Source organism: Sporosarcina sp. Y352 (assembly GCF_056786535.1).
This window is the reverse complement of record NZ_JBXCJE010000004.1, coordinates 1-57,671: the sequence shown is the minus strand read 5'-3', so window position 1 is coordinate 57,671 and position 57,671 is coordinate 1. Positions and strand designations below refer to the sequence as shown.

Here is a 57,671-nt window from a genome sequence, read left to right as displayed (position 1 = left end):
GTATTTTGGTATCCAATAAATGAAAAAAACAAGTTTAGAACGGATACCTTCTCTCCGATCTAAACTTGTACTCACTATTTCTCAAATAATCTACTTCGTCCGAACTGGTCGCCAAACAGCAGGTCATATTGGATAAGCTGGTAGTCCTCTTTAGCCCTCTCCGCCTTATCCGGCGTAACCAATAGCAAGTTATCATCTGCGTCAATCTTGAGCTCCCGTGTATACCCAGGCATGACTTCTTTGAAGTTTTCCAACAGTGAATAATACAAGGGCTTATCAATTCCAGCCATATCGAAAACAGCGGGACCCAGGAATGTTGGACTGATTGTGCCCAGTTCGGGCGTTACAGCCCCATAATTATTCCAAAGAACGAGAGGTGTAGTCCTGGTTTTTCGGTAATCCTCCAATTCCCATTTGTCTTCTCCGGCTGTCCAAGGGACAAAATCAGCTAGTTTGTATAATCGGTAATCTTGGCCAATGGCTGGTAAATGGTCGCCGAAAAAAACGATGATTGTGGGTTCGTCGGAATCTTTGTAGTAATCCATTAGTTCTTTTAACGCTGCATCGGCATCTGCAATCCCTTGCGTATATGATCGGAGCATGTCGTTATAGATTTGATCTACTTCCGTCTGCATCTGTGCATTAACAGTGAACTTGTCATATTTATCCACGCTATAGCCGGTATGGTTTTGCATCGTTATTGCATAAATGAATGCCGGATCCTCAGCCATTTCGGTTTGCTCGATAATTGTCTTCGTTACTTGTTCATCTGAAACGAACGGTCCTTTGTAAATCGGGTTTTTGAAGCCATCAATGTCAATGAATTGATCAAAACCAAAATGCTTGTAAACTTCTTCCCTGTTCCAGAACCATTTAGGGTAAGGGTGGATTGCGGTCGTTTGATAGCCTAAGCCCGATAAGTAGGAAGGCATGGCAGGGAGTGAATCTTTAATGTATTGTTGGTACGGAACCGAACCGATTGGAAGAAATACGTTTGAAAAACCAGTCAGCGCTTCGAATTCAACGTTGCTCGTTCCACCTCCAAATGTCGGTGTCAGAATCGAACCGGATTGAGTTTTCCTTACCGTTGGCATAGGATCCGCATCGAATGTAACATTATCCATCAATGTCGGATCCCAGAAAGACTCGCTCATGATGAAGATGATATTAGGTTTCGTGTTTGGAGGATTCGTTTGTCCCGATTCTGATTTCTGCAGGTTATCCACAATTTTGTTTATATTCTCTTCGTTATAGCCTTTTGGTGGCAATACGATTGCACTTTGCATATTTAATAAAAAGGTTACAAAAAAACCGTTCGTTTTATAGTTTCGATTTTGGTCGAAGGTAAGATTGGTAACCCCGGCAAGCTTGAGTGACGATTCAACTTGCGGGACTGAACGGTAAAAGATGAAGGTACTTATGTACACAACACTCATTCCGACAAACAGTAAACGTATCCACCAATTTAAACGAATGACCCGTACCGGTTTTTTTACTAGGATATAGGTGAATATCGCGGAGATAAGAACGACTACGCCTATAATAACAACAACGACTTTTGTTATATTAGCTTGTTGATAGATGTTGGGCAACAAATTTAAAACGTTATTATAAAGAAGCAAATCCCATGGATATAAAAATTCACTTAAAAAACTAAACTTAAAATAACTCATCATTGCAAGAAAGAGTACAATTCCATTTGTAAGGATAAAGCTGATTACATAGCGATTGAACAACCCTAAAAACAGAATGAACAAAAAATAGATGATCATTAAGTTAAAAAAGAAAGCTTCGGTTTTTTCATTGCGCCAAACGAGTGTTTCCTCATAACTTCCACTCAATAAGGTTTCGATACCGATTAGTAGAAAGTAGAAATAGACGATTGTCAGGAGTAATGTTACAAGAGCTCTATAGTTTACACGTAATTTCAACTAATCACCTCAATCGTAAAAGTAGTATCATCAATAATTCAGTTTAACACGAATGAGTTTACAATACCCCTGAAATGAGCAACCAACACTTGGCCTTCTTGTATAAGCGGAGACATCGTTCTTTTAGGTAAAAAAAAGGACCATGACTGGACTCAATTGTCAGCCATGATCGTTTTTTTATTTTGCTTTAAATTCTGTTACATTATCTTTTACCATCGGGGTCCCTTTAGAACTTTGGGTAAAATGCGTAACAACCAGTCGGTAGTTACTGCCTGATGTATAACCACCCTGTGGAGCAGATATATCGACTTTGCGTGAATCCGCATTTGCTGAAACTGTAACAGGTTGACGAACACCGTAACGATTTTCTACATAGATATACTTATTTGTGAAAAAATCTTTTTTCATAGCTTGTGAAAATGTGACTGTGAACTTTTTATTTGTTGCTACTTCCCGTGCAGACGGGGAGGGAACAAAAGCTTGCTCTACGTAAGATTTATCTGAATAGAGTACTTGAAGTTTATCGAACAACAAGAACCCTTTGTCTTTTTTTGCTGATGATTGTTCGGCAATATAAATTTTGTTCAACGTGAGTGGTGCAGCGGCGGTACGAGGAATAACCGCTTCGACGTATTTCCAACCTGTCCAGTTCAAACCATTTTCTTTCGTGAAGTCTACCACTATTTCTTTTCCGTTAGTATCCTTCAGGGAACCGCGGAGCCAATGGTTGTTGCCGTCACCGTATACCCAAACACCGAGTTTTTTCGGCTGTGAGGCTAGTTTTAAGCCGTTTGTCCATGTCATGTAAGCCGCTGAAGTTCCTTCTTTATATCCTGTAAAATCATAATTTAGCCGTACGGAAGCGTTTTGGTCATGAGCTTGGATCTTATTCTCAAGCGCAAGTGATGCTGTAGCGCGCGCTGTCGTTGCCTCTAGTCCGCTGACTGATTCGAACGAGCCCAAAGTGAGGGGTTTGTCCGAAACGGTTACAGGTACGGTTTTGCTGACAGTGCCGAATGTTGCGGTCATCAAGCCTGTCGCTTCGTTAGAATTTGCTATGAATAAGTTACCTTCGATTGTACCCACATTTGAGGGGACAGAAAATGTAACTGCATCCGGATTAAGGGACACTTTGTTGCCTTTTAGAACGCCCTGGACGTTTACAGTCATTTTTTCACCCGCACCTATGCGAATGTCGGAAGGGGTGATAAGTAAATCATCGATTGAATCTGTTACAGTAACGGGTATTGTTACGGATGCATCCCCGTAAGAAGCAACGACTGCTCCCGAACCGGCTTTCATACCTAGAAATTGATTGTTTTCAATTTTTCCGATGCCGTTTGTTACGGACACCAGTTTCAATTTTTTCTGATCGATGGGGAGAACGTTGTAATATTGGTCTAAAACGGAATTTACTGCAAAGTCAGCGGAAGCACCGACCATGACCGGACTTTGTTGTGCTTGACTCGCTTTTACAAAGTGCGGGTCACTATAAGGTGCTGTACTCACTGCCTCAAGTATGGCGTTCACTGAACGCTCGCTGCCGCTAGATGGACGGTTTGCAAGAGTAGGATAGACATCGCCGTTTTTCCGTGTCACCATTGTTGTCGATCCGCCACCGTCTAAATTGATGGCGTTATAAGCACCTACCTTAACGAGGTGGTTCGCAAATTCTTGTAGTGTCATGCCAGTACTGACTCCTTTAAGACCTGAGTCTGCTGTGACAAAAAATGCTCGTTTGCCGGTAGCATCTGTAGCTACAGCTGTGCGTGCAGTACGCTCTTTTGCGCGTCCGCTGTTTGGATCAATTGTCATAGCGACTTTACCATTTTGTACGAGAAGCGGGCCGGAAGCCAACATGAATTTCGAATCTTTCCAACTGGAATCGACGTCGTATGCAACGGAAACGCTATCGCCAAGTTTCATATTACGAATTTTATCGACTTCTTTTCCATGTGCGGAGAGCACGAAACCACGGCCGTTTTTCGGGATAGTAGCACTTGTCGCTTGTCCATTCGGACGAATCCCAATGACTTTACCGGTAACTTTTTCACCTAGTGCAATATTTTGTTCGACAGAAGTTGCGGTTTCAACAACAACTTCTAATCCTGTACCGTTCGTTCTTGTCCGTTCATATGGCCAACTTGATGTAAACAGGATGCTTTCATCTAGACTTCGTTCCCTGTTTAGAGAAGTTAACCGAGCTGTTTTTCCTGCATGTTCAACTTGGACTGACAGATCATACGTACCAATTCTCGCCGTGTTGTCGGAAGTCATTCCGAATGCAGCCGGCGTATGCATGAAGTCGTTATAATTTGTGGATACAGCCCCAAGATGTTGTATAATGCCATCTTTCATCAACAAATAGCTTGGAAACTTACTTGTAAAATGGAAGAACGAAGCATTGATGGCTCCAACGACATGGTTCTGGTTTTGAGTATGTAGTTTTGCTAGATTTGTAACAGTGGCAAGCTTGTTAATAGGATTTGAGACACCAACGTCAATCGTAGTGTAGGGCTGATTAAGATTGATAGATAGCTGGTTGACAGTCTGTTTGTTGCCACCGATGGTTACAGATTCCTTTGTATGGTAGACGCCGTGTGAAACATTAGCCGCAGAAACGTCTAGTACACTGACTTGAAAAAGAAACATAAAAATAACAATAAGCGGAAAAAACTTTTTCTTGAACATTTAAAAACTCCTTTGGATTTCAATGACTCTAGTATACAAAAATATACTAGAATCTACCATAGGCAAATTGGGCATACCGGTGGGTGGCAATTCTATTGGTAGGGAATAACAAAAAAAGAACCAATGAGACAGAAGTGTCTCATTGGTTCTTTCTCGGCTTCAACCGGGTAAACTATATTAAATAAAACAGGATTGTTCCTACTTATCCATTTTAACATATTTTTTCAAGAATACAATAACAATATCCTACATCTAAAGCATTTTAAGAGACATCTACAACCTCGGGTGGCTCAATTTTTGATAGACCGTCAGCTTTGTATATGAATATCGCAAATTCACCGCGCTTAATATGATCGGAGCCGCCAAATTTTGTGCTCGACTTACCTTGAGTGATCTCATTTTCCACCAGTGCCGCAACAGACGATATGAATCTTGGGCTTACATCTGTAAATGGAATACGATCTTGAATTGCCTTCAGTTCATATGCAGAAGCAATCACCTTGGCCATTTCAGACCGTGTCATCGTATCGTCGGAGCCGTATTTACCAGGGGACTTCCCGCTAATGATATCTTTTGAAGCGAGTGCATTGACAGCCCATAATCGGTTAGTAGGAACATCCGTAAAACCAGCGGATGGGGATTTTGAATTTTCATTGAACCCCATAGCGCGCGCAACCATGACTGCTGCGTCAATTCTTTTTATGGATTCTTGTGTACCAAACTGGGTAGGTGATATTCCTTGGGCATAGTTATTTGCTACGATGTAGTCGACTTCAGTTTTGTAACGGTCACCAACGTCACTAAAGGCAGCGGACGTTGTCGGCCCTTGAATGACGAAAGATAATAAGAGAATTGAGAGTAGTAGAGATATAGTTTTTTTCAAAATGAAAGCCTCCTTCTAATTTCTCAGTCTACACGTTTACTAATGTAGTAGCAAAAGGATTTTTGCCTATGTACAAAGGCGTAATAAAGCTGAAAAGCGTAAATATGTTATAATGGAGGAATACACAGCTTTAATTGGAGGTCACTATGAAAAAAGTTAAAAAAGTTATCATACCTGCGGCAGGATTAGGGACACGGTTTTTGCCGGCTACGAAAGCGATGCCAAAAGAAATGTTGCCAATCGTTGATAAGCCAACAATTCAATACATTGTAGATGAAGCAATTGCGGCAGGTATCGAGGATATTATTATTGTTACAGGAAAAGGAAAGCGTTCAATCGAAGACCATTTCGACCATGCATTTGAGTTGGAAGAGAATTTGATTCAAAAAGAGAAATATGAACTTCTTGAAAAAGTGAATGCATCTTCTAATGTAGATATCCATTATATTCGTCAAAAAGAACCACTTGGGTTAGGCCATGCCATTTGGTGTGCGCGAAACTTTATCGGTGACGAACCGTTCGGTGTCCTGCTTGGCGATGATATCATTAGTAGTGAAGTACCCGCGCTTAAGCAATTGATGGACCAGTATGAGGAAACCGGCACGAGTATTATTGGTGTTCAAGAAGTGCCACTGGATCAGATTCATCGTTATGGCGTAATCGATCCTGTGTCAACGGATTCGAATTTGATGAAAGTGAAAAACTTCGTCGAGAAACCGACTCAAGAGGAAGCGCCATCCAATTTTGCGATTGTCGGTCGCTATGTCCTCACGCCTGAAATTTTTTCGTTTCTTGGCGAGAAAAACATTGGAAAGGGTGGAGAAATTCAACTGACAGATGCCATTGAAAAGTTGAATACCATTCAAGATGTATACGGTTATCAGTTTGAGGGTAGACGTTACGATGTTGGGGAAAAGCTAGGTTTTATAGAAACGACGTTGGAGTTTGCGCTCGAACGTGAAGATTTACGTGATGATCTTCTCGCTATTATGGAGAAACTTGTTGCCGCTAACAAAAAAACGCCTTCGGAATTTTAAATTCCGAAGGCGTTTTTTAAATAACCAAAAACACGGTTCCAGTCAAAATGAAGGCCACACCAGTGATTTTTCGTGCGGATATAGGTTCTTTTAAAAGCCATGCCGACAAACACATCGTCCATATATACGTAATGGACGTAAGTGGAAAGACGACCGTGTAGGGCAAGAAACGGAGTGCAATGATATTAAGAATCGCGCCAGTTCCGTAACTTACCAAACCGATAAATAGCCATTTTATCAAAGCGGGTCGATTTTCTTTGAAATCTTGTGCAGAAGCCTTTTTCAAGAAATAGCCGCCCAGTGCACCGCACCAGGTCATTGTAATGAGCAATGTCACAAATAACATACTAATTGCGATCACCCCCGATTAGCAGAACACCGATCAAAATAGACGTTGTCCCAATCAAGATATTTCGCGTAATCTCTTCTCCTAGAAAAAAAGAACCCAAAATAATCGCGAATACATAGCCCACGGTTAACAGGGGATGCAAGACAGATAATCGGCCAAACCGAAAAGCGATTGTCATGAACACCGCGCCACAACCATAAAGGAAGAAACCAAGCCATAAATGCCAGTCGAACAGTCCATCGGCCATTTTCCAGAAGAGTTGACCGAGTGCGGTGCTGAGTGCAGCGGTCAACATAAGACCAATACCGATGGATGAAGTTTTCTTTAGAGGCTCTGTCATTTCGCTTTTCCTATCTCATCGAATTTGATAAAGCTAAAGAACAGCAGTGCATACATGACAAAGGAGTTCGATAGTAAGTACCTGAAATCCTGTGCGGGGATTCCGACAAAGACGGCACCCGTATTGAGTGCAACAGGCAATAGGATCAGCCATGAACGCCAATTATTTCGCAAATAACTGATATACGTGAAAAGAAGAGCAAGTAACGTATAAAATGCGGGGCGCCAAATAATATCTTTGGCCTTGTCAGTCGTCTTCATATAGTTCAAAGCTGTTTTGGTTACTTGCGGATTCAGTACACTGTTTACTAATCCATATTCATTATTCAAATAGATATTTGTGACATACCGACTCGTATAGCCGTCAGCGGGTTCATTGATTTGCCACACAAGGGAAGTCTGTTTGAACAATCCTTTTGCTGCGAGATAGGGGTTCTGAGTGACTAATCCACCCCACATTTTTGCATACAATTTGGGATCATCATAAATGACGAATCGATCGTAATCGCCCCATGAGAATTTGATGGGATCTACGCTATAGGGATTGAATTTTTCAGTCCAAAGCGGGATTGGGAACAATCGATTGATATATTCCGTCTGTTCTTCCGTCATATCCCCTTCTTCCGTAACAATTGTTGCAATTTGCTGTGTAGGAATACTAAGCATTTCTTGCGGATCTGAAGGGTGAACTTTCAGTGCTGTATAGATTGGGCCTGTCACGATTTGATGTGTCAAAATGAGCATGACGGTGATTGGGAGAACTCTTTTCCAATGCGTTCTATACATAATTAGGACGAATACCATCGTAACGACGAAAACAGGGAAGCCGTTATGCCGGAAAAAAACAACACCTAGACTTGCTAGGACAAATAAAATGACGAAAGGCCAACTGCTTAGTACTTTACCCGCCGTTTTCACAATTAGGAAGATGAGAATAGTGAAAAGGAACAACACCACACTAAACGAAACGTCTTTCCAAATGGTAATTGAAGTGATGGCATGGATTGGGCTAAGTGCAAAAATGATTAGACCTAACCAGATAAAGGCCTTCGGAATACGCGCGCGTTCTAAGACATAGCCTAAAAGTCCAGTTGTGAAACTGAACATGAAAATCTGGAACAATGCAATAACGGCGGGCGTATCTCGGATCTTCAATAATAGACCGATGAGCCACGTGTGCACAACCGGATGCCAATCCGTATATTGCTTCGATTTCGCCTGTCCCCATTGGGCAAGCGAATCTGGTGTCATCGTACCCGGATAGAAGGCTATAAGGAAGAAGAGGGACACAGCTAAAAATGGCAATGCATAGAGTGCGATTTTCCATATGGGTACCGATTTCTCTTCTTTGTCGAGATTGATGGACAGGAAGAAGCGTATGATCGCCATTGTCCCGATTAGAATGGAAGAAAAGACACCAAACCAAACTCCGAGAATGAGGATTATGTGATTATCCATTAAAAAGGCTTGTTCGCCTCGAATGCTCACTGTAAGCAGCAACGGATACAAAATACCGAAGATCCATAAACTCACTTTTTTTGCTCGGGTCATCTCTTTTGCAATTCCAATGAATCCAATTGCATAGCGTACTAAAAATCCCAAGGGAATCGCTAACAGTAAAATGATATATACGGGTACATTTCGTATTGGTGTGAAAAAGAACAAAACCGAAAAACTGAGAAATAGACTAATTCCCAGTAATCCGGCGATGCGTAAACTTATTGATTTCATTGGTTCAACGACCTCCTGAAGTGCGTTCTGTTATCCTGTTCAACTCCAGTTCATATCGTTTCCGGTGTGTGCCCGCGACAGTATCTAGAATGAGTGCGCAAGAGAAAGACAGCATCGCAAGAAGGACAAAACCGACTGCTAAAATTGCGGATGGAACCTTTGTGATGAAGTTCGTTTGGAAGAACTCAATGATGACCGGTGTACCGGCACCAAGACCAAGTAGTAGGAAAAGGATAGACCATGACGTAAAGAACAGCATTGGTTTGTAGTCTTTGAATAGCGTGAAAATCATGCGAAGCACCTTGATACCGTCCGTAATTGTATTCAATTTCGACTCGCTGCCTTCCGGACGGTCCCGGTAATCGATGGCGACTTCTTTGATAAGAAATTTATTATCAAGTGCGTGGATAGACATTTCCGTCTCAATTTCAAACCCTGGGCTTGTGATAGGCATCGATTTGACGAACAATCGGTCGAATGCACGATAACCAGTCATAATGTCTGTTAAATTACTTTTGTAAAGTTTGTTGATAAGTCCTTTGACGAGGTTATTTCCAATGCCATGAAATTTCCGTTTGTTTTCGTTGAAGTAAGTTCCGTTCGATAGACGATCGCCGATGACAAGATTTGCTTGCCCCGTGCGAACAGGCTCCATGATTGTATGGACAAACTCTGCTGGATACGTGTCATCTCCGTCCACCATTACATATATATCCGCTTCAATTTCACGGAACATCGAGCGTACAACGTTCCCTTTTCCTTGGCGGGGCTCGAAACGAACGATTGCACCATGTGCGCGTGCAACTTCTGATGTCCGGTCGGAAGAGTTGTTATCATACACATAAATTGTTGCGTCAGGTAATTCCCTTTTGAAGTCATCAATGACTGTACCAATCGTTTGTTCTTCGTTATAACACGGTACTAAAATAGCGATTTTCATTTGAATACTCCTCTTTGCAACTGTAAAGATTGGGTGTTTGATAAGTAACGAAGGTGTGGCTTGTCCTCGAACGAGTCGAGGTGGATAACCAACCAACTATTAAACACAACTTACTATACAAGTATTTTTTCATACAACATTGATATTACCATGTTACTAGGTATTGGTACAATTAGAACAGACTAAACCGTCATGAATACGGGAGGATAAATATTGCCCTCTATTAACGAACAGCGTATAATACACTGCATGTTTGCTATACTGAATGGTCATTTAAAATAACTGAATTTCTGGGAGGAAACAGCTCTGCTACGTACGTCGAAGAAGAACACTACCCTGTCTCTAGATACCACATTGCTCGACAACTTTGCAAAGAAGGACGAACTTGATGTGTACCGCGAAGAAGTAAGGCAAATCCATAGTCGGATGCACAATGAAATAGGGCGAGGTTCGGAATTCCTCGGTTGGCTCGACTTTCCACTTCGAAATCATGAGACACTTCTTACTACTATCGAAGAAACGGCAATGGAAATCCGGGAAAATGCCACGGTTCTTGTGGTCATCGGTGTTGGAGGCTCCTTCCTAGGCGCCAAAGCTGTCAAAGATGCACTAGACCCATATTTCAATATGGATAATGGAACGGAAGTCGTTTTTGCTGGGCAAAACATGAGCGGGGCATATTTGAACGGACTCATGCGCTATCTAGATAAAAATGATGTATATATAAATGTCATTTCCAAATCGGGGACGACAACTGAACCGGCGATTGCTTTTCGTATCTTGCGTAATTACATGGAAGAGCGTTACGCAGACGAGGCATCGCGCCGAATTATTGTTACGACAGACAAGAAGCAAGGGACATTAAAAGAACTCGCCGTTGAGAAAGGGTACCGTACATTCATTATCGAAGATGATATAGGGGGCAGATATTCTGTTTTGACCCCCGTCGGCTTGCTACCACTTGCTGCATCGGGCCACGATGTTCGGGCATTATTGGAAGGTGCGCGTTACGCGGCACTTGAATTGCAGGATGAAGATGTTGAAACGAATAATGCCTATCGTTATGCGGCAATCCGTCAGTTGCTTCATTCGAAGGGATATGATATTGAACTGCTTGCCTCGTTCGAACCTTCGTTGAAGTATTTCCATGAATGGTGGAAGCAACTTTTTGGAGAGAGTGAAGGGAAAGGAAGGCAAGGGATCTTTCCATCAGCCGTATCCTATTCAACAGATTTACACGCGATCGGCCAATATATACAAGACGGCAGACGGTTCCTGTTTGAGACATTGCTCCATTTCCATGATGTAGGAAATGATCAAGCGATTCCCTTTGAAGGGGATGACCGGGATGAATTGAACTATCTAGCGGCCAAATCATTGAATGAAATTAATGCACTGTCGAAAGAAGGTACCGCACTTGCACACGCGGAAGGCGGTGTGCCTGTTATCAAGATTGAATTAGCGAAGCTTGATGAATTCAATCTTGGATATCTGATTTACTTCTTTATGAAAGCCTGTGCAATGAGTGCCTATTTGTCAGGCGTTAATCCGTTCGATCAACCCGGAGTCGAAGCATACAAAAATAAAATGTTTGAGTTACTTGAAAAACCTGGCTATTTATAAGGTTTCGATGGATACATTGTACGATTACTTCTCCCGAGAAACACTGCGGGAGTTTTTTATCGTCTTAGACTCCAGCAGGGAGGGATTAAAAAGTACCCTATAAGATAGACACTTTAAAAAAGTCTCTCTTATGGGGTACTTTTATTTATAATGAAAATAACAACGACTATATGTTGACATAAAGAATCCTACCAACAACGCTTGGCGCTTGGGGATGCCTCCCGCAATAAGCCAGACATAAGACCACTGTCAGTCTTATTGCTTCGGCTACCCCAGTAAGGCGCCTTCGCTGGAGATTACAAGGAAAACACAAGTCCAACATATATAGACAGAGCGGAGCAGAACAGAACAGAACTGAACTTATGTCAAAGATATTATTTACTAATCAAGAACAAAGAATACTGAAGAAACATCCTTATGAAAAACGAGAGATAAATAGTTATATGACTTATTACAATCATTATCAAGGTCAGTGGAATTTAAAGAAGTTGACGCCTGCACAATACAGACATCACCTTCTTCAAGTTTCCTAAATATGTTGAATGTATGATTCTTACTCACTTCAGCTGATTGAAGTGGAGAGCGGCGACTCCAGCGGGAACAGCGCGAGCCGAAGACCCCGCAGGAACGCAGTGACGAGGAGGCTGAGGCCGTGCCCGCGGAAAGCGTCCGCTCGGAACGGAAATCAGCGGTTGGTTAAATTCTTCGGTTCAACTTATATAAGGTTTTTAAAAAATGTCCTTTACAAAGGGTACACTTTAGATTGAACAAGCGCTTTCGCTTTTGTTCTTCAAGCGCCTAGTTGGGTATACTAAACGTAGTGTAGGAAATGGGAGGAATGAAGATGGATACGACGATTGACGAATATAACAAATGGCTTGATTCGGAAGTGATTCCAGAAGAGCTGCGCGCAGAATTGCAATCTATTAAATTCGACAGCGGTGAAATCGAGGACCGGTTTTATCGTTATTTGGAATTCGGCACTGGCGGGATGCGCGGTTTGCTGGGCGCGGGGACAAACAGAATGAACATCTTTACGATTCGGCATGCTGCAGAAGGACTTGCGTTACTGATCAAGGAAAACGGGATGGATGCAATGCGTCGCGGTGTCGCAATCGCCTATGATACACGGCATTATTCATTCGAATTTGCAATGGAAGTTGCCAAGACGTTAGGGAAGTACGGTATACGCATCTACTTATTCAAAGAGAGTCGACCAACGCCGGAGCTGTCGTTTGCAATTCGGCATTTTAATGCGTTTGCGGGCATAGTCATAACGGCGAGCCATAATCCAAAAGAATATAACGGTTTCAAAGTATATGGCGAAGATGGTGGACAACTGCCGCCGGACGCGGCAGCCGGCATTCTTACTTATATGAAGACAATCGACGACATCCTCACGATCGATGTAGCTCGCGAGGAAACGCTTGTTGCGAGTGGTCTATTAACCTATGTACTTGAAGAAGTTGATGCAGCTTACCAAAAACAACTTCTGACATTGCGCGCTGCTGATCTATCTCGCGATGCGTTAACGATTGTCTATTCACCTCTCCACGGGACGGGTAACATCCCGGTTCGGCAAGGGTTGCAGGCGTTTGGGTTTGCAAATGTCCATATCGTAGCAAAGCAGGAACTACCGGATCCTGATTTTTCAACTGTTCTGTACCCGAATCCTGAAGAGAAAGAAGCATTCGAGTTAGCAATTGAAGTCGGGAAGAAAGTGAATGCAGACCTACTTATGGCGACGGATCCTGATGCGGATCGATTAGGCGTGGCGGTACGTACCGCTTCAGGGGATTATGAACTGTTAAGTGGCAACCAGTTAGGCGCAGTGCTCCTTCAATTCATTCTAATGAAGAAAAAAACACAGGGTATCCTACCTGCAAATGGAGTCGTCATGAAAACAATCGTGACATCTGAAATGGGCCGGGCAGTCGCGGCGGAATTCGGCATACCCACAATCGATACGTTGACAGGCTTTAAGTACATCTCAGAAAAAATCGAGACATTTTCGAAAACAGGTGAATACACATTCCTTTTCGGTTACGAAGAGAGTTACGGCTACCTCATTGGCGATTTCGTTAGAGACAAAGACGCTGTTCAAGCTGCCCTTATAACGGCAGAGGCGGCGGCTTATTATAAGGCGCAGGGCTCATCTTTGTATGAAGCATTGTTGGCATTATATGAACAAGTCGGTCATTACCGTGAGTCGTTGAAATCACTAACAGCTTCCGGAAAAGACGGGAATGAGAGGATCAATCGCATCATGGCGACGTTCAGAAAAAACCCGCCAAAAGTCGTAGGAGGCATCCATGTATCTTCTGTAGAAGACTATTATTCTCGTACAGTGAAAACTGCAGATGGACGTCAATCTGAAATCGATTTACCTATTGCAGATGTCATTAAACTCCAATTGGAGGATGGTTCGTGGATTTGCATACGTCCGTCTGGGACGGAACCGAAATGTAAATTCTACTTTGGTGTTAGGAAAGAGTCACGACTAGAGGCAGCACAATCACTTGAAAGATTAGAAATAGAAGTTATGTCTGTTGTGGAGTCCATTGTATAAGTAAAATGATGGTTGAAATGTTTTGTGGAACAGTTAAAATGTTCCAGTGGAGTGTTCGTTAACATATTGATATAATAAAATCCTATTCTACTATTTTAGAATAGAAGATTCATCATATTAGGAGGAAAATATCTTATGTCTATACAATACAAATCATATCAAAAGTTCGTTACAACTGCTGCAACAGCAACACTTGTAGCAGCGGCCATTGTCCCAGTGGTATCCGCAGATGTTCAAACTGCATCCACATTCTCAGACGTTAGCGATAGATATAAAGAGGCAGTTACATATTTAGTTGACCATGAAATCACAAAAGGCGTTTCCCCGACAAAATTCGGAACAGAACAACCGATCAAACGTGTTGATGTTGCAGTTCTAATAGCAAATGCCGTATTAAGTGATAAAGAGTTGGCAGATGCTCCTGCTTCTGGTTTTTCGGACGTTCCTGCCCGTGCGATAAAAGCTGTCAATGCATTGAAAGAAAAAGGCATCATTAATGGTAAAACAACAACGAAATTTGGTTCGGATGCATCAATTACACGTGGAGAAGCAGCGCTTATGCTCGCAGAAGCGTATAGCATCACAGGAAAAACGGCAAGTGTAACGTTTTCAGATGTAGCGCCACGCTACAAAGAGGCTGTTGCTGCATTGGTAGACAAGAAAATTACTACAGGTAAACTAGGAAATAAATTCGGCACAACTGATTCGATTAAACGCGGGGAACTTGCGATTTTCTTGTACAAACTAGAGAATTTGAATGTGCAAGAAGCTAAAGTATCTTCTGTTGAAGCAGTGAACGGTGTTCAACTTGAAGCGAAATTCACACAAGCTATCAATCCTGCGTCAGTTTTTGAAGACGGTGTTAGCGGCGCATTCAAAACTGGCGCTGTAAAAGTAACTTCAAACAGTAACAATCCAACTGGAGACCTTACAGGTGAATTATCCAAGGATGGCAAGACATTACTCATGACATCAACAAACCTTCTTGAAAAAAGTTATGCGGTTATCATTGATAACGTAATGACGAAAAATGGTAAAAGCGTTGCGAAATATGAAGCATTCCTTACTGTTCAAGCTGATAGCATTGCACCGACAATCGTCGGAACTGAACAAGTGAATGTTTCGAAAGTAAAAGTGAAATTCTCTGAGCCAATGCAAGCATTCTCGGCTGTCGCATTTAAATCGGCAGATGGTAAGGCTGTAACTGGAGTTACAGGTAATGTTGAAAAAGGCGCAACTGAAGTCGTTTTCGCGATGGACAATACTGTAGCTGCTGATAAAGAAATCACAGCAACATTCATCGGTGCAAAAGACATCGCTGGCAACCTGATTTCACCTAATCCATCAACAGTCACATTCAAAAAAGGTGCGAAAGACGGTGTCGCTCCTACGGTTTCTTCAATCACTCAAAAAGGCGCGAAACAATTTGTCGTTGCGTTCTCTGAAGAACTCTCTGAAGCGCCAACAGTTAGTGCAACTGGGTATTCAGTTTTAAATGTAGAACAAGATGCATCTAAACCAACCCACTATATCGTGACAACTGAAACTCTCCTTGATGGTGTGGTTACTGTGAACGTTGACAAACCTACAGATTTAAGTGGAGAAGAAGGCGCAGCATACAGTAAAGTTGTCACTTTTGTGAAAGACACTGTAGCCGCGAAAGTAGTTTCATCAAAAGTCGTCACAGACACTACGGATAAAAAAGAATATGTTGAATTCACATTCGACAAAGATGTCGTCCTTGCGACTGGGGCAGCTGTATCAGCTACTGGTAAACATGTGAAAGACTTTGTAACAACAAACATTACAATCGCTTCTACACCAGTAACATATAAAGACGCAACTGATAAAAAAGTTGTTCGTGTAGCACTTGCTGATCTACTCAATGACCAAGACGTGATAGATGCAGTTTACACATTGGACTTCACACTTGCTGGCGTTAAAACAGCAACAGACGTAGCTACAGAAACTGCAAAGGCTACATTTACACGCGGTGAAGACAGTGCGCCAGAAAATACAAACGTTATAAAAGTCACTAGTATCGAACAAGACGCTGACGACAACAACAAAGTGAACGTTACATTCGATCAAAAAGTTGATGGTTCAACAGCTATAACTCTTTCGAACTATACAATCGATGGAGCTGTAATCGAATCGATCCTTTTGAACGCTGAAAAAGATGGCAAACAAGTAGCAGAGCTTACACTTAAAGCAGGCTCAAACACATACACAGGTGTTCGTAATATTGCTATTAAAAATATCAAAGCAATCGGATCTACTAAAACAATGGTGCCTTACGCGACAACTGCTATTTCTCTGAAGGAGAACATCGCACCGACTGTGATATCAGCAAAACTGACTGCCGATGACACAATCAAGCTAACATTCTCTGAAAATGTTACTGATGCTAATGAAATTGACTTCGAAGTGCTGATTGACGGGAAAACAAGAGCAGTCAAAAATGAAGTGAATGCATTAATCGGTTCAACCGCTACAAAAACTGTAGAAATCAAAGTAACAGCGATTACAGCTGCTGAACTAGCTAAAGGTATTTCATTGAAAGCACTATCTACACTTGATGTTAAAGATGAAGCAGGTAATAAACTGTCCATTCCTACTAGTGTCGTAGTTACTCAATAATTTTTCATGAATGATCGGTAATTAAATAAACTGCATAAATACAAAAACGAAAAATCAGCCAATTAGGACCCGGCTGATTTTTCGTTTTTTACTGCAGAAAAGGCCCACACCATCATTCATGGTAGCAGACCTTAAAATGCTTAATTCATAGAGTAAAGCCGTTTATAACTGTCAAAGTGTTTACTCCAATAGCGATCGTCCACGCTTGAAATCTGGACACGGTCGCCACCGGCATGGATAAATTTGCTGTCGCCGAGATAGATACCTGCATGGGAGATTCCTGAGCGATATGTATCTTTGAAAAACACTAGATCGCCGATTTGCGGATTGCTAACTTCATAGGAACGTGCATCAAACCCTATTGTGTTTGTCCGGGGTACGCTAATACCTGCCGCATTATATACATGGTAAATATATCCACTACAGTCGAACCCACGAGCAGTAGCACCACCCCATATGTAAGGGGTGCCGAGGAGTGAGGTAGCCGTTGAAACAATCGTGCCGACTGTACTTGGAGTAGTTGAAACAGACGGAGCTATGACAGGTGCCGATACGGGTTTTGTATTCGGAACAGTCGCAACTAGTGAATTTTCAACCTTCAATACTTGTCCAACACGGATGAGACTGGACGTCAAGTTATTCCAGTTCATAAGTTGTGTAACCGAAATCCCTTGGCGGTATGCAATACTCGATAAAGTATCGCCAGCTGCAATGCGGACTGTTCCATCTGTCGAAACCGCACTAGGGGAAGTAGATATTTCCGATGTAGGCGGCGTTGTTGCAACTAGTTCTGACTTTTTAACCGTTGTCACCGGTTTTACCGCTTGGATTTTGCCAGTTACCTTTAACACTTGTCCAGTGTAGATAATATCACCGACTAGCCCATTCAGTTGTTGGATAGCGCTAACGGTCGTTTTATGTTGGTTAGCAATTCGAGATAACGTATCACCAGACGTCACCAAGTATGTATTTGTAGATGTAACTGTTTGTGGTACAGATACGCTTTGACTAATCTTCGTAGGTACATTTACTGCCGAAGCCACAAGCTTCAATGACTGATTAGGGTAAATCACATCCGACGTTAAATTATTCCATTGTTTAAGATCCGCCAAAGAAACTGTGTTTGTCGAAGCGATTTTCCAAAGACTATCACCAGGTTGCACGGTATACGAACTTGCTTCTGAATCTACAGCACCAACGAAAAGTGCCAATGAGCCTGTAGTGAATGCTGAAAAAACAATTTTCTTCATGAATTCTCTCCTTCATTTTGCGCTTTTTTTAATAGTTTTCTTAGTAGATGCATAGAATACAAGTTAGTCTCTATTCTAGCCAGTAAGAAGGAAATAGGCAATAGGCAATATATCTAATGATTACAATTAGATTGTAAGGGGGGGCTCGCAGAATTTGTCTTGAAAGAAGTGACCACCAAATCGGCTAAAGGTTTATAGCGACGTGTTAGACTTAGGTACCTGAAACTTCACAGATAAATAATATTGAAAACACAAAAATCCCCCGACCGCTACTGCGATCGGGGGATAATAATCATGCTGTACAAATAGATAACGAGTCTACAACTCTAAATGCGCTTGCAACTCACTTTGTATATTCTGAAGCTCCGTGTCATTCATAATGTAATACCAAATGCCATTCATCGTTTTACCTTGACCTTCTTTAATATAAAGCTGGTCAACTTTTCCGAACGCGTCTCGGTATTTCGATTGTACGTCAACCATTTCGTCGAACGTCATATTCGTCCGAATGTTCTTACCAATTGCGCCGAAAATGCTTTTGTAGTTGACTAAACTATTAACAGATGCGCCTTCACGGATAACGGCTTGAATGACTTGCTTCTGTCGATCTTGACGTCCAAAGTCGCCTCGTGGATCTTCATAACGCATCCGCACGAAGGCCAGCGCTTCTTCGCCATTGAGCGACAATTGACCTTTCGGGAATGAATCTGCGCCGACTTTAAAGTCCAAAGTATTATTTACTTGGATGCCACCAACCGCATCGACAATGTCTTTAAAGCTATCCATATTGACTTGCACAACATAGTCAATGGGAATGTCGAGTAAACCTTCCATACTGTTCATTGACATTTCAATGCCGCCGAATGCGTAGGCGTGGTTAATCTTATCTTGGACGCCTTTCCCAACCATTTCCGTGTACGTGTCGCGCGGAATACTGACCATCTTCGTCGATTTTAAATCAGGATTCACAGTTAGGACAATCATCGTATCCGAACGGCCCTTATCGCCTTGACGTTCATCCACGCCAAGAACAAGGACAGAAAACGGTTCTTTCTTTTCGAAAGTAACTGGCGCGTCACGTTTGTCAGATAGTTCGCGGTCAATTGGTTCATGCATCTCTTTCGCTGTATCGGTCAACCCTTTGTAAACCGTAAAACCGTAGACAACAACCCCTAACAGTAAAACCCCGATAAACCCTAGAATCCACGGCCATATCTTTTTCTTTTTTTTATCAATGCGACTCATTGTCTGATCCTCCATTTAGTTAGCGATGAAATAACTACGTAATGCATTTGCCCAAACTTCTGCACCCTCACTATTTGGCCGACTCTTGTCCTCCAAATAGGTTAACAGTTCTTCATTCGTCTGATCGGGCCATCCTTCCCAGTGGTTCACATAAGGAATGCCTTCCGTTTCAGCATACAATTGAAGTGCAGTTACTTGGGTTGGGTAATAAGTGGCCGCATGAAGTGGGTTGGGTGGATGAAGTACGATGACAGCGTCTTCCACATGCTCTTTCAAGTGGCTACGGAAAGCGTTAATGTGCGCATGGCCATCTTCAATTGTGACAATCCCATTATCATGGAGTGTAAAGGGTTCAAACAAAATGACGTCATAGCCTTTACTCAAATCTATATTTTCCTCCATCAGCTCGTCTATGAATTGTTGGGAAGTTGCGTCGAATCCAATTGACGTAACCGTAATATGATCCCCATATGCACCGACAAGTGCCGTTTTTAACCGTTCCGCATAGCCAGGCGCTCCATAATCCATCAAATTCGATCCAGTAATGAGGATATCAACTTTTTCACCGGCTTCAAGTCGATTGCGGAATACCTCCTGCACTTGTTCGTCTTGACGCGTTGTCAGGGATAGCAATTGTTCGATATTCTCTTTGGGTTTTACAGGTTCAGCCACGCCTTCACTTTTTTGAACAGGTTTCGGTGAGACAACAGTTGCTGGTGACTGCTGGGTAAATGAAGAGAGCTTATTCTTCCACTGTGTATAACTGCCCACTAATAATAGAATACAGAGGAAAATAACGATATAAGCCAAAAAAACATTCTTAGTCATTAGTAACTCCTTTCATAAACAACAAATAGTATGTAAGTTCTTTGATTATCCCACAAATCACCAAGAATGCATATGTCTATTGCAAATTAATTATGATATAATGACAAAGATTATCAAATATTAGCGAAATGGCAAAGGAGAACTTATACATAATGGAAGAAACAATCAGTTTACAGGACTTGTTCAAAACACTTCGAAAAAGGCTTTCTCTAATTGCATTCATAACTGTCATAGCGATTACAATCAGTGGCGTTATCAGTTTTTTGGTTTTGACACCGATCTATCAGTCGTCGACGCAAATTCTTATCAACCAGGCGAAACAAGAAACGACGCAATTTAATGCACAAGACATTCAAACGAACTTGCAACTGATTAATACATACAATGTCATCATTAAAAGTCCTGCTATCCTTTCAAAAGTAATCGAGAAGCTGAACTTAGATGCCACGACGAGCGAGCTAATCGAAAAAATCTCAGTAAATAGCGTGGAAAACTCGCAAGTTGTAACTGTAGCTGTAGAAGATCCCAATCCGCGTCAAGCGGTGGAAATTGCGAATACAATCGCATCTATTTTCCAAGAGGAAATTGTAAACCTTATGAATGTCGACAACGTCAACATTCTCGCGAAAGCCGAGCTATCAGAAAATCCGTCACCCATTAAACCGAATCCAATGCTTAACATGGTAATCGCGGCAGTGATCGGTCTCATGCTGGGTGTAGGTGTTGCCTTCTTACTCGAATACTTGGACACAACCATGAAAACAGAACAAGATATTGAAGAACTACTTGGATTACCGATATTAGGATTAGTAAGCCCGATTCCAGATAAAGAAATCCAGAACGCTAAAGTACAAGTCACACAAAGAAGGAGCAGGGTTTAAATGGCTAAAAAAGGAAAAAAAAATCGTATTATTCAAACAGTGGCACGTAAACTTGTGACGAACGCCAATCCGAAATCGATTGTTTCGGAACAATTCCGTACACTCCGGACCAACATTAATTTCTCGATGCCAGATCAGGAATTGAAGACACTGCTATTCACTTCAGCTTCGCCCGGCGAAGGGAAATCAACGGTAGCTGCGAATACGGCTGTTGTTTTTGCACAAGAAGGGAAACGTGTCCTGCTTGTTGATGCGGATATGAGGAAGCCAACTGTTCACTATACATTCCACATGACAAACACACTCGGACTTTCAAATCTTCTCACCCGTCAAGTAACGGTTGCAGACGTTGTTAAAGTTAGTGATGTAGATAATTTGCACGTCATCACATGTGGACCGATTCCACCGAACCCTGCCGAAATGATTGGCTCAAAAACGATGGACAAAGTGATCGAAGAAATGAAGCAATCTTTTGATATCATCATTTTTGACGCACCGCCTCTCCTATCCGTAACAGACGCACAAATTTTGTCGAACAAATGTGAAGGGACAATCCTTGTCCTGAGTGCTGGGGAAACCGAAAAAGAAGGCATCGTCAAAGCGAAAGATGCACTTGTTTCGTCACAAGCAAACATTATCGGAGCCGTCCTAAATAATTTCAAGCTCGACAAAGATAATAATTACTATCAATATTATGGAACTGCGGAGTGAATGGGTTTTATTGCCTATTCACATTTTTTTTAAACATACCTAATAGTTAGCGAGGAAACATGATGATCGATATGCACACGCACATCCTTCCGGGTGTCGACGACGGGCCGGAAAAAATGGTGGAAACTATGGAACTCATAGAGGCGGCCATTGCCGAAGGAATTACTGATATTATTGCAACACCACATGTCTATAACCCACACTTTGATGTGCCGAAACAGAGTGTCCTAGAAAAAATGAACTTATTAAAAACGGAAATAAAAAAGCGAAACTTAGCCATTCAATTGCATACTGGACAAGAAATAAGAATCCAAGAGTCCACCATTGAAAAGTTGCAAAGCGGCGAAGCCCTTACGCTCGCAAATTCGAAGTATGTGTTACTCGAACTCCCTTCATCAGGGATTCCCGCATATACGGTACATATCATACAGGGTATTTTAAACTTAAACAAAGTGCCAATCATTGCACACCCCGAAAGGAATCGAGCGATCGCTGACAAGCCAAGCCGTCTTGAAAGACTCGTTAATCACGGTGCATTATCGCAAGTGACAGCGGGTAGTCTTGCGGGTCACTTCGGCAAGTCTGTACAAAAGCTATCATTGCAACTTGTTGAAGCGAATCTGGTCCATGCATATGGATCGGATGTCCACAATGCAACAACACGTCCATTTCTTTTCAATAAAGGGCTCGATTACCTTGATAAGCATAAAAACAATGACATTGTAGATATCTTACTTGAAAATAACGCGCGGATTTTGACGAATGAGGATTTCATTTTGCTGGAACCAGGTACAGTTAAATCGAAAAAGTGGTGGCAATTAAATGGATAAAGTGTTACCATTAGACCGGCGTTGGAATTGGTAAAATACTAAGTATATAGTAATAGTTATAAAGTCACCAATAGATAAAATCACTACTGCGAAAGGAGAAATCCATGCAATGTCCATGAACAAAAGAATGAGTCTGCTCGTCCTTGTTGACTCCTTAATCGTCTTGTCATCCATCTATATTTGTTATTATATATTGCATCCAAACATAAACATCTTCACGAACAAAATGTTGTTAATAAGTGTCATTACAATTCAAATTGCGCATCACGCATTCGCGTGGCATTACGGACTCTACCGCAAGGCGTGGTCGTATGCCTCTATAGGGGAATTGAAGTCTATTTTCAAAGCGGTGACGTTAACAATTATCGTCGTTGCATTTGTGCAAATTGCCGTGATACAAGATGTCTATATGAGAGCATTAGCCCTTACATGGATGCTGCATATCCTGCTAATCGGCGCATCGAGGTTGTCGTGGCGTGTTTTCCGGGATTCGCTGAATCGTCATGTAGACATAGATGCAAAACGAACACTCATCATTGGTGCGGGACAAGCCGGCAGTATGATCGTGCGTCAACTGTCGCAAAATCCTGATTCAGGCATGTTACCAGTCGTTTTTGTAGACGATGACCAAGCGAAACACGGCCTGGAGATTTTCAATGTGACAGTAGCGGGAGGCACGAAACAAATTCCAAGCCTTGTCGAAACACATACAATCGAGAAAATCGTCATTGCGATTCCTTCCATGACCAAGCAGCAAATGGCTGATTTAATGAAGGTTTGCATCGACACGGGTGTCAAGACACAAACCATTCCACGCATTGAAGACTTAATGACTGGGAAAGTATCCGTTACAGATATGCAAGACGTGAAGATTGAAGACCTGCTCGGCCGAGATGAAGTTCAACTCGATTTGAAAGCCATCGCGGACAAGTTAACCGGCAAAACAATACTTGTCACCGGTGCGGGCGGTTCCATTGGCTCCGAAATATGCCGGCAAGTGAGTGAATTCAGGCCGAGTCGCTTACTCCTTTTAGGACACGGTGAAAGTTCTATCTACAATATAGACATGGAACTCCGTCGAAAGGTTTCAACAGATATCGAAATCATTCCGATCATCGCTGACGTTCAAGATCGAACGCGCATTTTCGATATCGTCTGCGAATATAAACCAGACGTCATGTACCATGCAGCTGCGCATAAGCATGTCCCTTTAATGGAAGCAAACCCGATGGAAGCTGTGAAGAATAATATATTCGGTACGAAGAATGTCGCAGAAGCAGCAGATACATTTGGTGTCCCACACTTCGTGATGGTTTCTACGGATAAAGCAGTCAATCCGCCCAACATCATGGGTGCGACGAAGCGCTTTGCGGAAATGATCGTGCAGAACCTGGCGAAAGAAAGCACGACAAAATTCGCCGCGGTACGATTTGGCAATGTGCTTGGGTCTCGTGGCAGTGTGGTTCCTCTGTTTAAGAAGCAGATTGCCAGAGGGGGTCCGGTGACGGTTACGGATCCTGCGATGACACGGTACTTTATGACAATACCTGAAGCTTCGCGGCTTGTTATTCAGGCAGGGACGCTTGCAGCTGGTGGTGAAGTGTTTGTGCTTGATATGGGCGAGCCTGTGAAGATTGTCGATCTGGCGAAGAACCTAATCAAGTTATCGGGGTATAGTGAAGATGAGATTGGGATTGCCTACTCGGGGATTCGACCTGGGGAGAAGTTGTTTGAAGAGCTGTTGAATGAGAATGAACGGCAGAGTGAGCATGTCTTTCCGAAGATTTTTGTTGGGAAGGCGGAGCCGGTTAGTGCGTTGGAGATGGAGTATGTGTTGAGTAATCTTCTTGAAATGAATAATAAAGAGCTGAAGGAAACGCTTGTTGGGTTAGCTAATCGGAAGATACCTGTGGTTTCAAAGGGATTTACGACTGCTTAAAAGTTATGAAAATGGGACGAGGTGAAATACGCTTAATATGAATATTTTATTAGTTACATTGGCGTATCCGGAAAATGAAATGCAAACGAATTTGTATACTGATTTAATGTCGGAGTTCAATAGGAACGGCCATAATGTTACCGTGGTTTGTCAAAGGGAGAAAAGAAATAAGAATCCAACAGAACTAATCTCACATAGGTCAATACCAGTATTAAGGGTTCGAACCGGAAATGTGACGAAAACGAATGTGGTTGAAAAAGGGATTAGTATCCTTCAACTTGAAAGTCAGTTCATTAAAGCAATAAAAAAACATTTGGCCGACAAGAAATTTGATCTAGTATTATATTCCACACCACCGATTACATTTGAGAAAGTAATTAAGTACTTCAAAGACACACAAAACTCTACAACGTATTTATTATTAAAAGATATATTCCCTCAAAATGCTATTGATATTGCTCTAATAAAACAAAATGGTATTATTCATAAATTTTTCAAGAAGAAAGAAAAGGCACTATATCAAATTAGCGATTTCATTGGGTGTATGTCTGAAGGTAATAGGCAATTTTTGCTCAAACATAATCCTGAAATTGATGGGGAAAAAATCGAAGTGAATCCAAATACAATAATCCCATCAGTGTTAAAAATGGATATTAATAAAAAAAATGTAAAAGAAACGTTCAATATACCTGACGAATCCCTTCTTTTTATTTATGGGGGAAACCTGGGTAAACCTCAAGGAATTGATTTTCTAATTAAATCGATAGATCTATACAAAAATCAAAAGGATGTCTACTTCTTAATTGTTGGTTCTGGAACAGATTACAATAAAATTAAACAATATATAGAATTAAACAAACCAAATAATATTCGTCTGGAAAGCTATATGCAGAAAGATCAATATGACGAACTAGTAAGGGCAGCAGATGTTGGAATGATTTATTTGGATGAGCGATTCACTATCCCAAACATACCTTCTAGATTGACAGCCTATATGAATAGTTCAAAGCCTGTGTTAGCAGTTACAGATATTAATACTGATCTGAAAGATATCATTAACGACGCGGAATGCGGGTATTTCACTCCTGCCGGTGATGAGAAATTATTTGGGGAAACGGTTGATATGATTATAAATGATAGAAAGCTTTTACATATTCTTGGGGACAACGGCAGAAGATACTTAGAGAGTAATTTCCATGTCTCTAAATCTTATGAAATTATAATGAAGCATTTTGACAGATAGGATGAGATATTATGTTTAAAGACAAAACCTTACTTATAACCGGTGGAACGGGATCATTTGGCAATGCAGTTATGGAGAGATTCTTGGATACAGATATTAAAGAAGTACGTATTTTTTCACGTGATGAAAAGAAACAAGATGATATGCGGAAGCTATATAATAATGAAAAGTTAAAGTTTTATATCGGGGATGTTCGTGATCTTGCAAGTGTAAAGTATGCAATGAATGAAGTCGATTATGTATTTCATGCTGCAGCACTTAAACAAGTTCCATCATGCGAGTTTTTTCCAATGGAAGCCGTAAAAACAAATGTTATCGGTACAGAAAACGTATTGAACGCGTCAATTGAATACGGAGTGAAAAAAGTCATATGTCTATCAACAGATAAAGCAGCCTATCCAATTAATGCAATGGGAATTTCAAAAGCAATGATGGAAAAGGTATTTGTTGCTAAAGCAAAAACCGTCTCTCCTGATAAAACACTCATCTGCGGTACAAGGTATGGTAATGTTATGGCTTCCCGTGGATCAGTTATTCCACTTTTCGTAGAACAGATTAAAGCTGGTAAGCCACTAACAGTAACAGATCCAGAAATGACACGATTCTTAATGAGTCTTGAAGAAGCAGTTGAACTTGTAGTTTTTGCATTTAAGAATGCTGAAGCAGGCGATATTATGGTTCAAAAATCCCCGGCTTCGACAATCGAAGATTTGGCACAAGCAGTAAAAGAAATTTTTAATGCAGATAATGAAGTGAAGCTTATAGGTACCAGACACGGTGAAAAACTATTCGAAACCCTCCTTACAAGGGAAGAACATGTTGTTTCAGATGACTTAGATGGTTTCTACAGAGTCCCAGCAGATAATCGTGATCTTAACTATGATAAATACTTCGAGGAAGGTAATGAAAAACTTTCTACAGATGAAGAATACAACTCACACAATACATATCGACTTTCAATAGAACAAATTAAAGGTAAGCTCTTAGAACTCCCTTACATACAGAGTGAATTGAAAGGGTGGAGCCACAAGTGAAAATTCTTGTAACGGGTGCTGGAGGATTCCTCGGTAAAAACTTAGTTGCTGAGCTGAAAAACCAGGGATATGAAGATTTATTTTTGTATACAAGAAATCTTACGTTGAAAGACTTGGAAGAGTATACAAAGAAATGCGACTTTGTATACCACTTAGCTGGAGTAAATAGACCAGAGAATGAAAAAGAGTTTATGGATGGAAACTATGGTTTTACATCTGAATTACTGGAACTACTAAAAAAGCATAATAACAAATCACCTATACTAATTACTTCATCTATCCAAGCTGAAAAAGATAATCCATACGGTATCAGCAAGAAAGCTGGAGAGAATTTATTGTTCGAACACTCATTAGAAACGGGTGCAGAAGTATTTGTATATAGGCTTCCCAATTTATTTGGAAAGTGGAGTAAACCTAACTATAATACGGTTGTTGCGACGTATTGTTACAATATAGCTAGAGATTTAGATATTCAGGTTAATAATTCAGACGCAGAACTTACTCTGTGTTATATAGATGATGTATTAGAAGAATTTGTGAAAACTCTAGAAGGAATACCTAATAAACATGATAATTATTGTTCTGTAAAAACGGCGTACACGATTAAATTAGGGACCTTAGCAAATCTTATTAGAGGTTTTAAAGAGTCTAGAACAAATTTAAGCGTTCCTAATATGGATGATGCACTAACTAAAAAACTTTATAGTACATATTTAAGCTTTTTACCTAAAGATCAGTTTGCATACGATTTAAAAATGAACATAGACAAAAGAGGTTCTTTTACAGAGTTTTTAAGAACCCCTGATAGAGGACAAGTTTCTGTGAATGTTTCTAAACCAGGTATTACAAAAGGTAATCACTGGCATCACACGAAAAACGAAAAGTTTCTTGTAGTAAGTGGTCATGGATTGATAAGATTTAGAAAAATTAATACAGTTGAAATCATAGAATATAAAGTTAGTGGTGAAAAGCTGCAAGTGGTTGATATACCTGTAGGTTATACACATTCTATAGTTAATACAGGAGAGGACAACTTAGTTACTGTTATGTGGGTGAATGAGAGTTTTAATCCTGAAGTTCCAGATACAAACTTTTTGGAGGTGTGAGGCAATTATGAAGAAATTAAAAGTCATGACAGTTGTTGGTACTAGACCAGAGATAATACGACTTTCAGCTGTAATCAATAAATTAGAAGAGTCTAATGCTATTGAACATATACTTGTTCATACGGGACAGAATTATGATTATGAATTAAATGAAGTATTTTTTAAAGATTTTAATTTAAGAAAACCTGATTATTTCCTTAATGCAGCTACTGGAACAGCGATAGAAACTATAGGTAATATATTAATTAAAATAGATCCTATTATGGCAAAAGTAAAGCCAGATGCCTTTTTAGTGTTGGGGGATACAAACAGTTGTTTATGTGCAATTGCAGCGAAAAGAAGACAAATTCCGATATTCCATATGGAAGCGGGAAATAGATGCTTTGACCAAAGAGTGCCAGAAGAAACGAATAGAAAAATTGTAGATCATACAGCTGATATTAATCTAACTTATAGTGATATCGCTAGGGAATATTTATTAAGAGAAGGACTACCTGCGGATCGAATTATTAAGACAGGAAGCCCGATGTTTGAAGTTCTAGATTCTAGAAAAGATGATATTGAAAAATCAGATGTGTTAGAGAGATTAGACCTTGAAGAAGGAAAATATTTTGTAGTATCTGCACACAGAGAAGAAAATATTAGTTCGGAAACTAATTTCATGAATTTAGTTGATAGTTTAAATGCAGTTGCAGAAAAGTATAATCTGCCTGTGATTGTAAGTACACACCCTAGAACTCAAAATATGATAAATGCTAAGGGTATAGAGTTTAATCCATTGGTGAAAACAATGAAACCTTTAGGATTCAATGACTATGTCAAACTACAAATTAAAGCTAAAGCTGTTCTTAGTGATAGTGGAACGATTAGTGAAGAATCCTCTATTCTAGGGTTTAAAGCGCTTAATATTAGACAAGCTCATGAAAGACCTGAGGCGATGGAAGAGGCATCTGTAATGATGGTAGGTCTTACTAAAAAAAGAGTATTACAAGGTCTAGAAGTATTGGAAACTCAAGAAAAAGATACTTTAAGGCTTGTTGGAGACTATAGTATGCCTAACGTGTCCGATAAAGTGTTGCGAATAATTCTATCTTATACGGATTATGTGAATAGGATTGTTTGGGGGAATTAATAATTTGAGGAAATTATTAGTTAAAGAACATAAATTTTATTTTGGAGAGAACACTTTTGAATTCAATGACTTTTTCACAAATGAGCTTTATAGATATAGTGACGCCAATGTGTATAATTATAAATCTGATATTCCAATAGTCAATGAAGTTTTCTTGAGGTATTCACAACCAGCTATGGCCCTCGAATTATTTATTAAGAAAAATAGAATAGAATTAATTGAAATTAAAGATATTGATGATGTATTGTATCCAATAATTATAGATGTTGGGAAAAAAAATGATGTCAAAGTGATTGGAAAGCGAAAAAGTATAAGCTATAAGAAAACTTTTATGGGGCATTTTTACTTAATTGCTTCTGCATTATTTCTATTATGGAGAATGATTTTGATTCCATATACTAGTAAAATCAATCAAAGAGATAAAAAATTTTCAGTTATTCGGACTTCTGCCGCCAAGAAAAGAATGAATTCAATTATCGAAATAGATATTGAAATTGAAGACTATAAAAGCAATCGGTCTATATATAAGTATTTTAATAAAAGAGTGAGAATTTCATGGGTAATCAAATCTTGGATTAAATCTTACAATGAAATAAGGAGTTATACTAGTTTTGTAAATGAAAAAATAGGTAAGGAATCTGCTAAAGATACATTTAAATACTATGGTAAGCGTATAGTTCATTCGTTATTATATGAGAACATGCTAGATAGGTATTTCTTAATGAATAGTGGTAAAACTTTCTTTACAGGAAATAATCTAGATAGATTTGCCATTATTGAAGAGGGGATAGCAGATAAATATAATATCAATACTGTATGTATTCCACATGGTCTAGAATACGGATTTAAATTACCCTATGGTTTTACTTGTAATATATTTTATACCACTAGTAAAAAAGCTGAAGAACACCTTAATCAACTCTATAGCACAAATAAGTTTATATATGATGAAAAAATCTCTTGGAAAATGTTTAAGCAATCGCAAAGTATTGAAAGCAAGAGTGAAAATATAGTATTCTTTACTGAACCAAGGGATGTTAATGTGAATATTGAAATAATAAATAAGTTGCTTCCATTGCTAGAACAGGAACACTTACAATTATATGTAAAATTACATCCTAAAGATATGAAAAATAATTATAAGAAATTTAATAATCGAATAATATTTATTGAAAGTATCAAAGATGCTTTGAATAACAATATCTGCTTTGCTAGAAAGTCTACTACACTTCTTGAGGCAGTATACAACGATTCTAAAGTTAGTGCAATTCTGATAAACGAGAAAGATACTGCTATTTTTAACACATTTCCTTCATTGCAAGATAAAAAAATCAATGTATTTTATAGTACATTAGAACTTTTTAACTGGCTAAGAGAACAAAGTATTAAGTGAAGGGTGAGTCATCATTATTATAAAAATTCATTTAAATAGATAGTAATTAAATAATTGAATTATTATTTTGATAAATAAGTACCTAAGATTGGAAGGATGCGCATATGACAAATATAAATTTACTAGATTGTACTTTAAGAGATGGTGGTTATTATAATTCTTGGGATTTCGAACCTTCTTTGGTTGAAGATTATTTAAAAGCAATGAGTGAAATTGCCATCGATTATGTAGAATTAGGACTACGAAGTTTTGGTGAAGAAGGATTTAAGGGTGCTTTTGCATATACAACTGATAGCTTTATTCAAAGTTTATCCATACCGGCTGACTTAAAGGTAGGCGTTATGGTTAATGCAAGTGAATTACTTAATCATTCTAAAGGAATTGATGCGGCCTTAAATGAACTCTTTACATCTGCAGATGAGTCACCACTGACATTTGTACGTGTGGCTTGTCATGTTCATGAATTTAAAGAAACTTTACCAGCAGCAATTTGGTTAAAGAAGAAAGGTTATATTGTAGGTTTTAATTTAATGCAAATCGCTGATAGAACTACACAGGAAATTATGGATTTAGCCTCAGCTGCCAATGATTATCCATTAGATGTTTTATATTTTGCGGATAGTATGGGTGGACTTAATCCCGATCAAACAACTGCTATCATTCAGACCATTCGAGAAGTATGGAGAGGACCATTAGGCATTCATACACATGATAATATGGGGTTGGCATTGGCAAACTCGATGATAGCAGTTGAAGAAGGGGCAACTTGGATTGACGGTACTGTAACTGGTATGGGAAGAGGTCCAGGAAATGCTAAAACGGAATATCTAGCAATTGAATTAGAGGAAATTCGAAACGTTTCATTAAATATTACACCATTGCTAAAAGTTATAGAATACTACTTTAAACCAGCGCAAATAAAGTATGGATGGGGTACAAATACTTATTATTATCTTTCGGGTAAATATGGTATTCACCCAACATATATTCAAGAAATGATCAGTGATTCTCGTTATGATGCAGAGGATTTATTAATTGTAATAGAATACTTAAAATCTCAAGGAGGTAAAAAGTTTAATATTAACACATTAGAAGCTGCTCGTAACTTTTATATGGGTGAGCCAAAGGGTACATGGAAACCAAGCGACATACTTTCGGGAAGAGAAGTCCTAATTATTGGTGCTGGATCGAGTGTAGCTAAACATAAATATGCCATAGAAGAATATATTCGAAAAGTGGAGCCTTATGTTATTGTTTTAAATACAAAAGAACATATTTCTTCAGAACTCATTAATGCTAGGGCTGCTAGTCATCCGGTACGTATACTGGCAGACAGTGCTGCACACAAAAATCTTTCTCAACCAGTTATGATGCCCCTTTCAATGATGTCTGATCGTATTAAGCAATCTTATAAACAAACAAGAGTGCTTGACTTTGGTTTGGCTGTTGAAGAGAATACGTTTAAATTCATGGGGAATTATGCTGTCTTACCGAATTCATTAGTGTTATCATATGTCCTTGCTGCTGCTGCTAGTGGGAAAACTTCACGAATACTATTAGCAGGATTTGATGGTTATGGTGTAGGTGATGTTAGAACTGAAGAAGTAAATCTTATATTTAAGCAATTTTCTCAAACTGAGAGTGCTCCACCCGTAATATCCATTACACCTACACAATATAAAATTCAATCAAGTTCGGTATATTCTATTTAAAAGGAGGTTCCAAAGTGGATTACTGTGTTATTATACCCGCAAGATATCAATCATCTCGACTTCCAGGGAAACCACTTATTGAATTATCAGGAATACCAATGATTGTTCGAACATTCCAGCAATGTATTAAAGCGTGCCCTCCAGAAAAAGTATATGTTGCAACAGATGATTCTCGTATTGAGAAAGTATGTCGTTCGTATGGTATTCAAACAATAATGACATCTGAAGGTTGCTTAACAGGAACTGATCGAATTGCTGAATGTGCTAATGAAATTGATGCGGACGTATTTATTAATGTTCAAGGGGATGAACCCTTATTTAATCCGCTTGATTTAAAACATATTATAGAAAAAATTACGTTGTATCCAGGGGAAATTCTAAATGGATACGCTGAAATTACACAAGAAGAACAATTCCGTAGCAGTTCTACGCCAAAAGTTGTTTTTCGTCCTGATGGAAGACTCCTGTATATGTCTCGAGCTTCGATTCCAACAACAAAATCCTTGAGTTTTGAGAAATCTTGGCGACAAGTTTGTGTTTATGCTTTTCCACGAGAAGCGCTAAGGGACTTTGCGGATGTGTCTCAAAAAACAGAGTTAGAAAGTATTGAAGATATTGAAATTCTTCGTTTTCTTGAACTCGGGTGGGACGTGAGAATGATTGAGCTATCCGATGATTCAATCGCTGTGGATAACCCTGAAGATGTAGTGCGTGTGGAAAAAGCGATAAGAGAACGTGGCATAATAAAATAAAATTAATAAAAGAACCGAGGTGTGAGGTCATGAATATAGATTGCTATGAAATAATTATATTTGATTGTGACGGGGTGCTAATGGATGTTAATCAGAAAAAATCCGAAGCTTTCGGAAAAGTAGTTTCGGAATACCATCCAGATATAGTGAGAAGATTCGTGAAGTATTGCAATGAATCTTTTGGTATTTCTAGATATGTGAAATTCAAAGAGTTTTTTAGCGAATTTGCGAATGAGCCTTTTGATGAAGAAAAGTATCAAACTTATTTATCAAACTATGCGAAAGAATGTCGAGAAATCTATCGAACCGCCGATATAACACCTGGATGTGAAAAGTTACTAACTCAATTATTTAGCAAAGGAAAGGCTCTATACGTTGCATCCGGCAGTGATGAAGAAGAACTTAATCATGCATTTAAATTGAGAGGCCTTTTTAAATATTTTAACGGGATTTATGGGTCTCCTAAAACTAAGTCGGAGTCTACCTCTAAAATACTGAGACAGTCCATCACTAAAAAAGGATTGTTTATTGGGGATGCTGTTTCTGATATGCAAACTGCAAAAGAACATAAACTTGATTTTATCTACATGTCTAATTATACTGTGCAATCACCAGAGCAGGATGAAATATGTAAAAATGAATCAATCTTTTATATTAATAAGCTTGAAGAACTATTATAAATTTCAGTGAAATCCAATAGTAGGAATTATTAAGTAGTACTCCTAGAAATCCCCCTGTGTTAGGCTAGTTATCATATAATGGACGTAGGGTATCTCCCCAGTTTGTGTAGTAACTAATATTATTCAGGATTTGGAGAGGTGCTCTATTTTTTATGCCTACAAAGCCTTGAGTCCCAAGGTCACTGGATTGTGAAATTAACTCATTAAGTAAGAAGGATTATGATAAGATGAAAAGAAGATTAATTAAACTTATAAGAAAACCATTTGTGCAAAATGTAATAATTCTATCTTCGGGAACTGTAGCTGCGCAATTAATAGCATTTTCACTAGCACCAATTATTACTAGACTGTATGGACCAGAAGCTTATGGGATGATGGGGGCTTTCATAGCAATTGTTTCAATTTTCGTTCCTATCGCTGCACTTGCATATCCAATTGCAATTGTATTACCAAAAAAAGATGAAGATGCAAAGGCTTTAATAAGACTTTCTATATGGATTACGACTGTTATTTCCTTATTAATTGGATTATTATTGTTATTATTTGGTCAACGAATTATGTATTTATTTAACATTGAAGAATTTATCCCTTATTTATACTTGATCCCGGTAGTAATTTTTTCAGCAGGATTATTGCAAGTGATAGAGCAGTGGTTAATTCGAAAAGGGCAATTCAAAGTTTCAGCTAAAGCAATGATCTCACAATCAATAGTAATGTATGGGGGACAAGCAACTATTGGTTTGTTTTTTCCAACTGCCCCAGTTTTAATTGTATTATCAGCTTTAAAAGAAAGTTTAAGAGCCTTCTTTATGTTCTTATTTAGTCTTGGCTATAAAAAAAATGAAGAAAATATTTTAGAAAGAAAAAAAGTTCCTATTAAAATAGTTGCTCGAAAATATAAAGATTTCCCGATTTTTAGAGCACCTGAGATTTCCTTGAGTGTACTTTCGGCAAGTCTTCCAATTTTATTATTAACAACTTTTTTTGGTTCCATTTCTGCTGGATTTTATACTATAACTAGAATGGTATTAAATGTTCCAATGCAACTCCTAGGTAAGTCTGTTGGGGATGTGTTCTATCCTAGAATATCTAATGCAGCAAACAATAACGAAAATATTACAAAATTAATTAAAAAGGCGACACTTTCGCTTGCTGCAGTAGGAATTCTTCCATATATAGCAATAATTTTTTTTGGTCCATGGAGTTTTGGATTGGTTTTTGGTGAGGAATGGATAAGAGCAGGGGAATATGCTAGGTGGATAGCTATAGGAAGTTTTTTTGAGTTTATCAGTAAGCCTAGTGTTAGGTCCTTACCTGTTTTGTCAGCACAAGCTTTTCATTTAAAGTATACAATTACTTCATTGTTTTTAAAGTTCACTATGTTAATAGTAGGTTATTACGTATTCTCTAGTGATATTGTTGCTTTAGCTCTTTTCGGTATAGCTGATGCACTTCTAAATTTGACTCTTATTTCAATAACACTCTATAAAAGTAGGTCCTTTGTAGGCAGAAATTAAGATGAAAGGAAAAGAATTGGAGATGTATTTTAATTAGTTATTTGAATAGATAGCGTATTTAGCCCTTTTATAAATAGTTCAGTAACGGTTACGGAGCGGACATCAAAGAAGGGCTATGTGTTTATTTCAACAATTGCAATATTGAAATAGTCACATGCGGATATTTAGCAATAAAGATCCTGACAACTCTAATATAGTTGCGTTTAATTGAGGACAGTGCAGGAACGCTGAGTATGGAAATAAGAGTCGGGAAATAGCTCAAGAATTGTATATCATTAAAGCTCAGTCATTACTAGACGTTACAGGATCATACTTTGTGAGAGTAAATAAAAATGAACTTTTAAGATATAACTAAACTTAGCAGATTTGTTTAATTAATGCGGTACCATTTCGTCTTGTCCATTTTCATCCGATTGTACGAAGCAGTCGAAATGATATAGCTGCAATCTTCCAGTCTACGAATCGCTCTTTTAATCGTATCGACAGACCAAAATGGGAACTTTTCGTTTTTCCACTCATCATATGTTTTGTAAACCCACTTATGCCCATCCCGCACATTCTGCGAAATGAGCGATCAAAAATGCAGATGCTGAAGTAAAAAGGCCTCATTTAATCCAACTTGCATCGCAAGCGACGAAAGCACTTGAAGTGGCGACTCTTTAATTAATAAATTCATCACAAATCCTCCTCTGGTGAATGGCAACAAAAGCTCCAGCCCCTAGGCGCTGGAGCCTAGACGCGACAAACACATTTCTGCCTACTATATAGTCGATACTCATAAAATGAAGTATTTTTCCAAACCTGCTTTGTCGCTTGGTGATGGTCATACCCCAACTGGCAAAATAAAAACATCCAGAATGCTGGTCAAAATCAACTAGAAACTGGAGTCTGCATGAATCAGTCGCTTTGAATCCGATGAAAGAAAAGTTGCGAACTGATTCGATTAAATAACTAATCAACTAAAAAAGCTATTTGAGACAACTATCTTGACAAACATCGGTATGCAAAACTTTAATAGTGTTCCTATTATCTACTGTGTTTGGTATAGTGGTATTATTCCGATTTAATCAAGCAAGGAGATATATGTGCTATGTACTATTCAGTTTTAGCAATTGGTGCCTTTTTTTCCATTTTCAATAAGAAAATTTTATCAGTTTTGTTCATACTTGTTTTAGCCTTATTAGCATTTTTCAGGTACGGTATAGGTACTGATTTCTTTGCCTACCAATACCTTTATGACAGGCTGAAGTTTTCAGCAATCCATGAATTTAATTTTGGTATAGATTCAACCGAAGTTGGATTTCGAGTAATAGGTGCATTTATAAAATCCATTGGATTAGAGTATCAACAATATTTAATTGTTTTTTCTACAATAAACCTCCTTTTTGTTTATAAAACTTGTAAGAAGTATAGTGAAAATCCAACTTTATCAATAGTGCTTTATTTCAGTTTTTACTACTTAACCTGGACATTCAGTGGAATAAGGCAGGGAGTAACACTGGTAATTGGAGTTTATTACCTGTTGGGAGCAATTAAAAAGGATAAAAGTTTGAAGTTTATTGTCATTACTTTGTTGTTATCCCTAATACACTCGTCGGCATTAATGCTGATATTTCTCTATTTTATATCAAAGATGAGATGGAACAAAAAAAGATTACTTACTCTAACAATCTTTAGTTTAATGTTTTCAGTATTACCTGTGGGAATCTTGTTAAGTAAGATGACATGGTTACCGTTTTTCAATAGATTCGGAGTTTATTTAAATGGAGAATACTCATTAAACTTATTTGATTTTTCTGGTTTTGGAAGATTGTTTTTCCTTATTGTAGCTTTCTTTTATTATGATTATTTCAGTAAACAAAATGATTTTTCAAAGAGGATACTAAATGTATATATCGTCTCCTTGTGTCTATATTTTATTTTTCAGTTTTCGGAATTAACAGCATCAAGATTATCGATATATGGACAATACCTGGACGTAATCATATTGGCAAACGTTATGTATTTATATCGAAAATCGTTAACGAAGGTGATGTATTTATATTGTATATTTGTATTATGTTTTGCGTTCTTGTTCAAAAATTTAGACGCAATGGAGAAAAATTTTTCAGATCCTAACGGTGATTCAATAATAACACCTTATATTCATTTAGATAATAAAGACAATTACATTTATCACAACAAGTATTATGACCTAGTTAATTAATACGCCTTTGGATCAAACGGGGTAGTAATGATATTTCAATAGTTTATTAGGTACGCTGTGCTTGAAAGTATTCAGAATATAAACTACCACTTTATAATAAAATAATCAAAATCTGATTTATGGGTATCTGTCTGACTAACATGTGTTTTTTAATGGGATGAATTGTTCGTCTTTTATTGAGGCATGATTACAGGTACCCACTAGCGTTGCATAGCTTACAAATAATATTAATTAATGAAAAATAATACAATGCAAAAATAAATGAGAAAACTCTCCACCAAAATAGGAATTTAAATTTTTAAATTTTCTTCTCTTTATTTGTGAAGTGCTCTTTAGTAATGGGGGAGACGATTGCTACATTTTCTCCGTAATTCATTAGAATTGGAATGCACTCCGAATTTTTTTGTCTACCTTTACTTTTCTTTAAGCGACGATTAGAACTTGCTAAAGGCTTGCTGATGGGTCTGAATAAATAGACTCGCATTTGTCGTGGAAATTTCCAAGCTGATTTTTTAGGCTGGTGAGTTAACCGTATAATCTCAATCAAAGCAAAGACTATTAATGTAATGTACATCTGGTTCCAGATACCTTTGGGAGACTGACTAAATATATGATTGAGTTTCAAATGTTGCTTAATGCATTTAAAGAAAAGCTCTATGTACCAACGATTTTTATATGTTTCCAGAATATCTTCTTCACTCAAATCCGGACGATTTGTAATTAAATGGAACGTTGTTCCTTCCGAATCTTTAAACTCTATATTACGTAGAATCTCTGGACTTGTTTGAATCGACAACTGACATTGGGATGAGTAGGTGTATAGTTCCTGAAAAAGTGATTGCTTCAACAGGAGATATTGCTGACTCAGACGCAGTAAATTACCTTATTGATGATGACGCTTTATATGTCATGGATCGAGGCTACGCCCATAAAACCAAAATGGGTGGATGGCTTCAGAGAAATATTCAATTTCGCATCTAGTGGACTTACTCGGCCAGCTAACTAAGTCCTACTGGAATTTACAAAGACATGCCGTTGGTATAAATACTAACGTAGGTATTATTCGTATTATCGATGGTACCTATGTTAAGTTGCCTGACAGCGCCTCCAATTGGACGGCTGTATTGTATTTATATCGAAAAGTCGACGACTAATTTGTGAATAGCTAATAGATTGTAGATCCAATTCCCTTTGTAATGAGTTATTGGAACGAATATTTTCAGCAATTACTCGATGGCTATTCCACTTGCATAAGATGCCTACTATAAATGCTTTTACCAAAGCAAAATCCGTTAACTTTTTTCGTCGTAGTTCATCAATGGACACGCCAATTAAGTAACCGGCAGCAAGGATAAGTATTGACGAAAGACTAAGTTATGGTCTAAGCTTCCCATAGGGAGTCTCCTTTCTGTGTAATAAAAACTGGTTTAGTCATCAGTAATTATTCTACAGGCGGAGCTCCCTTTCTGAATTTTTCAAACACTTTGGAGGTATAACACTATTATTTGTAAGTGATTTTATAGCTGTGCAACGCTATTGGGCACTATTTTAATTATTCGGATACGAAGCAAGCCATGGCTTTTTGATTGGCACATTCGCACGGGATAATGATGAAGTCCAGGCTGCGTTGTTAACTGCGGAAATGGCTGCTTACTATAAGTCTATTGGTAAATAGATGTACGATGGCCTGATGGAGCTCTGTGATGAGCTAGGACATTACCGGGAAGCGCTGGAGTCGTTGACGCTTACAGGGAACGATGGACAAGAGAAGATTGCGGTAATTATGGAAAAGCTTCGTCAGGTTCCACCGCTATCTATAGCTTGCGTTACTGTAAGTGCTATTGAGGATTATAAAGCGGGGACAAGACGCCTTAGGGATGGAACGATTGAGAAATTGACGTTGATAAAAGCGGATGTTTTAAAGTTCTTACTTGAGGATGGTTCTTGGGTGTGTGTTAGACCGTCTGGGACAGAGCCGAAGTGTAAGTTTTACTTTGGGGTACGGAAGGATACGTCTGAAGAGGCTGTGGCAGCGATGGAAATAATGGTGGATGATATGAAAAGTCGTTTTGATATTCTGGAAGTTGAGCGAGATTGATTTCCAGTTATTTGTTCATATCAATTAATATTATTTACTATTACGCCTCAGCTGTAATCGTATACAACCGAGACAATTATATAACTGAATTCCCAGAGATTAGTACTAAAGCATCGAAGGCTATAATCATTGCCTCCATGTACCGCCATCTAACAACCTTCCACACCCCCCTATATGTCCTATCTTCACTAAAGGGTAATGAAGTGTGGGCTGTGGGTGCGGAAGATGCCCTGGTTAAAAAGGGACTAAGTAACTTGGATATACTTATTTAGATCTCCAGTTTAGCATAAGTCCATTGAAGTAAGGAAATATAGAAGCGTATAGGTCATTGAAGAAAATATTCATTGAGGAAGTCTTTGAGCTTGTACTTGTTCATACTCCGGTAGCTGCATTGTTAGCGCGAATGGCATTTTGCATTCATCTAAAGGAAATGTTATTTAAACTGCCCATGGGTTTCATTATTATAAAGGAGTTCCTTTGTTGAATTGGTTTTTATTATCCACTTGAGCTTTTGACTGCACGATGATACGCTTATTACCATGAACAATGAAGATTACTGACGAGCATGGAAGATGGGAATACCCAAAGAGTCCGTTCAATACGTGCACGGGGCTGGCGTTGAGCCGGTGTGTATTGTAATGAGTATTGAAGCGAAGCAAAATTTGAAACAGTCATTTGGAATTTCAAATGATGTATTTATTGTTTCGTATGTTGCCGAGATTAATAAAAATAAAAATCACCAATTTCTATTGAGAAATTGGTGCCCACCATCGCTCGGTATAATGCTTGACACAAGGTATGAGTGGATATCGGAAGAAGAGTAGAATCAATATATTGATAGGTTTAGGTAATAGATTCAACTCTTCAAGAATGCGTATAAAAATACAGTTTAGAAATGCGGGCATTGCCATGAAAAGAATATTTGATTTAATTGTATCCATTGTTGTGTTAATTTTTTTGTCTCCTATATTTCTAATGGTTCCTATCCTTATTAAAATAGAATCTAAAGGACCGATATTCTTTCGACAAAATCGCGTAGGGATGAATAAAAAGACTATTGTAGTACTTAAATATCGATCAATGAAAGTCGATAAGCAAGCGGAAGATAATTTTGAATTTCATAAGGATAAAATAAGAGTTACAATTGTTGGGAAGTTTATCCGTAGGACTAAAATTGATGAACTTCCTCAATTACTTAATGTAATAAAAGGTGACATGAGTATTGTTGGTCCGCGTCCAACGATACGTGCTCAGGTAGATGAATACACCGACAGACAACGAAAACGTTTGATTGTCAAACCTGGTTTGACAGGGCTTGCGCAGGTGAATGGAAATATCAACTTGAGTTGGGACGAACGTATCGAATATGATCTTGAATATATTGAACACCAGTCATTTTGGGGAGATTTGAAAATAATATTCAAAACCATTGGTGTGGTTTTATTTGGAGAAGATAAATTCACGAAGAAACGGGTGAAGTAATAATGACCAAAGTTGTTTTTATCGGCACTGTTGAATCGAGTTATCATGCACTTAAAGCATTAATTGATGATGGCGTAACTATTACAGCGGTCTTTACATTGAATTCCCAGTATTCAGTGGGCGTCTCTGATTATCGTGATTTATCACCACTGGCTAAAGATAATGACATCCCGTACTTTACTTTCAAAAACGTAAATGAAGAGAAAGTAATTGAAGGCTTAATAAACTTGCAACCAGATTATATTATTGTGATTGGATTATCCCAATTAGTGAAAAATGATATTTTAACGATACCTACCAAAGGGTGCATTGGAGCACATCCATCACTACTTCCTAAAGGTCGTGGACGCGCTTCTATTCCATGGTCAATTATTAACGGTGACAAGGAGTCGGGTATGTCGATATTCTTTCTAGAAGAAGGTGCTGATACGGGAGATGTAATTGCACAAGAAAGAATTTTGTTGGACAAGCGTGAAACCGCGGCTAGTTTATATGAGAAAGCCATAGCGGCACTATACAGAATGTTGGGGGCAATAATTCCTGATATTAAGGCGGGAATAGTCGCTGGTATCTCGCAGAATCATATAGAAGCAACATTCACTTCTCGTAGAGTTCCAGTTGATGGATTTATTGATTGGCAACAAATGAACACAGAACAAATTGATTGTTTGATTAGAGGTACTTCTTTTCCCTACCCGGGAGCTTATACATATTTCAAAAAGAAAAAAATAATTCTATGGGATAGTGAAATAATAGAGAACGAACAACATGTAGCTGTTCCAGGACAAATCCTTTACGTTTCCTTAAGTGGGGCAGTTTGGATTAAGACGGTAGATGGAATATTGTCAATAAGGAACCTAGGAGTAAATGGGGAAAATCAAAGTGCTTCAACTATATTAAAACCTATCGGGCACACATTAGGAGTTACAATGGCAGAATTGGCGGAAGAGGTGTTGAAATGAAAGTACTTGTTGTAGCAGCGCACCCTGATGATGAAATGCTTGGCTTGGGCGGAACGCTAGCGAAACACAATGCTAATGGTGACGAAGTGCATGTGTTAATGGTGACTGAAGGCTCTTCAACTCAATATAAGAACAATCCTGATATGATTGCTCAGAAAAAAAATGAAATGGATCAAGTGAAGAAGGTATTAGGGTTTAGGGAAATCCATTATTGCGATCTACCGGATATGAAACTTGATACGTTGGCTCATATCGATTTGAATATTCCGATTTCAAGAGCTGTACAGAACATTAATCCTGATATTGTTTATACGCATTTTTACGGGGATGTAAACAAGGATCATCGAATGATATTCGAATCTGTGATGGTGGCTGTTCGCCCTACGGGAAAAGATAGTGTAAAAAAGGTCATATGCTATAATACACCTTCTTCAACCGAATGGAATTTACAGCGTAGTCACACTGCTTTTATGCCAAACTTATATGTCAATATCACTGATTACTTGGATATGAAAGTTGAAGCACTTGAACAATATAAGAGTGAGGTTCGTGAATACCCTCATCCTAGATCAGCCAAGGCTATAAAGATTCATGCTCAGTATTGGGGAACCCATATTGGTGTAGAAGCCGCAGAAGCTTTTATGATTGTTAGAGAAATTAGATGAAAGGGATGAAATACATTTGAGAAAACTTTATGTGGTTGGTGCAGGTGGCTTTGGTAAAGAAGTATTGGGTCTTATTGAATGTATAAACGAAGTTGAGAAAAAGTGGGAGATCCAGGGGTTTATTGATGACGATGAAGTTAAATTAGGTACAGAATTATTGGGTTATAATGTATTGGCTGGGACACAATTCTTACTTGAAATGAAAGATAAAGAAAATATAGATGTGGTTTTAGGCTTTGGAGAACCAGCAATTAAAGAGATTTTGTATAATAAGTTGAGTGAATTTAATTTTCCGCAAGTTATACATCCTAGTTTTAAATCTCATAATTCAAATTCTATTGGGCAAGGTTGCATCGTTACCGAAGGTGCACTTTTAACTGTGGATATAACTTTAGAAGACTTTGTTGTATTAAATATTAATTGCACGGTCGGACATGACACTATTATTGGTAAATATTCTACGATTGCTCCAGGAGTAAATGTTTCCGGGACAGTAAAAATAGGGGAGCAAGTCTATATAGGATCAGGTGCAAATATTAGGGATGAGATTTCTATTGGTGAAAATTCGATAATTGGCATTGGTTCATTGGTTGTTAAAAACGTTAATTCCAATAAAATAGCAATGGGTGTTCCCGCGGTTGAAGTAAAAGATAATGTTGCTAAGAGAGTTTTTAAATAGCGGGTTGCTCATAACAAAGAACTTTTGAGAGTAAGCGGATTAAACGGGAATTCGAAACGAACAAAAATTAAAGCATGGCTATTGTGAAGAACTAATAATTATTGTAATTACAGATAAGAAAAACTTATTAGGTGGTATTTTTAATGCGGAATGTAGCAATTGTCGGTGCAGGTCAAATGGGGTCTGGCATCACACAATATTTAGCGATGAATGAAATTAAGGTTACATTAATTGATTACAGAGAAAGTAATATTGAAAGAGCTTCAAAAACAATCGGAAGTAGTTTAAACAGGTTATTATTAAAAGGTAAATTGAGTGAAGAAGAAATTTTTCGAGCTCAAGGCAATATTCGCTATACAACTTCTTTGGACTGTTGTAGCGAAATGGAATTGGTCATCGAGGCGATACCAGAGTCTTTAGAAAAAAAAGAATATCTTATTCAATTATTAAATGACATAATGAATGAAGATTCTATATTAGCTACAAATACTTCTTCTTTGTCTATAACAAGGTTAGGTTCTATGTTTAAAGATCCAGCAAGAGTAATTGGTTTGCATTTCTTCAATCCAGCTGTGATTATGCCGCTAGTAGAGATAATTCGTGGACTAGAAACTTCGAAAGAAACTGTGGATAAGGTTTCGAAACTTATTGAAAGTATTAACAAGGAACCAGTATTTGTACAAGATCAATCTGGTTTTGTTGTAAATAGAATACTAATACCTATGATAAACGAGGCTATTTTTGTTTTACAAGAAGGTATCTCTACAGCTAAAGAAATTGATAAAGCAATGAAGCTTGGAGCGAATCATCCAATGGGACCACTAGAGTTAGCAGATTTTATCGGATTAGATACATGCTTATCTATAATGGAAACACTTCATTCGAACTTCGGTGATGATAAATATCGACCGGCTCCATTATTACGTAAATATGTAGATGGAAATCACTTGGGGAGAAAAACAAAAAAGGGATTTTATGTATATTAATACGAAGAAAAACGGATGAAGGGGAATGAGTAAGTGGGAAAACGGATTTTATTATCTTCCCCTCACATGAGTGGGAACGAACAGAAATACATAAATGATGCATTTGAAACGAACTGGATTGCTCCGCTTGGACCGAATGTGAATGCGTTTGAAAAAGAATTAGCTGCATATTCGGGGTCAGCAGGAGCAGCGGCAACGTCTTCTGGTACAGCTGCCATTCATTTGGCGCTTGAACTTGTCGGAGTAAAGGGGGGAGATCGAGTCTTTTGCTCTAGTTTGACGTTTGTTGCTAGTGCCAATCCGATACTTTACCTAGGTGCGGAACCGGTATTTATTGATTCAGAAGATGAGACGTGGAATATGTCTCCTGTTGCGCTCAAGCGCGCTTTGGAAGAATTAAATTCAGTTGAAAGGCTACCTAAAGCCGTTATCGTCGTGAATCTGTATGGACAAAGTGCGAAGATGGATGAATTGATGGCGGTTTGTAATGAATATGATGTTCCGGTTATTGAAGATGCTGCAGAGTCTCTTGGCTCTTTATATAAAGGGAAGAAAAGTGGTTCGTTTGGTCAATTTGGCGTTTATTCATTTAACGGTAATAAGATCATCACCACATCCGGCGGAGGAATGCTTGTTTCGAATGATGTAGATGCATTGGCACAGTCAAGATTCCTAGCAACACAAGCACGGGATGCAGCACCGCATTATCAGCATAGTGTTGTCGGCTATAATTACCGGATGAGCAACATCCTCGCAGGTGTCGGCCGTGGACAGCTTGAAGTATTGGACGACCGTGTTCAGGCTAAACGTGATGTATTTGAACGCTATGTGGCAGCGTTAGGTGACATAGAAGGTGTTCATTTCATGCCGGAGTTAGAAGGTACGTATTCAAACCGCTGGTTGACGGCGTTGACGTTGGATCCAGACAAGGTACGTATAACGCCTTACGAGTTAATGGATGCTTTGGATGCAGAGAACATAGAGGCACGTCCAGTGTGGAAGCCTTTGCATTTGCAACCGTTGTTTGAGGATTGTAAGTTCTATGCGCATGCAGAAGAGACAATCGTGAGTGAGCGGTTGTTTGCGGAAGGGCTTTGTCTACCGTCGGGGTCGAATATGACGGTGGAAGAGCAGGAGAGGGTAATTGCGATTTTACAAAAGCATCTTTCATGATCTTCCAAGACCCTAGTCAAACTTAATAAGTGACTAGGGTTTTTCTTTTCACATTTATGAATTTTAATATATAGACTTGGTAGGATGGAAAATAATGAGCCTGACGATTATTACGGTCGAGGAACCAAAACTAGCAGCACAACATGTATTGGAACTCTTAAAAGAACAACAGGATGATGGTAAGTTATATGCACTCGGTCTTGCGACGGGAAGTACGATGATTCCTGTATATGAAACATTGGTCAATTCGGATTTTTCATTCGAAGAAGTCACCGCATTCAACCTTGATGAATACGTTGGACTCGAAGATGGCAATAAGAATAGCTACGCATTTTTCATACAAGAGCACTTATTTAGTAAAAAGAAATTTAAACGTACCTATATCCCCAATGGTGTTGTTGAAAACTTGGAGGAAGAATGCGCCTCATACGAAAGACTTCTACGTGAATTTCCGTTGGATGTTCAACTTCTTGGCATCGGAGAGAATGGGCACATTGCGTTTAATGAGCCAGGTACTTCGTTCGATTCAGTTACACATGTTGAGACATTAACGGACTCTACACTTGGTGTAAATAGCTCATTCTTCGAGGATGATGAACTGATACCGACCACTGCATTGACAATGGGTATTTCATCTATCTTAGCGGCGAAAAAGATCATTCTGATTGCACTGGGAGAACGAAAGCGATTTGCCCTTGAAAGGCTGTTGGAAGGGACAGTGACTGTTGATTATCCAGTGACTGCGCTACTAGGCCATGGGGATGTGACGGTTATTACGGACATAAGAGATTTGACTGTTTAACTACAAGGCATTAATTTTAGATACCTGTGTATAAAACTATTCTGACCATCCACCACAATTACATATTTATAAGGCAGTGACTAGTTATTTACTACAATTTCTAATCTCATTTAAATTTTTATACAATTGTGTAATTTGTTCATTGTTGTTTGTTGCACAAGTACCGATTTTAAGTCAAACACTTAGCAAAGAGCCCACTTCTGGTAACTCTTGTTAAGTGTTTATTTGTTGTTGCAATACGAACGTACATTCCACATACTGATTAAAAGAGGAGGGAACAAATGTGCGTGTTGAATTGATTAAGTCGATGGAGCGGAAATATGTCTTAGATATGTTGTACATATCAAAACACGGTGCAATAAGCAAACGTAGAATCAAGGTGCTACAGGTGGGTGAGGTATCATTCCTAGCCTATTGTCATCTTCGCGGATCCAGAAGAACTTTTACGATTGATAACGTGCTGGCGCTTGTTCCTGTCATTCGAAAAGAAAAGGCGGTTATTTAATGAGTAGTCGACAACTAGAAATTTACAATTTATTGGAAAATCAGAATCAATCCACAATAAGTGAAATCACAAGAGCTGTTGGATTGAAATCGCCTTCTACAGTTCATGGTCATTTAGACAAAATGAGGGGTAATGGTTATATTGACTTTGTTAATACAGTACGCACACTGCGACTAGTCGTATGATGGATTACAGCGCGTTTCCGAACAAACAAATCGCCTGTATCGACATGATGAGTTTCTACGCTAGCTGCATGGCGTCGATACACAATTTGGATGTTCGTACTGTTCCTATCGCGGTGGTCGGTAATTTCAAACAAAAGGGGAGTGTTGTGCTGGCTGCATCACCCCCAATGAAGAAGCGATTTAGAGTGAAAACGGGAACGAGGCTTTTTGAAATTCCGGATCACCCCGATATTCGTTTGTTCGAACCAAAGATGGCCTTTTTTTTAGAAATGTCTATGTCTATTACTCGTATACTCCACAAATATGTTCCAGCAGAAGCCATTCATGTATACAGTGTGGACGAATCTTTTGTAGATCTTTCGGGCACTGAGAAGCTATGGGGCAATCCGGTAGAAACGATTAAAGAAATACAAGCAGAAATACTTGAAACGTTAAATTTACCGTCCACAGTTGGAATGGGTCCGAACATGTTGATGGCGAAGCTTGCGCTTGATCTAGAAGCGAAGAAAACAGGTTTTGCGAAGTGGGCATTTGAGGATGTACCGTCGAAGCTATGGCCAGTTGCACCGTTGAGTGAAATGTGGGGAATTGGCCGACAGACGGAGAAAACTATGAATAATATGGGTATCTTCTCAGTTGGCGATCTTGCACACACATCGCTTGAACGACTTGAGAAAAGGTTTGGTGTAATGGGAAATCAATACTATCATCACGCCTGGGGGATTGACCTGTCCGAGTTGGGCGCACCTTTGCTGGAAGGTCAAATGAAGAGTTATGGTAAGGGTCAAACGCTTTACAGGGATTATGTAACCCGTGAATCGGTTCTTGCCGTCATATTAGAAATGTGTGAGGATGTTTCTCGTCGTGCAAGGGAAGCTGGCAAAGAGGGGAGGACCGTTCATCTGGCGATAGGATATAGCAAGCATGCATTGGGTGGTGGATTTAGTCGGTCGTTATCAATCGAGGAAGCTACAAACGATACGATGAAAATCTACCGGACTTGTGTAGCTCTTTTCGACAAATTTCATGATGATCGTCCCGTACGGAAAATTAGTATCTCAATTACCAATTTAGAAGATGAAACATCCATGCAGTTAAGCTTATTTGATGGAGATAAGTTGAGAAACCGTGAGTTAGGCGCAGTTATGGATCGCATTCGGACTAAGTATGGATCCACAGCTATATTGAGGGCTGTGTCTCTAACGGATGACGGGACTGCAATCGGACGCTCTAAATTGGTTGGCGGACATAAGTAATGGGAGGTATAGCATGATTCGAGATCGCGGAAATATGAAATGGACGGCATTGATGTTGCCGGAGCACATTGCAGAATTGAGAAATTGGATGGATCAGGAGCATTATGTTGAATGCCCGGAGCTCAGTGATTGGGATTTACAATCTATCCAGGAAGAAATCGAATTAGCGTATCAACGCAAATGCCAAACGTTGATTAAGACTTGGAAGGACGGCAAGATTATGACACGCGGGGCCGTAGTGGAAGTAATTGATGTGCAGTCTAGCTGTATTGTGCTCGATAACCCCTTTGGAACTGAGAGGATTTCATTTTCAGATATAGTTAGCGCACAATGTATGGAATGAAAAACAACGAACAATGACCGCTCATATATGGTTTAGGCCCGCCCGAAGCCTGCGGCCGACCGCTCAAAATTTCAGGTACCTATGCAAGAAACTACTCTGGAAATTCACTACAATTACATATTTATAAGACGTGGATTAGGTATTTACTTCAATATCTAATCTTCTTTGTGATTTTATACAATTGGGTGATTTGTTCGTTGTTGTTTTTTGCACAGGCACCCACACAATTATTCTAAAAAGCGGATCTTCCAGTTTTACTTGCTATATTGTCATGATGAGAACCTTCACCAATTATTAATCTCTTAGGAATACTGGTGTTTCATATAACTTCCTTTCAAGTTGTTTTTGTACTTCGTAACTAGCAATTTCTCCTCCACTTGATACAGATATCCATTCTATATTAAAAAGGCTAATTAAACCCTTCAATAATTCGTCCCAGCATATATCAATAGGAGAAACGCCGATATCAATTCTTTCTATGGTTTCAAAGATTTTTTGCTTTGCTATAGGAGTAACATTCTGTAGGCGAAAGGTGTGAAATTTCCTTTCTCTATGTCAAAACGAGTCCACGCTTGCCATAATGCAGCTCTTCCTGTTTGTCTAAAACTTACCTGGTCACGGTAAATCTTGAGAGTGCGGATGGATGCTGATATCATCGGTTCGTACTGGTTCAAAACCTCTTCAAAATTATTCACGACTGCGGTGTTTTCGACCGTGCACGATTCTTTTATTCCCGGGTGCTTTCATCGTAGAATATTAGGAATGCAGAATCCAATCATCAATTAGTGGAAATGGAAGTATTTAACCGATTAAGGCAGAAGTCTCCTTCCTCAACGCGAAGCGTATGTGGGAGATGAATGCTTGCCATTGTTGTGGTTTGATAGGGAACGTTTGTTTTGATTTATGGTATAATTGATTGTAAGAATGTTCTGTTATTCGCGATTGGAGGAATGAAAATGATTCGTTGTATGAAAACATCATTTCGGGCAAACAAGGATACGATTGACCGATTATTCCAGTGTAATCAAGTAGCAGGTGAAGTGTGGAATCGCTGTCTAGAACTCGCGAAAGAACACCATCTGAAAACAGGGAAATGGATCACGAAAAATGCGTTACAAAAAGGCACAAAAGGAATTTTCCCGATTCATTCGCAATCAGTACAAGCTGTTTGTCATAAATATTTGTTTGCTCGGGATGCGGCAAACAAAGCCAGAAGAGCAGGGTATACCACTAAATATCCATACAAACAGAAAAAGTATTTCAATACAAAATGGGCGAACAATGGCTTCACTATTTTTGAAAACGGTAAAATCGAGTTATCGATGGGTAATTTCGAAGGCAAAAGACAAGCCCCTCTCGCAATCTGGATAAAAGAAGTTCCAACAGGTCAAATCAAAGAAATTGAATTGATTTTTGATCGACAACTGATGCTGTCGATTGCTTATGAAAACGGTCAAGCAGTTAAAGAACATGCCTTTGAAAATCGTTCAGCCATCGATGTTGGCGAAGTTCATACGATTGTAGCGGTGGCAGAGAATGGGGAAAACATCATCATTACCGGTCGTAAACTCCGCTCGATTCATCGGCTCCGCAATAAAAAACTCGCAGAACTGCAACGGAAAATGAGTCAGTGTACAAAAGGCTCCAAACTGTGGAAAAGATATCACCGTGCGAAACAGTATGTGCTATCAAAAAGTGAAAGACAACTCAAAGATGGCCTCCATAAAACCACGAAACAATTTGTCGATTGGTGTGTTGAAAATGAAGTGAAAGAAGTAGCGTTTGGCAATGTGGACGGTGTTCAACGCAACACATCTCGCCGTAAAAAGAAAAAGGTTAGGAGTCGAACTACGAACCAAAAACTATCGAATTGGTCTTTTGGAAAAGTGTACGTATTTCTATCCTATAAATTAAAGGCAGAAGGGATCGAAATTGAGAAACACGACGAAAGTTTTACCACGCAGCAATGTCCTTGCTGTGCGAAGAGACGTAAAGTGTCTTCGAGACTCTATAAATGTCCTTGTGGCTATCAAAATCATCGTGATATTCACGGTGCAGCCAATTTCTTCGCAAAAACATTTTATGGAGAAATAAGGGGACTCGACTTCAGCTTACAACACCCAAAGTATCTACGGATTGCCTAAGTGCAGGAAGTAGTAGATGGTCAGTCCAGACCCTGCTTATCCCTGGATAAGTTGTTGCCTACCGTAGTTGGCGAAAGTGATTCCTGTGATTGATTACAAAAGATAAGTGTCACCCACTTATCTTGTTGGAACGCTTTTGTAGATGTAGTAGGAAACCCCCACTTCAAAAACGGTTTGTTTTAAGTGGCGGGAGGTTCATGTACCTGTATATGAAATAATAATTACAAGAACAAAGTGATTTGAAGGGTACCTTAAAATTTTGCTATCTACTCTTGTTCACAAGCAGTTCTTTACTCTGTCCCTAGGCTTACTAGTATACTAAACTGATGATAGAACTCATTCGTATAATTCTGTTTAGAAAAATATAAAGTATAGAAATCAATTGAATTTACTAATAGAAAGTGGGAAGATACGTGGCAATTATTCAAGTGTCTCAGCGTGGAGGATCCAACTACAAAACCATTCAGGTTGCAGTAGAGGCAGCTCTACCAGGAGATACAGTGGAAGTGGATGAAGGTGTTTATTATGAACATGTAACAATCGATAAGCTGCTCGTTCTTCGAAGTTCAGAAGGTAAAGCGAGCTCAGTTCGTCTAACAGGAAGTGTTCGTATCGCGACAACGGAAGAAGTGCGTATCGAATCGATCAGTATTGGAGGAGGCACTGGTCCAGTGGACTATGGTTTACATATCGAATCAGGAGATGTAACGCTTCACCACTGTCTTTTCTATGAAATTCAAGGAGTTGCAATGCGAGTTGATGCAGCTGCAAAAGTATCCGCAGAGCATTCGATCTTTCAAAAAAACATACAAGGTATTGAGGTATTAGGGCGTTTGGCTTTGTTCGAATGCATAGTAGAAGACACGATCAAGTCTGCACAAATTAGTGTGCGCGCGGGAGGAGAAGTCGCGGTAACGAATTCCGGAATTTTAAGTGGGCAAGAAGAAGGCCTTTGCTTGTATGAAACGAGTCGAGCAACAATCACCAAAAGTTCATTCATCGGAAATCGCGGGGTTCAACTTCGTTTGGAACAAGACAGTTCTATGGATGTAGAAAGTACGAATTTTTATTTTGGACATGTCCAAGGAATCTATTGTGATCAATCTAAGGGTGTCCTGAAAAATTGTGTCTTTAAAAACCAAAGTTTGGAGCATGTAGCATTTACGAATGGATCCCATATCGAAGTCGAGGCAAGTACGTTTGAAAATGGTGAGGCTGAAGGAATGAACGTCAGTGGTTCATCAGTTGAGCTATCCGACTCACAGTTTAAAAACCAAAAAGGAGACCAAATTTCCTGTAACGAACAAAGCAAACTCTCGATTACAAAAACACAGATCCTTTCGGGTGGGTCTAGAGGAATTGTGTCCGGAAATTCCACGTGTACACTCATCGAATCTGAAGTGAAGTACAATCAGATGACGCAACTCTCTGCGTTTACTCAAAGCGTGTTCACGATTCTGGGTTGTGAAATTGAGAGTGGAAACAATAAAGGAGTTTACGTGACAAGTAGTCAAGTGACTATTTCGGATTCTCTTATTAGCCATCATAGTGGTGTACAGATTTTTGCTTCTGAACAATCGGAAGTAATTCTGTCGGCGACCGAAGTAAAGAGTGGGGATAGTGCAGGGATATTTGTGAAAGAATCCGAGTTGACGGCAGCCAATTGCATCATCTTCGGTCATAAGGGATCCAACGTTGTACTCAGTGCTGCGGCTAAAGCAGAAATTACCGATTGTAGAATATCGAGTGGCGATAAGAACGGCATACTTGCAGGTCCTGAAGTAGTTATTTCATTAGAACGGTCAATTTTGTTCAATCATAAAAGGCCACAAATAAGAGCAACGGAATCTGCAGAAGTCTTTATAACGGAGTGTGAAATCTATGACGGTAAATCGTCAGGAATCGTCTTGAGTCAGGTGGAGCGTACTGAAGTGACGGTAACTCGAGTACATGGTCATCAAGATGATCAAATCATCTTGCAAGATTGTTCGGATGCTGTATTCACTGGGGTGCAAGTGATGAATGGAAAGAAGGCTGGACTGAGACTCGAGCGTTCGGTTCCGGTTCTTAACGACTGTTCTTTTGAGAACAACCAAGCAGGAGATTTAGTTCGTTGGGATGACAGTGTTCCTGTGCTCACCGATACGGACTTGAAGGTTCCACCAATCACTAGTAAATTAGGCGGCAGTGCTGGACATTCCTCTACTGTAGATTCATCACCTACTGATCAGATGGATGTTTTCATGAATGGTTTGAACGGGTTTATTGGACTGGAAGATGTGAAAGACAAAATCCAGGAGTTTAAAAACGTAAGCGACATTAATCAATTCAAATTAGAGCGTGGAATGAAAGTTAATCCGATGGTAGCGCCTCATATGGTCTTTCAAGGTAATCCGGGTACTGGTAAAACGACAGTCGCTCGGCTTATAGGAAAGATTTTTAAGGAACTAGGTTTATTAAAGACAGGCCACGTAACTGAAGTGAAGCGAGAAGATCTCGTTGGAACGCATGTTGGTGAATCAGAAGAACGAACGAAAGTAATTATTAAGGAAGCTATGGGTGGCGTCCTCTTTATAGACGAAGCGTATACGCTTGCAGCAGGGGGCAATTCTAGTAATGATTTCGGAAAAAAAGTAATTGAAACGTTGCTTCCTGCAATGGAAAATTCTCGCGGTGAATTCATTGTCATCGCGGCAGGCTATACCGAAGAAATGAACCGTTTCCTAGCGTCTAATCCGGGATTGAAAGATCGTTTTACTGAAAAGATTCACTTTCAAGACTATACACCAGATGAGTTGCTTCAAATCTTCTTAAGCCAGTGTGAAGGAAGCTATGTGCTTACTCCTGCTGCCAAACAAGCAGTTTATGAGGAGTTCGTGGAACGTTATCGTATGCGCGATGAAACATTTGGTAACGCTCGAATGGCACGTATACTATACGATCAAATCGGGCTTGCTCAGTCGATGAGAATTGCGAAACTTTTGCGTGAAGAGTGGACGGAAAAGGTATTGACGATGTTTGAAGAACAAGACGTTGTACAAGCGGTACAAGAGCGTGGAGTGAAGACGTACGAAGTTCCAATCGATGAAGTACTACTCGCCCATAAACGTGCAGAACTCCATCAGTTTATCGGCCTTGGTTCTGTGAAGGCTGAAATAGATAAAATGATTGAATTAATGAGATACTACAAACGAGAAAATCATTCTACGGAGAAATTGATGAACCACACGCTGTTGATTGGTAAACCAGGGACAGGTAAAACCGAGGTCGGTCGTGTGCTCGCTGGTATTTATCAAGCGCTTGGATTATTAGAACGAGGCGATCTGATTGAAGTAGATCGCAGCGATTTAGTCGGTAGTCATATTGGTGAAACGGAGAAGCTGACAGCCGGGCTGATTGAACGAGCGATGGGTAGTGCGTTATTTATTGATGAAGCGTACACACTTGCGAGTGGTGGAGAGAATGACTTCGGGAAAAAAGTAGTGGAAGTATTGCTGAAAAAAATGTCCGATCGACAAGGCGAGTTCCTATTAATTGCCGCAGGGTACGAAAAAGAAATGAATCGTTTCTTAGACAGCAACCCCGGACTCCGTCGACGTTTCGGACTAACGTTCCATTTTGAAGATTATACACCAAAGGAATTAATGGAGATTACCGACCTCTATAGTAAAGGGTACGGCATAACAGACGAAGCAAAGGGTGCATTAGTTCGTCACTATGAAGAGATTTATGCGCGTAGAGATAGTCATTTCGGAAATGCCGGTCTTGCAAAAAAAATAGCGAGAGAAATGACGCGTAAAGTCGATTATCGAATGGCTGTGGCGAGCAATAAACAAAATAGGCTTGCGCTCGAAAAAGAAATTACGAAGGATGATTTAGTTTTGTTGGAGAGTTGAATGATTTGTTGTTTTAATACACAGGTACTGCAAAATTTCAGGTACCTTTGCAAGAAACTATTTTGATAATTCACTACGATTACATATTTATGAAAAGGAGATTAGATAGGCACCTAACTATCTAATCTTTATTGGGTTTTTATACAATTGGTTGAATTGTTTGTTGTATTTTGTTGCACAGGCACACAAACAATTAAGTATCCTCTTCCACAACTTGCTTGTACGTGAGGCAGTAAAAGCGATGCCTGTGCACCGCACAATTCAGACACTAATCAGACAATTAGGAAGGTGAATGAAAGGGGTGTAAACGATAAACTAAAGTGAGCAGTTCTCCACAAATAATTTTTACCACGCTTGTACAAAAAGTTATCCATCATACTGATATAGTATCGAAATGGAGAGCGGGGAAAATTTCAGGTACTGTGCGCGAAACTACTCCGGCAACTCACTGCAATTACATATTTATGAACAGGAGATTAGATAGGTATTTGATTATCTAATCTATAATGGCTTTTATACAATTGGGTGAATTGTTCGTTGTTTTTGTTGCAGGTACCAGGTCGGTTACTCGACTACTGCAAAACGAAGAACTGCCTCTTCCAATACGTCAATTCCGATTAAGATATCTTCAATCGCTGTGTATTCATTTGGATGGTGACTGATTCCGTCTACGGATGGAACAAAAAGAAGCCCTACAGGACATAACCGGGTCATGTTCATGGCATCATGGCCAGCCCCACTCTGCATAAGTTGATAGGGAATATTCTTGTCCTTACAAACCATTTCTAACGCATTGTTAATTTCTGGGGATAGAAGCACAGGCTCCTCAGAACTAATTTCAATACTTTCTATCTCGAGTTTTCTATTCTCTTTAATGGAAGTTATCGTTTGCACTAAATGATCTTGCACGCGTTGCCTTGATGTTAACGAAGTGGATCTCATATCAATTTTCAATTCCACATCTCCCGGCACGACGTTCATAGCCCCATTGAACACCTCCATAACGCCTAGTGTAGCGACAGTACCAAAGTCTTCCTCTGCCTTCGCGACTTTTTCAAGTTCCAAGGCAATTTCTGCTGCCCCAAGAAGCGCATCTTTTCTCATATTCATCGGAGTCGTACCTGAATGCGATGCTTTACCTGTTATTCTAACAATTAGCCTAACCGGAGCAGCAATTCCTGTAACAATACCGATTTTTTTATGATTATTGACTAATACTGGACCTTGCTCGATATGCAATTCAAAAAAAGCTTTAAATTCCTCATTCACTCGACTTGCCTGATCGATACCATTGATATCAAGTGCACAATAAGATAGTGCATTTTCTAATGTAATGCCATCTTTGTCTTTCAAATGTCGATATTTATCTTTTTCAAATTGCCCTGTCATCGCTTTGCTTCCAACTGTTGATACGCCAAAACGGGATGATTCTTCGCACGCAAATGAAATCACTTCAATCGGATGGTTCGTTTCAATCTTTTTTTCATTTAGGCGTTTGATCACTTCTAATGCAGCTGTGACGCCCAGCACACCATCGTATTTCCCGCCCTGGTAAACGGTGTCTAAATGAGAGCCCATGGCAACAGGAGGGAGCCCTTCAATCTTTCCTTCCCGTCTGGCAATAACATTACCACAAGAATCCATGCGTATATCAAGATTTTCAGCCTTGCACATCCGCATAAAAGCATGGGTACATGTTTGCTCCTCGTTGGAGTAAGCAATTCTTGTAATTCCCTTATCACCTGCATTGTATTGATTTATATTTGCAAATAATGCTTCAAATCTTTTTCTTCTATCCATGCCCGTAACCTCCGATTATCTATTTTCGTCTTAGCTTGAAGAAAGAGTATACGATTTAAGCACTCATTTAATGATATGTGTCCCTGCTTTTTCATTGATTGCGTCTTTTAAACTTTCGGTATTCGTAATGATAACTCTCATCCCGCTCTCCTCCAAAAAGCTTAAGCTTGCTTCAATTTTAGGCAGCATACTCCCTTCAGGAAAATGGTTTTCAAGTACATATTGCTTTGTCTGTGAAATTGTAATGATCTCCAGTTCTCTTTGGTTGGGTTTACCAAAGTTAATACAGACCCTTGATACACCCGTTGTAATAATTAAAGTATCTGCGTTAATTTGTTCCGCTAACAGACTTGTCGCAAAGTCTTTATCGATAACTGCATCTATTCCTTCATATGTATGATCTTCCCGCTGTACAACAGGGATTCCACCACCACCCACTGCAATAACAACAAAATTTGAGTCAATGAGGGACTTAATGGCATCCTTTTCAAGTATATTAATTGGTTTAGGGGATGGTACCACACGCCGGTATCCTCTTCCGGAATCCTCAATAAATTTCCATTCCGGATGTGTTGCCTTCATTCGTTCAGATTGTTCAAATGTATAAAATGATCCCACAGGTTTTGTTGGATTTTTAAAGTTGGGATCATCTGAACTTACTTCAACCCGAGTTAGAAGTGTAGCAACTTTTTTATCAATACCCCTTCTTGCAAATTCATTTGTTAATGCCTGTTGAATTTGATAGCCAATCCCGCCTTGTGTATCCGCTACACAATTAACGAGCGGGATTAAAGGCATTCCTTCTTGTTCGAGTGCAATTTCAGACCTTCGAAGACCGAAACCTACCTGTGGTCCATTTCCGTGTGTAACGACAACTTTATAGCCTTCTTCCACCATATCGGCAATATTAATAACCGTTTTTTGCACTACTTCATATTGATCCTGAATTGAATCAAAGCCATTCCCTTTAACCAACGCGTTTCCGCCGATGGCAACAATTATTACTCCACTCACCCGTGTTCCCCCTATAATACGTATGTATTGTTCTAGCTGCGTTTGTGTGCCTGTCTGCCCAGTAGCTCAAATTTAAGCTCATAGGAAATGGATCCTTCATAGTCATGATTATATACGGGATTTCAATAATTACATACAAAAACCCAAAATCGCTGCCACCCGCTCATATATCGTTAAGGACCGCCCGAATCCCGTGGCTGACCGCTCATATATCGGTTAGAACCGCCCGAAGCCCGCGGCTGACCGCTCAAAATCTCAGGTAACTGTCCACGGAAATATTCTGACTATCAATTACAATTACATATTTATGAACAGGAGATTAGATAGGTACTTGACTATCTAATCTCTATTGGATTTTTATACAATTGGATAAATTGTTCGTTGTTTTTTGTTGCACAGTGGTCGACCCCCTTATAATGGACATAAACGGGTATAGTATTGTACCTGTTATTTTTAATAATTCATGAAAAGGGGATGATACCATGGGTT

Annotated in this window: 47 protein-coding genes and 1 pseudogene; 35 read left to right on the top strand and 13 right to left on the bottom strand. The window is 39.3% G+C overall.

Going from position 1 to position 57,671, the window contains the following annotated elements; all coding sequences use genetic code 11:
• Positions 1-74: 74 nt before the first annotated feature.
• From AC1TO6_RS07915 to AC1TO6_RS07905, 3 genes are all read right to left on the bottom strand, one after another.
• Positions 75-1,931 (bottom strand): LTA synthase family protein, encoded by a 1,857-nt coding sequence (locus AC1TO6_RS07915; protein ID WP_482101064.1) that lies wholly within the window; start codon positions 1,929-1,931, stop codon positions 75-77.
• 177 nt (positions 1,932-2,108) lie between these two features.
• Positions 2,109-4,622 (bottom strand): phosphodiester glycosidase family protein, encoded by a 2,514-nt coding sequence (locus AC1TO6_RS07910; RefSeq protein WP_482101063.1) that lies wholly within the window; start codon positions 4,620-4,622, stop codon positions 2,109-2,111.
• 262 nt (positions 4,623-4,884) lie between these two features.
• Positions 4,885-5,505 carry an S-layer homology domain-containing protein gene (locus AC1TO6_RS07905; protein WP_482101062.1) on the bottom strand — a complete coding sequence of 207 codons (621 nt, stop codon included), beginning with the start codon at positions 5,503-5,505 and terminating at the stop codon, positions 4,885-4,887.
• Positions 5,506-5,651: 146 nt separating this feature from the next.
• Between AC1TO6_RS07905 and galU the strand changes: the two genes are divergently transcribed.
• Entirely contained in the window at positions 5,652-6,542 is an 891-nt protein-coding gene (gene galU, locus AC1TO6_RS07900) for a UTP--glucose-1-phosphate uridylyltransferase GalU (RefSeq protein WP_482101061.1), read from the top strand.
• A 16-nt stretch (positions 6,543-6,558) separates the two neighbouring features.
• Here the strand turns inward: galU and AC1TO6_RS07895 are convergent, their stop codons facing one another.
• Genes AC1TO6_RS07895 through AC1TO6_RS07880 form a run of 4 tightly spaced genes read right to left on the bottom strand, consistent with a single transcriptional unit; the run spans position 6,559 to position 9,901 of the window.
• The gene (locus AC1TO6_RS07895; protein WP_482101060.1) at positions 6,559-6,888 is read right to left on the bottom strand and encodes an EamA family transporter; all 330 of its coding nucleotides are present in this window, start codon (positions 6,886-6,888) and stop codon (positions 6,559-6,561) included.
• Position 6,889: 1 nt separating this feature from the next.
• Positions 6,890-7,231, bottom strand: coding sequence for an EamA/RhaT family transporter (locus AC1TO6_RS07890; RefSeq protein ID WP_482101059.1), 342 nt, complete (start codon positions 7,229-7,231; stop codon positions 6,890-6,892).
• Complete coding sequence (locus tag AC1TO6_RS07885) at positions 7,228-8,961, bottom strand: DUF6020 family protein (RefSeq protein ID WP_482101058.1); 1,734 nt, start codon at positions 8,959-8,961, stop codon at positions 7,228-7,230. The genes AC1TO6_RS07890 and AC1TO6_RS07885 overlap by 4 nt, the downstream gene beginning before the upstream one ends.
• 4 nt (positions 8,962-8,965) lie before the next feature.
• Entirely contained in the window at positions 8,966-9,901 is a 936-nt protein-coding gene (locus tag AC1TO6_RS07880) for a glycosyltransferase family 2 protein (protein WP_482101057.1), read from the bottom strand.
• 306 nt (positions 9,902-10,207) lie between these two features.
• Between AC1TO6_RS07880 and AC1TO6_RS07875 the strand changes: the two genes are divergently transcribed.
• The 4 genes and pseudogenes from AC1TO6_RS07875 (at position 10,208) to AC1TO6_RS07860 (ending at position 16,733) form a co-directional block, all read left to right on the top strand.
• Positions 10,208-11,524 carry a glucose-6-phosphate isomerase gene (locus AC1TO6_RS07875; protein ID WP_482101396.1) on the top strand — a complete coding sequence of 439 codons (1,317 nt, stop codon included), beginning with the start codon at positions 10,208-10,210 and terminating at the stop codon, positions 11,522-11,524.
• A gap of 425 nt (positions 11,525-11,949) precedes the next feature.
• Positions 11,950-12,057, top strand: a pseudogene (locus AC1TO6_RS07870) (IS3 family transposase); the annotation flags it as partial.
• Positions 12,058-12,368: 311 nt separating this feature from the next.
• On the top strand, positions 12,369-14,093 hold the full coding sequence (locus AC1TO6_RS07865) for a phospho-sugar mutase (protein ID WP_482101056.1): 1,725 nt from the start codon (positions 12,369-12,371) through the stop codon (positions 14,091-14,093).
• Between the two features lie 135 nt (positions 14,094-14,228).
• Positions 14,229-16,733, top strand: coding sequence for an S-layer homology domain-containing protein (locus AC1TO6_RS07860; RefSeq protein WP_482101055.1), 2,505 nt, complete (start codon positions 14,229-14,231; stop codon positions 16,731-16,733).
• Positions 16,734-16,873: 140 nt separating this feature from the next.
• Here the strand turns inward: AC1TO6_RS07860 and AC1TO6_RS07855 are convergent, their stop codons facing one another.
• The 3 genes from AC1TO6_RS07855 to AC1TO6_RS07845 all read right to left on the bottom strand — a co-directional run bounded on the left by AC1TO6_RS07855 (position 16,874) and on the right by AC1TO6_RS07845 (position 20,056).
• Positions 16,874-17,983: a C40 family peptidase gene (locus AC1TO6_RS07855; RefSeq protein WP_482101054.1), complete on the bottom strand. Its 1,110-nt coding sequence runs from the start codon at positions 17,981-17,983 to the stop codon at positions 16,874-16,876.
• 318 nt (positions 17,984-18,301) lie between these two features.
• Positions 18,302-19,228, bottom strand: a complete 927-nt coding sequence (gene tagU / locus AC1TO6_RS07850) for a polyisoprenyl-teichoic acid--peptidoglycan teichoic acid transferase TagU (RefSeq protein WP_482101053.1) — start codon at positions 19,226-19,228, stop codon at positions 18,302-18,304.
• 15 nt (positions 19,229-19,243) lie between these two features.
• A complete protein-coding gene (locus AC1TO6_RS07845; RefSeq protein WP_482101052.1) occupies positions 19,244-20,056 on the bottom strand; it encodes an SGNH/GDSL hydrolase family protein in 813 nt (270 codons plus the stop codon).
• A 152-nt stretch (positions 20,057-20,208) separates the two neighbouring features.
• Between AC1TO6_RS07845 and AC1TO6_RS07840 the strand changes: the two genes are divergently transcribed.
• The 14 genes from AC1TO6_RS07840 to AC1TO6_RS07775 all read left to right on the top strand — a co-directional run bounded on the left by AC1TO6_RS07840 (position 20,209) and on the right by AC1TO6_RS07775 (position 37,192).
• The gene (locus tag AC1TO6_RS07840) at positions 20,209-20,937 is read left to right on the top strand and encodes a YveK family protein (protein ID WP_482101051.1); all 729 of its coding nucleotides are present in this window, start codon (positions 20,209-20,211) and stop codon (positions 20,935-20,937) included.
• Positions 20,938-21,648, top strand: coding sequence for a CpsD/CapB family tyrosine-protein kinase (locus AC1TO6_RS07835; protein ID WP_482101050.1), 711 nt, complete (start codon positions 20,938-20,940; stop codon positions 21,646-21,648).
• Positions 21,649-21,710: 62 nt separating this feature from the next.
• Positions 21,711-22,478 carry a tyrosine-protein phosphatase gene (locus AC1TO6_RS07830; RefSeq protein ID WP_482101049.1) on the top strand — a complete coding sequence of 256 codons (768 nt, stop codon included), beginning with the start codon at positions 21,711-21,713 and terminating at the stop codon, positions 22,476-22,478.
• Between the two features lie 109 nt (positions 22,479-22,587).
• Positions 22,588-24,417, top strand: coding sequence for a polysaccharide biosynthesis protein (locus tag AC1TO6_RS07825; RefSeq protein ID WP_482101048.1), 1,830 nt, complete (start codon positions 22,588-22,590; stop codon positions 24,415-24,417).
• Between the two features lie 37 nt (positions 24,418-24,454).
• Positions 24,455-25,660 carry a glycosyltransferase family 4 protein gene (locus AC1TO6_RS07820; protein WP_482101047.1) on the top strand — a complete coding sequence of 402 codons (1,206 nt, stop codon included), beginning with the start codon at positions 24,455-24,457 and terminating at the stop codon, positions 25,658-25,660.
• Positions 25,661-25,671: 11 nt separating this feature from the next.
• Positions 25,672-26,694 (top strand): polysaccharide biosynthesis protein, encoded by a 1,023-nt coding sequence (locus tag AC1TO6_RS07815; protein ID WP_482101046.1) that lies wholly within the window; start codon positions 25,672-25,674, stop codon positions 26,692-26,694.
• Positions 26,691-27,800 (top strand): capsular polysaccharide biosynthesis protein CapF, encoded by a 1,110-nt coding sequence (locus AC1TO6_RS07810; protein WP_482101045.1) that lies wholly within the window; start codon positions 26,691-26,693, stop codon positions 27,798-27,800. The genes AC1TO6_RS07815 and AC1TO6_RS07810 overlap by 4 nt, the downstream gene beginning before the upstream one ends.
• A 7-nt stretch (positions 27,801-27,807) precedes the next feature.
• Positions 27,808-28,932: a non-hydrolyzing UDP-N-acetylglucosamine 2-epimerase gene (wecB, locus tag AC1TO6_RS07805; protein ID WP_482101044.1), complete on the top strand. Its 1,125-nt coding sequence runs from the start codon at positions 27,808-27,810 to the stop codon at positions 28,930-28,932.
• A 4-nt stretch (positions 28,933-28,936) separates the two neighbouring features.
• Complete coding sequence (locus AC1TO6_RS07800) at positions 28,937-30,325, top strand: mago nashi family protein (protein WP_482101043.1); 1,389 nt, start codon at positions 28,937-28,939, stop codon at positions 30,323-30,325.
• 104 nt (positions 30,326-30,429) lie between these two features.
• The gene (locus AC1TO6_RS07795; protein ID WP_482101042.1) at positions 30,430-32,037 is read left to right on the top strand and encodes an aldolase catalytic domain-containing protein; all 1,608 of its coding nucleotides are present in this window, start codon (positions 30,430-30,432) and stop codon (positions 32,035-32,037) included.
• Between the two features lie 14 nt (positions 32,038-32,051).
• Positions 32,052-32,789 carry a 3-deoxy-manno-octulosonate cytidylyltransferase gene (locus AC1TO6_RS07790; protein ID WP_482101041.1) on the top strand — a complete coding sequence of 246 codons (738 nt, stop codon included), beginning with the start codon at positions 32,052-32,054 and terminating at the stop codon, positions 32,787-32,789.
• A gap of 29 nt (positions 32,790-32,818) precedes the next feature.
• Entirely contained in the window at positions 32,819-33,469 is a 651-nt protein-coding gene (locus AC1TO6_RS07785; RefSeq protein ID WP_482101040.1) for an HAD family hydrolase, read from the top strand.
• Positions 33,470-33,696: 227 nt separating this feature from the next.
• Complete coding sequence (locus tag AC1TO6_RS07780) at positions 33,697-34,986, top strand: lipopolysaccharide biosynthesis protein (protein ID WP_482101039.1); 1,290 nt, start codon at positions 33,697-33,699, stop codon at positions 34,984-34,986.
• 1,090 nt (positions 34,987-36,076) lie between these two features.
• Positions 36,077-37,192, top strand: coding sequence for an EpsG family protein (locus AC1TO6_RS07775; RefSeq protein ID WP_482101038.1), 1,116 nt, complete (start codon positions 36,077-36,079; stop codon positions 37,190-37,192).
• Between the two features lie 298 nt (positions 37,193-37,490).
• Here the strand turns inward: AC1TO6_RS07775 and AC1TO6_RS07770 are convergent, their stop codons facing one another.
• Positions 37,491-38,039, bottom strand: a complete 549-nt coding sequence (locus AC1TO6_RS07770; RefSeq protein ID WP_482101037.1) for a transposase — start codon at positions 38,037-38,039, stop codon at positions 37,491-37,493.
• A 100-nt stretch (positions 38,040-38,139) separates the two neighbouring features.
• Between AC1TO6_RS07770 and AC1TO6_RS07765 the strand changes: the two genes are divergently transcribed.
• The 16 genes from AC1TO6_RS07765 to AC1TO6_RS07690 all read left to right on the top strand — a co-directional run bounded on the left by AC1TO6_RS07765 (position 38,140) and on the right by AC1TO6_RS07690 (position 54,368).
• A complete protein-coding gene (locus AC1TO6_RS07765) occupies positions 38,140-38,346 on the top strand; it encodes a hypothetical protein (protein ID WP_482101036.1) in 207 nt (68 codons plus the stop codon).
• Positions 38,347-38,882: 536 nt separating this feature from the next.
• The gene (locus AC1TO6_RS07760) at positions 38,883-39,290 is read left to right on the top strand and encodes a hypothetical protein (protein ID WP_482101035.1); all 408 of its coding nucleotides are present in this window, start codon (positions 38,883-38,885) and stop codon (positions 39,288-39,290) included.
• A gap of 572 nt (positions 39,291-39,862) precedes the next feature.
• A complete protein-coding gene (locus tag AC1TO6_RS07755) occupies positions 39,863-40,114 on the top strand; it encodes a hypothetical protein (protein WP_482101034.1) in 252 nt (83 codons plus the stop codon).
• Between the two features lie 85 nt (positions 40,115-40,199).
• Positions 40,200-40,772, top strand: a complete 573-nt coding sequence (locus AC1TO6_RS07750) for a sugar transferase (protein ID WP_482101033.1) — start codon at positions 40,200-40,202, stop codon at positions 40,770-40,772.
• Between the two features lie 2 nt (positions 40,773-40,774).
• On the top strand, positions 40,775-41,734 hold the full coding sequence (locus AC1TO6_RS07745) for a methionyl-tRNA formyltransferase (protein WP_482101032.1): 960 nt from the start codon (positions 40,775-40,777) through the stop codon (positions 41,732-41,734).
• The gene (locus AC1TO6_RS07740) at positions 41,731-42,399 is read left to right on the top strand and encodes a PIG-L deacetylase family protein (RefSeq protein WP_482101031.1); all 669 of its coding nucleotides are present in this window, start codon (positions 41,731-41,733) and stop codon (positions 42,397-42,399) included. Before AC1TO6_RS07745 ends, AC1TO6_RS07740 begins: the two co-directional genes overlap by 4 nt.
• Positions 42,380-43,078, top strand: coding sequence for an acetyltransferase (locus AC1TO6_RS07735; RefSeq protein WP_482101030.1), 699 nt, complete (start codon positions 42,380-42,382; stop codon positions 43,076-43,078). The genes AC1TO6_RS07740 and AC1TO6_RS07735 overlap by 20 nt, the downstream gene beginning before the upstream one ends.
• A gap of 143 nt (positions 43,079-43,221) precedes the next feature.
• A complete protein-coding gene (locus tag AC1TO6_RS07730) occupies positions 43,222-44,064 on the top strand; it encodes a 3-hydroxyacyl-CoA dehydrogenase family protein (protein WP_482101029.1) in 843 nt (280 codons plus the stop codon).
• A gap of 66 nt (positions 44,065-44,130) precedes the next feature.
• Positions 44,131-45,237: an aminotransferase class I/II-fold pyridoxal phosphate-dependent enzyme gene (locus AC1TO6_RS07725; RefSeq protein ID WP_482101395.1), complete on the top strand. Its 1,107-nt coding sequence runs from the start codon at positions 44,131-44,133 to the stop codon at positions 45,235-45,237.
• Between the two features lie 94 nt (positions 45,238-45,331).
• Positions 45,332-46,039, top strand: a complete 708-nt coding sequence (locus tag AC1TO6_RS07720) for a glucosamine-6-phosphate deaminase (RefSeq protein ID WP_482101028.1) — start codon at positions 45,332-45,334, stop codon at positions 46,037-46,039.
• Between the two features lie 283 nt (positions 46,040-46,322).
• Entirely contained in the window at positions 46,323-46,544 is a 222-nt protein-coding gene (locus AC1TO6_RS07715) for a transcriptional regulator (protein ID WP_482101027.1), read from the top strand.
• Positions 46,544-46,729: a LexA family protein gene (locus tag AC1TO6_RS07710; RefSeq protein WP_482101026.1), complete on the top strand. Its 186-nt coding sequence runs from the start codon at positions 46,544-46,546 to the stop codon at positions 46,727-46,729. Before AC1TO6_RS07715 ends, AC1TO6_RS07710 begins: the two co-directional genes overlap by 1 nt.
• Positions 46,729-47,985 (top strand): Y-family DNA polymerase, encoded by a 1,257-nt coding sequence (locus AC1TO6_RS07705; protein ID WP_482101394.1) that lies wholly within the window; start codon positions 46,729-46,731, stop codon positions 47,983-47,985. The genes AC1TO6_RS07710 and AC1TO6_RS07705 overlap by 1 nt, the downstream gene beginning before the upstream one ends.
• Before the next feature lie 13 nt (positions 47,986-47,998).
• A complete protein-coding gene (locus tag AC1TO6_RS07700; RefSeq protein ID WP_482101025.1) occupies positions 47,999-48,328 on the top strand; it encodes a YolD-like family protein in 330 nt (109 codons plus the stop codon).
• Positions 48,329-49,284: 956 nt separating this feature from the next.
• On the top strand, positions 49,285-50,472 hold the full coding sequence (locus AC1TO6_RS07695; RefSeq protein ID WP_482101024.1) for an RNA-guided endonuclease InsQ/TnpB family protein: 1,188 nt from the start codon (positions 49,285-49,287) through the stop codon (positions 50,470-50,472).
• Positions 50,473-50,885: 413 nt separating this feature from the next.
• The gene (locus tag AC1TO6_RS07690) at positions 50,886-54,368 is read left to right on the top strand and encodes a right-handed parallel beta-helix repeat-containing protein (RefSeq protein WP_482101023.1); all 3,483 of its coding nucleotides are present in this window, start codon (positions 50,886-50,888) and stop codon (positions 54,366-54,368) included.
• Between the two features lie 564 nt (positions 54,369-54,932).
• On the opposite strand, the gene AC1TO6_RS07685 is transcribed toward AC1TO6_RS07690, so the two are convergent.
• Together AC1TO6_RS07685 and arcC are read right to left on the bottom strand one after the other, a co-directional pair.
• Positions 54,933-56,168 (bottom strand): allantoate amidohydrolase, encoded by a 1,236-nt coding sequence (locus AC1TO6_RS07685; RefSeq protein WP_482101022.1) that lies wholly within the window; start codon positions 56,166-56,168, stop codon positions 54,933-54,935.
• 63 nt (positions 56,169-56,231) lie between these two features.
• A complete protein-coding gene (gene arcC / locus AC1TO6_RS07680; protein ID WP_482101021.1) occupies positions 56,232-57,182 on the bottom strand; it encodes a carbamate kinase in 951 nt (316 codons plus the stop codon).
• Between the last annotated feature and the right edge of the window lie 489 nt (positions 57,183-57,671).

What these genes read in the sequence shown, in the direction of transcription:
- AC1TO6_RS07910 (WP_482101063.1), bottom strand. Translation starts at nt 4,622, where the DNA reads ATGTTCAAGAAAAAGTTTTTTCCGCTTATTGTTATTTTTATGTTTCTT.
- galU (WP_482101061.1), top strand. Translation starts at nt 5,652, where the DNA reads ATGAAAAAAGTTAAAAAAGTTATCATACCTGCGGCAGGATTAGGGACA.
- AC1TO6_RS07895 (WP_482101060.1), bottom strand. Translation starts at nt 6,888, where the DNA reads ATGTTATTTGTGACATTGCTCATTACAATGACCTGGTGCGGTGCACTG.
- AC1TO6_RS07890 (WP_482101059.1), bottom strand. Translation starts at nt 7,231, where the DNA reads ATGACAGAGCCTCTAAAGAAAACTTCATCCATCGGTATTGGTCTTATG.
- AC1TO6_RS07885 (WP_482101058.1), bottom strand. Translation starts at nt 8,961, where the DNA reads ATGAAATCAATAAGTTTACGCATCGCCGGATTACTGGGAATTAGTCTA.
- AC1TO6_RS07880 (WP_482101057.1), bottom strand. Translation starts at nt 9,901, where the DNA reads ATGAAAATCGCTATTTTAGTACCGTGTTATAACGAAGAACAAACGATT.
- AC1TO6_RS07865 (WP_482101056.1), top strand. Translation starts at nt 12,369, where the DNA reads ATGGATACGACGATTGACGAATATAACAAATGGCTTGATTCGGAAGTG.
- AC1TO6_RS07860 (WP_482101055.1), top strand. Translation starts at nt 14,229, where the DNA reads ATGTCTATACAATACAAATCATATCAAAAGTTCGTTACAACTGCTGCA.
- AC1TO6_RS07855 (WP_482101054.1), bottom strand. Translation starts at nt 17,983, where the DNA reads ATGAAGAAAATTGTTTTTTCAGCATTCACTACAGGCTCATTGGCACTT.
- tagU (WP_482101053.1), bottom strand. Translation starts at nt 19,228, where the DNA reads ATGAGTCGCATTGATAAAAAAAAGAAAAAGATATGGCCGTGGATTCTA.
- AC1TO6_RS07845 (WP_482101052.1), bottom strand. Translation starts at nt 20,056, where the DNA reads ATGACTAAGAATGTTTTTTTGGCTTATATCGTTATTTTCCTCTGTATT.
- AC1TO6_RS07840 (WP_482101051.1), top strand. Translation starts at nt 20,209, where the DNA reads ATGGAAGAAACAATCAGTTTACAGGACTTGTTCAAAACACTTCGAAAA.
- AC1TO6_RS07835 (WP_482101050.1), top strand. Translation starts at nt 20,938, where the DNA reads ATGGCTAAAAAAGGAAAAAAAAATCGTATTATTCAAACAGTGGCACGT.
- AC1TO6_RS07830 (WP_482101049.1), top strand. Translation starts at nt 21,711, where the DNA reads ATGATCGATATGCACACGCACATCCTTCCGGGTGTCGACGACGGGCCG.
- AC1TO6_RS07825 (WP_482101048.1), top strand. Translation starts at nt 22,588, where the DNA reads ATGTCCATGAACAAAAGAATGAGTCTGCTCGTCCTTGTTGACTCCTTA.
- AC1TO6_RS07820 (WP_482101047.1), top strand. Translation starts at nt 24,455, where the DNA reads ATGAATATTTTATTAGTTACATTGGCGTATCCGGAAAATGAAATGCAA.
- AC1TO6_RS07815 (WP_482101046.1), top strand. Translation starts at nt 25,672, where the DNA reads ATGTTTAAAGACAAAACCTTACTTATAACCGGTGGAACGGGATCATTT.
- wecB (WP_482101044.1), top strand. Translation starts at nt 27,808, where the DNA reads ATGAAGAAATTAAAAGTCATGACAGTTGTTGGTACTAGACCAGAGATA.
- AC1TO6_RS07795 (WP_482101042.1), top strand. Translation starts at nt 30,430, where the DNA reads ATGACAAATATAAATTTACTAGATTGTACTTTAAGAGATGGTGGTTAT.
- AC1TO6_RS07785 (WP_482101040.1), top strand. Translation starts at nt 32,819, where the DNA reads ATGAATATAGATTGCTATGAAATAATTATATTTGATTGTGACGGGGTG.
- AC1TO6_RS07780 (WP_482101039.1), top strand. Translation starts at nt 33,697, where the DNA reads ATGAAAAGAAGATTAATTAAACTTATAAGAAAACCATTTGTGCAAAAT.
- AC1TO6_RS07775 (WP_482101038.1), top strand. Translation starts at nt 36,077, where the DNA reads ATGTACTATTCAGTTTTAGCAATTGGTGCCTTTTTTTCCATTTTCAAT.
- AC1TO6_RS07765 (WP_482101036.1), top strand. Translation starts at nt 38,140, where the DNA reads ATGGCTTCAGAGAAATATTCAATTTCGCATCTAGTGGACTTACTCGGC.
- AC1TO6_RS07760 (WP_482101035.1), top strand. Translation starts at nt 38,883, where the DNA reads ATGGAGCTCTGTGATGAGCTAGGACATTACCGGGAAGCGCTGGAGTCG.
- AC1TO6_RS07755 (WP_482101034.1), top strand. Translation starts at nt 39,863, where the DNA reads ATGGGAATACCCAAAGAGTCCGTTCAATACGTGCACGGGGCTGGCGTT.
- AC1TO6_RS07750 (WP_482101033.1), top strand. Translation starts at nt 40,200, where the DNA reads ATGAAAAGAATATTTGATTTAATTGTATCCATTGTTGTGTTAATTTTT.
- AC1TO6_RS07745 (WP_482101032.1), top strand. Translation starts at nt 40,775, where the DNA reads ATGACCAAAGTTGTTTTTATCGGCACTGTTGAATCGAGTTATCATGCA.
- AC1TO6_RS07740 (WP_482101031.1), top strand. Translation starts at nt 41,731, where the DNA reads ATGAAAGTACTTGTTGTAGCAGCGCACCCTGATGATGAAATGCTTGGC.
- AC1TO6_RS07730 (WP_482101029.1), top strand. Translation starts at nt 43,222, where the DNA reads ATGCGGAATGTAGCAATTGTCGGTGCAGGTCAAATGGGGTCTGGCATC.
- AC1TO6_RS07725 (WP_482101395.1), top strand. Translation starts at nt 44,131, where the DNA reads ATGAGTGGGAACGAACAGAAATACATAAATGATGCATTTGAAACGAAC.
- AC1TO6_RS07720 (WP_482101028.1), top strand. Translation starts at nt 45,332, where the DNA reads ATGAGCCTGACGATTATTACGGTCGAGGAACCAAAACTAGCAGCACAA.
- AC1TO6_RS07710 (WP_482101026.1), top strand. Translation starts at nt 46,544, where the DNA reads ATGAGTAGTCGACAACTAGAAATTTACAATTTATTGGAAAATCAGAAT.
- AC1TO6_RS07705 (WP_482101394.1), top strand. Translation starts at nt 46,729, where the DNA reads ATGGATTACAGCGCGTTTCCGAACAAACAAATCGCCTGTATCGACATG.
- AC1TO6_RS07700 (WP_482101025.1), top strand. Translation starts at nt 47,999, where the DNA reads ATGATTCGAGATCGCGGAAATATGAAATGGACGGCATTGATGTTGCCG.
- AC1TO6_RS07695 (WP_482101024.1), top strand. Translation starts at nt 49,285, where the DNA reads ATGATTCGTTGTATGAAAACATCATTTCGGGCAAACAAGGATACGATT.
- AC1TO6_RS07685 (WP_482101022.1), bottom strand. Translation starts at nt 56,168, where the DNA reads ATGGATAGAAGAAAAAGATTTGAAGCATTATTTGCAAATATAAATCAA.